This window comes from Jujubicoccus corallicola (genome assembly GCF_047345645.1).
Classification (GTDB): domain Bacteria; phylum Pseudomonadota; class Alphaproteobacteria; order Rhodobacterales; family Rhodobacteraceae; genus JBLEFH01.
The window spans coordinates 55706-110223 of sequence record NZ_JBLEFH010000010.1; the positions used below are offsets into that span (position 1 = coordinate 55706).

Below are 54518 nucleotides of genomic sequence, written 5' to 3' on the forward strand. Positions count from 1 at the left end.
AGACCTCCATCGCCGCAATGCCGACGCGGGCGGTCAGCGCCCCGTTGATCGTGCCCTCGCCAAAGCGGCGCGAGACGCGGGAGAGCACCCCGCCCCCGGCGACCGCTTCGATCATGTCGTCCCCAACCGCAACCGCGCCGGTCGCGACCAGATGCGCCGCAACGATGCGCAGCAGGCGAAAGCCGCCGAGCATCCCGGCGCGGCCGCCATAAATCTCGGCAATCTGGCGCACCATGCGCGCATTGGCCGCAAGCGCGACGAAAATATCGGCGAAGGCGAGCGGGACGATGGCTGTCACCGCCGCCACCTGCCGCGCCGCCGCTTCCACCGCACGGCGGGCTTCCTGATCGAGCGGCTCCAGGAGTTCGCGCTCGGTCAGATCCAGGATCGCATCGGTCTCGAAAATATCGCCCGCCTGCCTGTCCACCTCTTGCCGGCCCATGGCCAGCTCGTCGCGGCCAGAATAGAGCCCGGTCATTTTTCTCGAGAATGTCAGCGCCTTCTCGCGGTCGCCATCGGAACGGGCGACGAGCGCCTCGGCCTGCATGTCGTCGATTTTGGAGAGCCGCATCAGCGCCATGAATTCGCGGAGCGCGAAGAGGAGCAGGATCGTCAGCACGATCAGCACCAGCGCCAGCGCGACGCGGCCAAGCCAGACATGGCTGGCGAGAAGTTCCGTGATCCAGCTCCATGTCCAGAGCGAGATCATCAGCCCGACCAGCGCCGCGAGCGCCGCCCAGAAGATCCCCCACAGGCGCGACGGCTTGCGCGCGGCGATCCGGGTGGCCCGCGCCATGGTGGAATGTTCCGCCAGATCCGGCACCGGCGGCGCGGCGTTCACATCGTTTTCGGGACCGCCCTCAACATCGAACATCATCGGTTTATCAGCCATTTGCGCCTCCTAGAGCCGATCCGCGAGCAAAAATTCCGCCGCCCGGTCCATGCGGATATGGGGCGGGCCATCGCCCGGTTTGAGGGTGAGTTTCGGCGGCGCGAATTTCATGATGTCGAAATCCGCATCCAGCCAATCGGTCGCGCCCTGCCGCGCAGGCGTGAGCAGATGCGCCGGGTCCGATGGCAGTTTGCCGGGGTAAAGCGCGACTTGCTTGCCGGTTTCCTCCAGCGTGCCACGCACGCAAGGCAGCTCCTGCCCGTCATGGGTCACCATTTGCTCCGTCGTCGTGCGCAGCGCCGCGAGCGACATCGCCTTCACACTCGCGCCCGAAAATTTCGCCCGGTCCGCGGCGTCACGCAAAAGCGCCTCGGTCAGCGCGGTGAGTTCGGGGTGCTGCGTGTGGTGCAGGTAATCCGCCTTCGTCGCGGCGAGCAGGATTTTCTCCACCCGCTTGCCCATGATCGTGGTCAGCCAATTGTTCGCACCGGGGCGAAAACAGGTCAGAATTTCGGTCAGCGTCTGGCGCAGATCCTCGACCGCCTGCGGCCCCTGATGGATGGCGCTGAGGAGATCCACCAACACCACCTGCCGGTCGATCCGTGCGAAATGGTCGCGAAAAAAGGGGCGCACGACGACGCGCTTATACGCCTCGTATCGGCGCGCCATTTCCTTATAAAGCCCCGATCCGGCAAGGTTTTCGGGAAGCGGAGAAAAGGTCAGCGCGGGCGAGCCGTCGAGATCCCCCGGCATCAGGAACCGGCCCGGCGCGCAGTCCGAAAACCCAGCCTCGCGCGAGGCGCGTAGGTAGTCCGTAAAATTGGCGGCTAGCGTTTTCGCGACCGTCTCGTCATGGGCGGGCGCCTCCGCAATCCCGTCAATCTGCGCAAGATACGCCCCCGCATGATCCGCCCGCTGGCGCGCCTTGGCGATCGCACCCTGCGACCACGCCGCGAAGCCTTGGTTCATCAGCGGCAGGTCCAAAAGCCACTCGCCGGGATAGTCCACAATGTCGAGATGCACGGTTCTGACGGACCGCATCCCCGCCAGCATCCCCGACGGTTTCACGCGAAGAGACAGCCGCAACTGGCTGATATTGCTGGTGCTGTCCGGCCAGAAGGGCTCCGGCCCGGTGAGCGCATTGAGATGGGTTTCATAATCGAAACGCGGCAGATGATCGTCCGGCTGCGGCTGCAAAAACGCCAGTTGCAAGCGGCCATCAGCGGCGGGCGAGAATTGCGGCATCCGCCCCCGGTTCAGCAAATTCGCCACCAGCGAAGTGATGAACATGGTCTTGCCCGCGCGGCTGAGGCCCGTCACGCCGAGACGGATCACCGGGTCGAAAAACAGCTCCCCTACCCCGTCCTGCACCTGCCCGACTTGCCGGGAAATACTGTCAACAACTGTGCCGATTCCGAGCATAGCGCCTCCTTAACCTCGTAAGATATGGGGGCTTTCTCGGCACTTGGCAAATGCTCTGCCGCGCGGTAACTCCTGCCCATGCCCCGTTTTGCGCTCAAAATCGAATATCACGGCAAGCCATTTCATGGCTGGCAGCGGCAGGCGAGCGGTTTGCCCACAGTGCAGGCGGCTGTCGAGGCCGCGCTGGCCAAGCTGGAGCCGGATCTGCCGAGCCTCGCCGCAGCGGGCCGAACCGATACGGGCGTCCATGCGACGGGTCAGGTGGCGCATATTGATTTGGCGAAAGATTGGGACTCGGCGCGGCTCATGGGCGCGCTGAACCATCATTTGCGGCCCCATCCCGTCGCGATCACGGCCGCGGCGGAGGTCGGTGAGGACTTCCACGCGCGCTTCTCCGCCACAGGCCGGCGCTATCTGTTTCGCCTGATCGCGCGCCGCGCGCCGCTGGTGCATGAGGCGGGGCTGGTCTGGCAGATCGGGCATGAGCTCGATCTCGGCGCGATGCGGCAAGGGGCCGCCCATCTCACCGGGCGGCATGATTTCACCACCTTTCGCGCGGTGATGTGTCAGGCCAAATCGCCGGTCAAATCGCTGGATGAGGTGGAAATCGAGGCGTTCCGGAATGCGGGCGGGATGGAATATCATTTCCATTTCGCCGCGCCGAGCTTCCTGCATAATCAGGTGCGTAGCATGGTCGGCACGCTGGAGCGGGTCGGCGCCGGGTCATGGACGCCCGAGGATGTGAGAACCGCGCTGGAGGCTCAAGACCGCGCCGCCTGCGGGCCGGTTTGCCCGCCCGAAGGGCTCTATCTCACCCACGTCACCTATTCGGTCGATCCTTTCGAAAATGCGGCCCCTTCAGGGGGTTGACCCCTTCGGTCCCGCCGCCTGAAGGCGCGCGAGACGCGGGCGTTTCGCCGCATTCTTCGCCCGAAGAATGGCGGCCAAGGGGCCTCGATGGCCCCGCAGGCGCGCCCGCTTCAGCTTGTCGAAAGGGTCCGGCGCACGGCGTCATTCCAACCGTCATATTTTTTATCGCGCGTCTCGCTGTCCATCTTCGGCTCGAAACGTTTCTCGGCGGTCCAGCGCTCGGCAAAGCCTTCCGGCCCCGGATAAATCCCCGCTTTCCAGCCCGCGAGCCAGGCCGCGCCTTGGGCGGTCGTTTCCAGCACATCGGGCCGATCCACCGGCGCGTCGAGCATGTCGGCGAGGAACTGCATCGCCCAGTCGGACGCGCTCATCCCGCCATCGACGCGCAGCACTTTCGGCTCACCGTCCCAATCGGCGCGCATGGCGTCGATGAGATCGCGGGTCTGATAGCCGACGGATTCCAGCGCCGCCCGCGCGAAATCCTCCGGCCCCGACCCGCGCGAGAGGCCGAAAATCGCGCCGCGCGCCTCGCTGTCCCAATAGGGCGCGCCGAGGCCGGTGAAGGCGGGGACGAGATAAAGCTGCTCATGGGAGCTTTCGGCCAGCGACGCGGTTTCCTCGGCCTTGCGGATAATCCCGAGGCCATCACGTAGCCATTGCACCACGGCGCCTGCGATGAAGATCGAGCCTTCCAGCGCATAAGTCGGTTTGCCATCAAACTGATAGGCGATGGTGCCGAGCAGGCGGTTCTCCGAGTGGACCAACTCGTCGCCGGTGTTCAGCAGCGCAAAGCAGCCGGTGCCATAGGTGGATTTCAGCATCCCTTTATCGAAGCACGCCTGCCCGATGGTCGCCGCCTGCTGGTCCCCGGCGACGCCCAAAATCGGGATTTCCTTGCCGAAGAGATCCGGGCGCGTGGTGCCGAATTCGGCGGCGCAATCCTTCACCTCGGGCAGCATGTCCATGGGGATCGAGAGCAGATCGCACAGCTCCTCATCCCATTTGCCTTCGCGGATGTTGTAGAGCATCGTGCGCGCGGCGTTGGTCGCGTCGGTGACATGGGCCTCGCCGCCGGTCAGCTTCCAGATGATCCAGCAATCGACCGTGCCGAACAGCAACTCGCCCGCCTCGGCGCGGGCACGCACCCCGTCCACATTTTCCAAAATCCAGCGCAGTTTGGTGCCGGAGAAATACGGATCAAGGATCAACCCGGTCTTCTCGCGCACCATGTCCTCATGGCCGTCATCCTTGAGCTTTGCGCAAAATTCGCTGGTGCGGCGATCCTGCCAGACAATCGCGTTATAGACCGCCTCGCCGGTGTTTTTGTCCCACACGATCGTGGTTTCGCGCTGATTGGTGATGCCGATGGCGGCGATATCCGCCTTGTTGCCGCCCGCCTTCTCGATGGCGCCGCGGCAGACCGCCGCCGTGGAGGACCAGATCTCCGCCGCGTCATGCTCCACCCAACCGCTTTCCGGGAAATGCTGGGTGAACTCCTCCTGCGCGGTGGCTTTGATCTTCAGCTTGTCATCGAAAATAATGGCGCGGCTCGAGGTCGTGCCTTGGTCAATCGCAAGGATCTGGCCCATATCATCCTCCCTTTTCCTTTTTGTGGCCTCCGCCTCGCGTCACTGCAAGTCCCTCTTGCGGCGCGCGGCGGAATGGCGCAAAGGCAAAGCGCTATGATTTCGATGGAAAACAGCTTGCTTTTCACGGCCTTTCTCTTCGGTGCCTCGCCCGGCATCGGGGCCTTTGCGGTGATGGCGACAACGCTGCGTCACGGCACGCGGGCCGGGCTGCTGCTGTCGGCGGGCGAGGTGATGGGGGATATGATGTATCTCGCTATCGCGCTGTTTTCGCTGGGGATCATCGCCGAGCATCTCGGGCCGGTCATGACCGTGATCCGCTATGGCGGGGCGGCCTATCTCGTCTATCTCGGCGTCAAACAGATGCTCGCCACGCCCGAGCCGCCCACGGCCAAAAGCGCGCCGCCCAATCCGGCGCGGCAGCTCGCGACCGGGTTTGTGATCGCAGGGACCAACCCCAAGGTGATCGCCTTTTATCTCGCGTTCCTGCCCGCCTTCGTCGATCTTTCCGGCGTGACACTGGCGAGCGGCCTGCGCGTGATGGGGATTATCGCGACGGGTGTGTTCTGCGGCGTCGCGCTTTACGCGCTCTTTGGCGGGCAGATGCGGCGGCATATGCAAAGGCCCCGCACGGTGCGGATCGTCAATGTGATCACAGGGCTGGTGCTGATCGCGATTGCCGGCGCGCTGCTCTTTTCTTGAGAAAAGCCGAATAGCGTTCAGCCCGCTCCGAACATTATTCCAGAATGCGTGATGAATCTGCACCCAAAGCGGATCAAACGCACCGAATTTCAGCAAAATATTCTCTAAAATCGCTTTTTCTCTTTCCGAGCGCTGAAAAATCGTGACATTTTAGGCCATCACGCGCCTGAGAGCGCGCAGAAAAACAGGAGAGGTAAACTTATGTCCACATCTATCGTGGTCGGCTTGGACGGATCGCCGTCCGGAGACAAGGCGCTCGCCTTTGCCCGCCGGCAAGCCAAGCTGATCGGCGATTGCAAGATCGTCGTCACCTATATCATCGAGTGGTCGCCCTACAGCTTCCAGACCGCTGAAGAAAACGAGCGCCGCCATCAGCGCCGCGAGGAAGAGATTTCCACCGCGCATGAGCGCATCCTCGATCCAGCGATCAAGGAGCTTCAGAACGACGGGTTCGAGGTGGAGGGCTATGTTCGGCACGGCGACGCAGCCGCGATCCTCGACCGGGTCGCCGTGGAGCACCGGGCCGAGCAAATCGTGGTGGGCCGCGAAGGGCACCGCTCCCTGCGCAAGCGCCTCTTTGGCAATGTGACCGGCGATCTGGTGGCTTCGGCCTCGGTTCCGGTGACCGTTGTGGCATAAGAAAGAAGGGAAAACCCATGAAAACAATGCGTAATCTCGGCTATGCCGCGGCGGCCTCGCTGCTTCCGGCGATGGCCATGGCTCAAGAGGAGGCCATGTCGCTCGACGACAAGGTCAACGCCGTCTTTTCCGACGCGACCGGCCCCTTCGTGAGCTTCATTTTCGCCCCGCTGCCCGGCACCGCCTTCCCGTGGATCGTGCTCTGGCTGGTTGTCGGTGCGACGATCTGCTCCATCTATTTCGGCTTCGTGCAGTTCCGCCGCTTCGGCCATGCGATCAGCCTCGTCAAAGGCGATTATTCGGACCCGAATGACGCCGGTGAGGTCTCCCACTTCCAGGCGCTCGCCACCGCCCTTTCGGGCACGGTCGGCCTCGGGAACATCGCCGGGGTTGCCGTTGCGGTCTCCATTGGCGGGCCCGGCGCGACCTTCTGGATGATCCTCGCGGGCCTTCTCGGCATGGCGACGAAATTCACCGAATGTACGCTCGGCGTGAAATACCGGAACGAATTTGACGATGGTCACGTCTCCGGCGGCCCGATGTATTATCTCGAAAAAGGCTTTGCGGAGCGCGGCTTCTTCGGCGGCAAATTCCTCGCGATCCTCTTCGCGATCTTCTGTATCGGCGGCTCCTTCGGCGGCGGGAACATGTTCCAGTCGAACCAGGCGCACGCGCAAATGGCCAATGTCATCGGCGATTATCCGGGCTGGATTACCGGCGTCGTGATGGCGGCTCTCGTGTTCATCGTCATCGCGGGCGGGATCAAATCCATCGCCAGCGTCACCGACAAGCTCGTGCCCTTCATGGCCGTGTTCTATGTCGGATTTTCGCTGCTGATCATCATCATGAATTTCGACATGATCGGCGTGGCGTTCGGCCAGATCTTCCAGGGCGCGTTCACCAGCATGGGTCTTGCGGGCGGTGCCATCGGGGCGCTGATCCAAGGGTTCCGGCGTGCGGCCTTCTCCAACGAGGCGGGCGTCGGCTCGGCGGCCATCGCGCACTCCGCGGTGCGGACCAATGAGCCGGTGACCGAAGGCATCGTGGCGCTTCTGGAGCCGTTCATCGACACCGTCGTGATCTGCACCATGACCGCGCTCGTGATCATCATCACCGGGATGCTGCAGTTCGACGCAGAAACCGGCGCCTATATCTGGGATGAAGCCGCAGGCACCATCGCCACCGAAGGCGGCGCAACCGGGGTGGAACTCACCTCCATGGCGTTCTCCTCGGTCTTCCCGTGGTTCCGCTATGCGCTAGCCATCGCCGTGGTTCTCTTCGCCTTCTCGACGATGATTTCGTGGTCCTATTACGGGGTGAAGGCCTGGACTTACCTCTTCGGCGAAGGCGCGGTGAAAGAGCTCGTGTTCAAGCTGCTCTTCTGCTTCTTCACCGTGATCGGCGCGGCCGCATCGCTCGGCTCGGTCATCGACTTCTCCGATGCGATGATCTTCGCCATGGCGGTTGTGAACATCTTCGGCCTCTACTTCCTGCTTCCGATCGTGAAGCGCGAGGTGAAGAGCTACTTCGCACGGGTCGACTCCGGCGAGATCCGCAAGGTGAAGTAAGCCAAGACACTGACAATTTGGGAAAGGCGGCGCTTCGGGGCCGCCTTTTTCTTTGGCACTTTGGCGCTCAGACCAAAAACGCGTCCCCTTGATCCATGGCGAATAGCCCGTGATCGCCGACATCCGGCAAAGGCACCGCGTCAAACGCAGCGTGCATAGCCGACGAAACCGTCTCCATCACCTGCGTCACGGCCTCCGCCATCTCGACCAGCGGCGCAGGCTCGGGCACGGCGGGCCCGGCCTCCGCAAAATCGAAATGATCCGCCTCGCCGCTCACGCTGGCCGGGTCCGTCTCATCGACCCAGAGCGCGCCATCTGCATCGGTCGGCAGGCGGTTGACGATCTTTTGGGTGGGGGTTTCGAGCCCGTGATCATTGTCCATCATCACATTGCCCCGGTCATTGATGTAGCCGGTGCGGGCGATCTGCGCGTCGATGGTGGTGAGGTCCAGCACCACATGGGTGAAGCCGCCATCCTGATTGCTGCCGATATAAAGATGCACCTTCATGCCATCGACAACGGATTCGAGGGTCGCGACATCTTTCAGCGTCGTCTCCATCGTGTTCTCGAAACTCTGGATCAGATGCAGCTTGCCCGCATCGTCGATATAGAGCAACGAGAACCCGTCATCGGCCCCGCCGATTACGGCGTAATGGCGGCCATTCACCTCAAAACTTTCAATATCACGCGGCTTGCCGAAGCGGCTGACACGGGAATCCTCGATAAAAGATTGCTCGGTCAAATCGCCGCTCGCCCCGATTTCATAGGTGATCACGCGGTTGGTGGCCCAGGACGCGGCGAGCAGGAAATCGCGGCTGCCGACCTCCACCACATCCATCGCCATTACATCGTTAAACCCGGTATCATCCGACGGCATGACCACATCGCGGGCGGTCAACTGGCCCGCATCGTCGACGGAGAAGCTGCCGAGCAGGTTCTTGTTGTCGCTGGCAAAAAACAGAAACGTCTCGTCGCCGCGCGTGAATTCGGCCGTGCTGAGGACCTGACCGATAGGTTTGCCCATGATCGAGGTGACGCGGTCCATCACCTCATACTGAGCCTTCGGGTGGCTCTGATAAATCTCCAGACCCGGCGCGATATAGCTGGCGGCAGCGAAATAATTATGCTCGCCGCGAATGAGCGGCGTGGTTTCCGTCCAGGTCCCGTAGCCTTCGGTGAATTCGGTCCATTTCCCGTAATGGCCGAGATCGCCGCCCTCGCGGATCACCATTGGATTGTAGCGGTAGGCGTAGCGCGCGGAGACGACCAGTTCGATCACATCGCCGCGCGGCATCAGCGTCACATCCGTCGCGGCGATGGTGGCATTGATGTCGGCATAACGGTCTATGAGTTCCGTTACGGCCCCCGTGTCATCAAGTTTGAAGATCGACGCCGTGGATTCGCTTTCGGACGAGACCGCCAGAAAGGCCGCGCCTTCATGCTGGAAATACTCAATATCGCTCGCGCCGTCATATGTCCGGTCGTTGCTGTCGCGGTAGATCCCGACGACTTCCCAGAACCTGTCCATGGCTTGCTCCACTCGATGCCTGAGACCGAGTGTGCCCTGCCGCGGTTAACATCCGCGGAGTATTTAAGGTTAACCGGCGCTAACCTTAATCAGGTGTTAAACAGGAAATGCAGCACGTCGCCATCGGCGACCTCATAGCCCTTGCCCTCGGCGCGCATCTTGCCCGCTTCCTTGGCCCCCTGCTCGCCCTTATTCGCGATATAATCGTCATAAGCGATGGTTTCGGCACGAATAAACCCGCGCTCGAAATCGCCATGGATCACGCCCGCCGCCTGCGGCGCTTTGGTGCCCTCGCGGATCGTCCAAGCGCGGGCCTCTTTCGGGCCGACGGTGAAATAGGTCTTGAGGCCAAGCAGCTCGTATCCCGCCTTGATCAGCCGGTCGAGACCGGTTTCATCGAGGCCCATTTCCTCCAGGAACATCTGCGCTTCGTCATCTTCAAGCTGGCTGATTTCCTCCTCAATCGCGGCGGAAATCACCACATGACCCGCGCCTTGCGCTGCGGCCATTTCGGCGACTTTGGCGGAATGCGCGTTGCCCGTCCCGGCGGAGCTTTCCTCCACATTGCAGACGTATAGCACCGGCTTCGCGGTCAGAAGTTGCAGCATGTTCCACGCCTTGCGCTCCTCGTCGGAAATCTCGACGGTGCGGGCGGGCTGGCCCTCTTCCAATGCGGCCTTGGCGCGGATCAAGAGCTCCTGCTGCTCCTTCGCCTCCTTGTCGCCGCCCTTCAGCTTGCGCTCCAGATTCTTCATCCGCTTCTCGATGCTTTCGAGATCGGCCAGCATCAGCTCGGTCTCGATGGTCTCGGCATCGGCAATCGGATCGACCCGGCCGTCGACATGGGTAATGTCGTCATCCTCAAAGCAGCGCAGCACATGAGCAATCGCGTCCACCTCGCGGATATTGGCGAGAAACTGGTTGCCGAGGCCCTCCCCCTTGCTCGCCCCTTTCACGAGACCGGCAATGTCTACAAAGGTCAGGCGCGTCGGGATGATCTGTTTGCTGCTCGCAATCTCGGCCAGCGTGTCGAGCCGCGCATCGGGGACGGACACCTCACCCACATTCGGCTCGATCGTGCAGAACGGGAAATTCGCCGCCTGCGCCGCGGCGGTCCGCGTCAGCGCGTTGAACAGCGTTGATTTCCCGACATTCGGCAGGCCCACGATCCCGGTGCGAAAACCCATGACAATTCCCCTTTGCGTTTGAGCCGCATCTAGGGGCGCAAGGGGGGATTGGTCAAGTCGCGCACCGCGCCAACGGGCTTAACGGGGCAAAAACCCTTCGGGATCGCCGGGCAGGATCAGATTTTTGCGGCCCACATCCTTGATATTGGTATCGCCGGTGAAGGCCATGGAGATGTCCAGCTCATGCCGGATGATCTCCAGCGCCTTGGTCACCCCTGCCTTGCCCATGGCCCCGAGACCGTAGAGAAACGCGCGGCCGATATAGGTGCCCTGCGCCCCCAACCCGAGCGCTTTGAGCACATGCTGGCCGGAGCGGATCCCGCTATCGAGATGGATTTCCGTCTTGTCGCCAACCGCTTCGACAATCTGCGGGAGCATGGTGATCGAGGAGAGCGCGCCATCGAGCTGCCGCCCGCCATGGTTCGAGACGATGATCGCATCCGCGCCGCGCTCGGCGGCTTTCTGGGCGTCCTCCACATCGAGAATGCCCTTCACGATGATCGGTCCGCCCCAACGGTCCTTGATCCATTCGAGATCGTCCCAGTTCAGCGACGGATCGAATTGCGAGGCGGTCCATTCCATCAGGCTGCCGGGATCGTCCACCCCGTCCACATGCCCGACGATATTGCCGAAATCATGCCGCTTGGTCTGCGCCATCCCGAGGCACCAGCGCGGCTTGGTCGCGATATCAAGCCACGCCTTGGGGTTTTTCAGATTGCCCAGATCGTTCTTGATGTCCTTATGCCGCTGCCCAAGGATTTGCAGATCGAGCGTCACCACCAGCGCCGAGCAGCCCGCCGCCTTGGCGCGGTCGATAAGCCGGCCCGCGAAATCGCGGTCGCGCATCACATAGATCTGGAACCAGAAGGGCTTGCTCGTGTTCTCGGCCACATCCTCGATGGAGCAGATCGACATGGTGGAGAGGGTGAAGGGCACGCCAAATTCCTGCGCCGCCTGCGCCGCCAGAATTTCCCCATCGGCGTGCTGCATCCCGGTCAGCCCCGTTGGCGCGATGGCGACCGGCATGGAGACCTCCTGCCCGATCATCGTCGTGGCGAGGCTCCGCCCCTCCATATTCCGCGCCACCTTCTGGCGCAGGTAAATCTTGTCGAAATCGGACTCATTGTCGCGATAGGTCTGCTCGGTCCAGCTCCCGCTATCAGCGTAATCATAGAACATCTTCGGCACCCGGCGCTTGGCCAGACGGCGAAGGTCTTCAATTTCTGTGATTACAGGCATGGCGGTCTCCTTTCGCGGCGGTTCCGCTCAACCTGCCGCCCGGTCCGGCGAGGCGCAAGACAGAACCGCTCTCCATGGCCGCATATCGCCCAAAAAATATGACGTGACGTTAATGTAAACGTGACCCGCAGGGGCGTTTAAAAATTGACGCAACTTTGTCATAAGCCATCCGTTAACCATTGGAGGGTGACGGTATGATTCTTGATTTTAAACTTTTCGCAGGCACGCTCGCAGCCGCTCTCGTGGCAGGTTCGGCGTCCTTCGCGGCCACCTATCAGGGCAATTACGCCTCGGGCGCGTGTGACATTAATAATGTTTCCAATAGCACCGATTGCGAACTCTGGAGCGGCAACAACAGCGGCAACAAAGGTCTCAACGAAGACAGCACGCTCTTCTCGCTGAGCGGCTGGCAGGAAGCTGTGAAATACGAAGACGGCGCGTATGAGTCGGACCTCGATGGACTGACCTATTCGGTGACCGAAACAAGCGGCACCAAAGGTACGCTGACCTTCGATTTCTCGGGCACCAATCTCGACGTGACCGAAGTCTTCGTTTCGCTGAAAGCGGGCAACGGCTTCGCGGCTTATCTTCTCGAAGATGGCGCGACCACCGTGGACTATTTCACCGGTGATTTGACCAACAAAAAAGGCAAAGCCAAAGACCTGAGCCATCTGGACGTCTATTACCGCGGCACCGAAGTGTCGCCGGTTCCGGTCCCGGCCGGTCTGCCGCTGGCCCTGCTCGGCCTCTCGGCTCTGGGTGTCGCCGGCATCCGCCGCAAAGCCTAAGTTTCCCTAAGCGTAAAGCGCTTTGAAACGTTAAGAAAACCGCCCAATTTGGGCGGTTTTTTTGCTGATTTATGTTACCTTGTTCACTTATCTCATTCATTCTGCTCATTTAAATTTTCTATAAAATGCGATGCGAATCCCATATATTAACCAAAGTGAATTTTGGTGGGAGGTTAACTATGACCAACTTTAAACTACTGACGTGCAGCGCTGTGAGTGCAGTTCTGCTCGGCACGTCGTCTTTCGCAGCAACCTATGTCGGGAATGCCGCAAGTGGCGATTGCAACATCTCGAACGTCTCTGGCAGCAAAGATTGTGAGCTGTGGAGCGGCAATGACAGCGGCAATAAGGGCCTGACGGCTGACGACGAGTTGTTCAGCATTTCTGGCTGGACCGAAGCTGCGAAATATGATGTCGATGATGCCGAAATGTCGACCTATCTCGACGACTTCTCGTTCACTCTTGAGTTCACAGATGGCAAGAGTGGCGAATACAGCATCGATTTCGGTGATACTGGCGTGAACCCGGAGAATGTCTTCATCTCGCTCAAAGGCTCGACCAGCTTCGCAGCCTATCTTCTGAATGACGACGTGACCGCAGGGACCTACTACACCGGCGATCTGATCAACAATGGCGGCAATGTGTCCGACCTGAGCCATATCAGCGTCTGGTATAACGGTGACGGCGGCGTTTCGCCGGTGCCGCTGCCCGCAGGTCTGCCGCTGGCCATGCTCGGCCTTTCGGCGCTCGGCTTCGCAGGCATCCGCCGCAAGAAGTCGTAAGACCAGAGTTCCTCACCCGAGGGAAGGGAGCCGCCCCGCAAGGGCGGCTTTTTTTATGCTTCCGCTTCTGGCCGAAATCAGCTATGAGCGCGGCTTCACCGGCGATTACACCCCTGGAGGAATCGCCCATTACAACAAAGGAGAAATTCAATGGCAGGCAAAACGCCCGAATTGAAAGTCATGAAGCGCGAAGGGACGGGCAAGGGGGCCGCCCGTGCAGCACGTCGCGAAAATCTTGTCCCCGGTGTGATCTATGGTGGCGGCGAAGAGCCGGTCACGATCAATGTGAAGTATAACGAGCTGATCAAGCTCCTTCACGCCGGTCACTTTATGTCCACCCTGATCGAAGTCGATGTCGATGGCACGAAATCCCGTGTGATCTGCCGCGGCATCCAGAAGGACAAGGTGAAAGACCTTCCCGAGCATATCGACTTCCTGCGCCTGTCGCGCAAGAGCCGCATTAACCTCAACATTCCGGTTGAGTTCGTTAATGAAGATGAATGCCCGGGCCTGACCCAAGGCGGCGTGCTCACCATCGTTCGCAACGAGATCGAACTGAAAGTGACCGCTGGCGATATCCCCGAGAGCATCGTCGTGGATCTGACCGGTCTCGAAATCGGCGACTCGATCACCATCTCGAACGTCAAGCTGCCGGAAGGCACCCGTCCGATGATCACCGACCGCGACTTCGCGATCGCGTCCATCGCGGCGCCGAGCGCCCTGCTGTCGGAAGAAGACGAGAGCGAAGACGACGAGACCACCGAGGTCATCGAGCAGGGCGAGACCATCGCTGTCGACCAGGATGGCGACGGCGAAGTTCAGGACGGCGAATAACTTTCGCCCCCTGCCCAAGCCTGATACAAAAAACGCGCTCTTCGGGGCGCGTTTTCTTTTGGAGGGATCATGCAACTCTGGGTCGGCCTCGGAAATCCGGGCGCGAAATATGCGGGCAATCGCCACAATATCGGCTTCATGGCCCTCGATGCGATTGCCGAGGCAAACAGCTTCGCCCCGTGGCGCGCGAAGTTTCAGGGCGAGATCACCGAGGGCATGATCGGCCGCGAAAAGGTGCTGCTTCTCAAACCCACGACCTTCATGAATCTCTCCGGCCAATCAGTCCGCGCGGCGGCGGATTTCTACAAGCTCGGCGCGGAGGACCTCACCGTCTGGCATGACGAGTTGGACCTCGCCCCCTTCAAGATCCGCCTCAAACAGGGCGGCGGCCATGCGGGCCATAACGGGCTGCGCTCGATCCATCAGCATATGGGCGACGACTACGCCCGCGTCCGCCTCGGCATCGGCCATCCCGGCGCGAAGGACCGCGTCTCCGGCTATGTCCTCTCGGATTTCGCCAAGGCGGAACAGGCGGATCTGGACGACCTGCTGCGCGGGATCGTCGACGGCGCGGCGGAATTGGCGGCGGGCAACGGCCCGCAATTTCTCAACAAAGTCGCCCTCCGCAGCGCCCCCGCCAAACCGAAGCCGCAAAAAGCCGCGCCCAAGGCAGAGGCAAAACCTGCGGTGGAGCCGGAAGACCCCCGCTCACCGCTGGAACGGCTCGCCGCGAAATTTTCGCGGAGATAAGCGCTGTGATCAGCCGCATCTGGCATGGCTACACCACCCCGGAAAATGCCGACGCCTATCACCGTATCGTCACAACCGAGGTGATCCCCGGCATCATCGCCATGAACATCCCCGGCTTCGAGAAAATCGAGCTGTTCCGCCGGGCCCGCTCCGAGGATGTGGAGTTCATCACCGTGATGTGGTTCGAGAGCCTTGAGGCGGTGAAAGCCTTCACGGGCGCGGATTACGAAACCGCCCATGTGCCGCCGCAAGCGCGCGCCGTGCTGTCGCATTTCGACGCGCGCTCGCAGCATTACGATGTCCTGCTGAGCCGGGATGCCTGATCACCGGTAATCCTGCCAAGGCTGCTCACGATCCCTCTGCCATTCGCGCTCAAGCCCCAGATCGCGGGCGGTGTGGCGCGAGAGCCGCTTGGTGTCGATCCGCGTGGGTTTAGCCTCCTCGCGGCGCGGCAACACCGCAAAAAATCTTTTGATATTGCTCATAATCCGTCCTCCTGCGGCAAAGATTGCCGAGGAGCCTGCAAGACGGGGCACGGGGACTATCGCTGTATTTTTTACGGTCATGGCGCTTTCCTTTTCTGATTCGCCATGCCACCCTACGACCTCAAGTTAACTTGAGTTCAATATGGCAATTGCAAAAGAATTGACGGTGGCGGAGATGAGCCGACGCAGCGGGCTGCCGGTCTCGACGCTGCATTATTACGAGGCGGAAGGGCTGATCATGGCGCATCGCACGGCGGCGCGGCATCGCCGCTATCCGCGCCACATGCTGCGCCGGGTCGCCGTGATCCGCATCGCGCAGGAGCTTGGCCTGACGCTGACGGATATCAAGGCCGCGCTGTCGGAGGTGCCATTAGAGCGCGCGCCCACGGCGGAGGAATGGAAAGTTATGTCCGCCCATTGGCAGGGCGAGTTGAACCAGCGGATCAACAAACTCAAAGTGCTGCGCGACCAGCTTCACCACTGCATCGGCTGCGGCTGCATGTCCGTTAAATCCTGCCCGATCTATAATGCCGATGACCGTCTCGGGACCGCGCCCGGCCCGCAGCGCTTCGGTTTAAGCGACTAGCCCCCCTTATCTCGCGGCCCTTCGGTGCATAGCTATAAAGAAAGCCGTATGGAGACCGCCCGCATGACTGCCCTCACCCGCCGCCATCTGATGCTCACCGCCAGCGCCGCACTGGCCGCGCCCACCTTGGCCCGCGCGCAGTCCAGCCTCGACGGGGTGCTGTCCCGCGCGGCGCAGCTCGATCAGCTTCATGCGGTGGTCATCAACCAGAACGGCGCGCAGCGCTTCGCCCAAGCCTTTCGCGGCCCGGCCATCGACAGCCCGGCCAATGTCAAATCCGTCTCGAAAACCCTCGTCGCGCTGCTCACTGGCATCGCCATTGATCGCGGCGTGATCGAGGGGGTCGACCAACGCATCCTGCCCCTGCTCGGCCGCGCCCCCTTCGGCGATGCGCGCGACGCCATGACCGTGGGCGATCTGCTCTCCATGCGCGCCGGTGTCGGCAGCACCTCGGGCGGCAATTACGGGGCGTGGGTCTCCAGCCCGAACTGGGTGGAATATGCGCTAACTCAACCGCTTGAGTCCGAACCCGGCGGGCGCTTCATCTATTCCACCGGTGGTTGGCACATCCTCGGCGCGGCCCTCAGTGCCGCCTCGGGCATGAGCCTGCTGGAGATGGCGCGAAGCTGGCTCGGCAACCCGCTCGACATCTCGATGCCCCCTTGGGTCCGCGATCCGCAGGGCCGCTATCTCGGCGGTAACGACATGGCCGTCAGCCCGCTCGGCCTCGCCCGGATTGGCGATATGGTGCTGAACAACGGTCAGATGGACGGCCAGCAGATCGTCAGCGCGAGCTGGCTCGACACCTCTTGGGACGCCCGCGCCCGCTCGCCCTTCTCCGGCGATCAATATGGCTATGGCTGGTTCCTCACCCGGTTCGCGCGCCAGAACGCCGCCTATGCGCGCGGCTATGGCGGGCAGATGCTGGTCGTTGTCCCGTCCCGCAATATCAGCATCGCCATCACCTCGGACCCGAACCGCCCGGCGCGCAGCCGCGGCTATTTCGGCGATCTGGTCGGGGTGGTGGATGAGATCGTCGCGGCGGCGTAACGCTTTGGAGAGTCGCGCAAACGTCACTTTTCTTGGCGCGCTCCGCACCCGACACTGGGCGCAAAGGAGACCGTCATGCTGAAACCGCTTCTCGCCCTGCTCGCCCTCGCCCTGCCCGCGCAGGCCCAAAACGCCGCGCAGGTCTGGACGCAGCAGGATTTTCAGCGCCTTGATGAGTACGACTACAGCCTCGGCCTCGCGCTCCGCAAAGCGCTGGCGGCGGGTTCGTCCGACGCGCACGATATCTTACTGGAGGCCATGGAAGGCGAACCCATCCCCATCGACACCGAGGCGCTGCTCGGCGAATGGCGCTGCCAGACCATCAAACTCGGCGGTGATCTGACCCCGATCACCGCCTACAGCCCCTTCACCTGCGAAATCACCGAGGAAGATGGCGCGCTCTGGTTCCACAAACGCACCGGCTCGCAGCTCACCGATGGCAAGCTTTACGCGGATAATGGCGAGCGGATGGTCTATCTCGGCGTCTTTCACGCCAGCTTCAACCCGCCCGCCGCCTATGAGGACTTACCCGAGATCACCGATGTCGCCGCCTCGCCCAGCCACTACCCGCAACCCGGATTTCTGGAAATGGTGAGCGAAAACAAGGCCCGGATCGGCTTTCCGGCGCCGTTCTACGAGTCCGATTTCGACTATCTCTACCTGACGCGCTAACCCCGAAGAGCGGGAGCGCCGCCGCTCTCAGACACCACGCCGCCGCGCCGCAGCCTTCCGAGACGCGAAAGCGTAGCGCGCGGCGAGGCGCGGGATCAGTGCCACAAAAAAAGGGCCGCCGCAGCGACCCTTTTCTTATCAATCCTTGCGGAAGTAGCCCTTATCGCGGGGCTTTCCGTCCCAGCCCGGCTTGCCGCGGGGTTTGTCGCCCCAGCCGCCTTTGCCGCCGTCGCGATCGCCACCACGGTCGCCGCCGCGCCCGCGATCACCGCCGCCGAAGCCGCCGCGTCCGCCGCCTTTGCGGTCGCCGCCGAAGCCGCCCTTGCCGCGATCTTCACGCTCTTCCCATTTGCGCACCAGCGCCAAATCGAACGCGTCGCGGCCAATCTGGCCTTCATGGCTCCACACCACATGCACCATGCCGCTTTCGACCTTTTCAACAGCCATCCGCATGGAGCCCGAGACGAGGACCACTACGTCCCCCAACACAAAATCCGCCATATCCCAATCCTTTCGGGGTTAAATCTCCACGCCGAGATGTTTCGCGACGGTAAAGATGTCCTTATCGCCACGACCGCACATATTCATCACCAGCAGGTGATCTTTCGGCAGATTCGGGGCCATTTTCATCACATGGGCCAAAGCGTGCGAAGGTTCAAGAGCCGGAATGATGCCTTCCTGTTCACAAGAGAGCTTGAAGGCCTCTAACGCTTCGTCATCGGTCACATGGACATATTCGACCCGGCCCAGATCGTTGAGCCAGGAATGCTCGGGGCCGATGCCGGGATAATCGAGACCCGCCGAGATGGAGTGGCCTTCGAGGATCTGCCCGTTCTCGTCCTGCAAGAGATAGGTGCGATTGCCATGCAGCACCCCCGGCTTGCCGCCGGAGAGGGACGCGCAATGCTCCATCTTCTCGTTAACGCCCTTGCCGCCGGCTTCCACGCCGACGATGCGCACATCCTTGTCGTCGAGGAAGGGATAGAAGAGGCCCATGGCGTTCGACCCGCCGCCGATACAGGCGACGAGACTGTCCGGCAAACGCCCCTCGGCGGCCTGCATCTGCTCTTTGACCTCGCGGCCAATGATCGACTGAAAATCGCGGACCATCGCCGGATAGGGATGCGGCCCGGCGACCGTGCCGATGCAGTAGAACGTGTTGTCCACATTGGTCACCCAGTCGCGCAGCGCGTCGTTCATCGCATCCTTGAGCGTCCCACGGCCCGATTTCACCGGGACGACCTTCGCGCCCAGCAATTTCATGCGGAACACATTCGGCTGCTGGCGCTCCACATCATGCGCGCCCATGAACACCACGCATTCGAGGCCGAACTTGGCGCAAACCGTCGCCGTCGCCACCCCATGCTGGCCCGCGCCGGTCTCCGCGATGATCCGCGTCTTGCCCATCCGCATGGCGAGCAGGATCTGCCCCAGCACATTGTTGATCTTATGCGCGCCGGTGTGGTTCAGCTCGTCGCGCTTGAGATAGACCTTCGCGCCGCCCAAATGCTTCGTCAGACGCTCGGCAAAATAGAGCGGCGACGGACGGCCCACATAATGCTTCCACAGATCGTCCATCTGCGCCTTGAACGCCGGATCACTCTTGGCCTTCTCATATTCCTTTTCGAGATCGAGGATCAGCGGCATCAGCGTCTCGGGGACGAAACGCCCGCCATAGATCCCGAACATCCCCTCTTCATCCGGGGCGGTCATGTAGGAATTCGGCTGCTGGTCGGTCATGGGAGGCCCTCCTCAGGTTTCACCTCCCGTTTATAACCCATATGGGTGGCGGTAAAGCCGTGCCGCTCGTAAAAGCGATGCGCGTCGGCCCGGCTTTTGTTGGTGGTAAACTGCATCAGCGTCGCGCCGCCTTTGCTGGCGCGGCGGATGGCATCCGTGATCAGCAAACTGCCAATCCCCTGCCCGCGCAGATGGCTGGCCACGCGCACGCCCTCAATCTGCGCACGGGTGGTCGCGGTCAGGCTGAGGCCGGGGATAAGGATGAGCTGATAGCCTGCAACGACCGCGCCGCCCGCGTCCTTGCCCAGAATGAGATGATTTCCACCCTGCGACTGCATCGCCGCGAATGCGCGTTCATAGACTGCGAGCGGCGCAGACTCACGGGCCGCACCAAGCGCATCGTCTCGCAAAAGCGCAATGTAATCCGAAAGATCGGCCCGCTCGGCCTCTGCGAACGCGACCCGGCTCACCGCAGGCGCGGCGGTGCATCGGTCCGTGTTTCCGCCGCCTCGATAAACGCGCGGATCTTGGCGGCGTCCTTCACCCCCGGCTCCGACTCCACCCCGCTCGACACATCAACCGCAGGCGCGCCGGTCAGGCGGATCGCCTCGGCGACATTCTCGGGGTTCAGCCCGCCCGCCAGCATCCACGGCACCGGCCAGCGGCGCCCGGCGATCAGCTTCCAGTCAAACGCGACTCCATTGCCGCCCGGCAAGACCGCATCTTTCGGAGGCTTGGCATCGACCAAAAGCATATCCGACACGCTGCCATAATCGGCGAGTTTGGGCAGATCTGCCTCACTCGCAACCCCCACAGCCTTCATCACCGGAAGACCCGTGCGGTTGCGCAGCTGCACCACCCGCTCCGGCGTCTCGCTGCCGTGAAGCTGAAGAATATCAACAGGAAGCCGGTGGGTGATCGCGTCGATCAGCGTATCATCCGCATCCACGACCAATGCCACCTTGGCCAGCCCGACCGGCGCAAGCGGCATCAGCGCGGCCGCTTCGTCGAGACTTACCGCACGGGGGGATTTGGGGAAAAAGACAAAGCCCGCATAGCGGGCTCCGGTGTCGGCGACAGCGGCGAGATCTTCCTCCCGCCGCAAGCCGCAAATTTTCACGCTCACTTGGAGACGAGGGCCAGAATCTCGTTCTCGCCTTCCTGCGCTTTCTGCTTGAGGCGATCATTCTGGCGCTTCAGCTCTTCAACCTGCACCTCTTTGCGCGTCACCTCGCGGCGAATGCCCATTTCGCGCAGATACTCCATCACGATCCCGATGATGAGACCGAAGAGCACCGAAAGCAGCCCGACCGCAAAGAGCGGCAGTGTCATGCTGCTGGCAAAGGGCAAAAAGCCCGCAAGCTGGTCTGGAACGAGGCTCACCTCCACAGGCTGACGGTTCGCCAGCGCAAGGGTCAGGATAATCACCAGGACAATGGCGATGAAAGCGATCTTGATCAGACGCATGATGAGCTCCGTAACGGGTTAGGCTTCGTCGTTAAGACGGTCTCGTAACAGCTTACCGGTCTTGAAGAAAGGTACATGCTTCTCTTCGACCTCAACCGTTTCACCCGTGCGCGGATTGCGACCCGTGCGGGCATCGCGCTTTTTCACCGAAAACGCGCCGAAGCCGCGCAATTCCACACGATTGCCAGATTCAAGCGCCGCAATAATCTCCTCGAAGATCGTCCCGACGATGCGTTCAGCATCATCATGGTTCAAATTCGGATTTTCATCCGCGATCTTCTGGATCAGCTCTGATTTGATCATCCGCCTACCCTCCTGAAAAACATAGGGTATGTTAAACGCCTCAGGGGGCCAACGAATAGAGGATTCCCGACGGTTTGGCGGAAAAAAGCTCAAAAACCCGTTTTATAGCAGCATTTTGGCTGATCACAGACACGAGAGCGCCGCTGTCATCCTCGGGTTGGTAGCGATAGATCGGCAAATCGGTGAGAGAATCATCCTGCGATTCGATCCAGGCCACCGCTTCCTTCTGCCCGCCGATCTCGTCAACGAGCCCCGCCTCAAGCGCCATCCGGCCGGTCACGACCCGGCCATCCGCGACCGCATCAAGCTGCTCTTCGGTCAAATCCCGGCGCTCGCCCACAAGCTCACGGAACCATTGATAGCTTTCCTCGATCATCGCTTCTTCCAGCGCCCGCGCCCGCGGGTTGGTCTCGCGGAAGGGCGACGGCTCGGCCTTGAGCGGCGAGGAGCGGACCGTTTCCATCTCGATGCCGATCTTGTCCATCACCTCGGTCACATCGGGATATTCGAGAATGACACCGATGCTCGCCGTCGCCGTGTTGCCGCGCGCGACAATATGATCCGCGCCGATCGCCGCCACATAGCCGCCCGAGGCCGCCGCCTCCGCCATGGTCGCGACCACCGGCTTTTCTTCCGCCACATCGCGGAGCGCCGCGAACAGCCCTTCGGCCCCTGCGGTGGATCCGCCCGGCGAGTTGATGGAAATCAGCACCGCCTCAACGGTGTCGTTCTCGGCAATGTCCTCCAGCATGTCGAGCATCGCCTGATCATGCATGATGACGCCATTGATCGGGATCTCAGCGATATGCGGCATGAAGCTTTGCCGCGCACCCCAAAGGCCCCAAAGAAAAAAGGCGAGGAGGATGGCCAGAACGACCATCACTCCCCGCCAGAATCCCGAGCGCCGCCACCGGCGACGCTCCTGTTCATAGAGCGCGACTTCCGCAGAAATATCGCGCCCCCAAGGGCTCACTCGTCACCCGACTGGCGCAGAGCCGCGCCAAGGATGTCGCCGAGCGAGGCACCCGAATCCGAAGAGCCATACTGCTCAACGGCTTCTTTTTCTTCCGCAATCTCACGGGCCTTGATCGAGAGGCCAAGGCGGCGCGACTTGCTGTCGACATTGGTGACGCGCACGTCAACCTTGTCGCCAACCGAGAAACGCTCAGGGCGCTGCTCTGCACGGTCACGCGAGAGGTCCGAACGGCGAATGAAGTTCTTCATGCCGTCATACTCGACCTCGATGCCGCCATCCTCGATCGAGGTGACTTCCACGGTCACGATGTCGCCGCGCTTCACGCCAGCCACAGCTTCCGCGAACGGATCGCCTTCCAGCGCTTTCATCGAGAGCGAGATACGCTCTTTCTCGATGTCCACATCGGTGACAACCGCTTTCACAACGTCGCCTTTCTGGAAGTCCTGAATGGCTTCTTCGCCGGAGCGGTTCCAGTCGATGTCGCTGAGGTGCACCATGCCGTCGATATCGCCTTCGAGGCCAACGAACAGACCGAATTCGGTGATGTTCTTGATCTCGCCTTCGACCTGCGTGCCGTTCGGATGGGTCTCCGCAAAGACCTCCCACGGGTTGCGCTGAGTCTGCTTGAGACCGAGGGAAACGCGGCGCTTGGCGCTGTCGATTTCGAGAACCTGAACGTCCACTTCCTGGCTCGTCGAGACGATTTTGCCCGGATGCACGTTCTTCTTGGTCCAGCTCATTTCAGAGACGTGGACGAGGCCTTCAACACCCGGCTCCAGCTCAACAAACGCACCGTAATCGGTGATGTTGGTCACGCGGCCAGTCCAGTTCGAACCCAGCGGGTATTTCGCTTCGACGCCATCCCACGGATCGGCTTCGAGCTGCTTCATGCCCAGGCTGATGCGCTGCGTGTCTTTGTTGATCTTGACGACCTGAACCTTGATCTTCTCGCCGATGGAGAGGATCTCGCTCGGGTGGTTGACGCGGCGCCAGGCCATGTCGGTGACGTGCAGAAGCCCGTCCACACCGCCCAGATCGACGAAGGCACCGTATTCGGTGATGTTCTTGACCACACCTTCAACGCTGTCGCCTTCAGCCAGCTGGCCAACGATCTCGGCACGCTGCTCGGCACGGCTCTCTTCGAGAACGGCGCGGCGCGAGACGACGATGTTGCCACGGCGGCGGTCCATTTTCAGGATCTGGAACGGCTGCGCGATGTTCATCAGCGGGCCGGCGTCGCGCACGGGGCGCACATCGACCTGGCTGCCCGGCAAGAACGCCACTGCGCCGCCGAGATCCACCGTGAAGCCGCCTTTGACGCGACCGAAGATCGCACCCTCGACATGCTCTTCCTTGTCATAGGCTTTTTCGAGCCGGTCCCACGCCTCTTCGCGGCGGGCTTTTTCCCGGCTGATCACCGCTTCACCGCGTGCATTTTCCACGCGATCAAGGAAAACCTCGACCTCATCGCCGACTTCGATTTCGGCGGGCTGGCCCGGTTTTGCAAATTCTTTCAGCTCGACACGGCCTTCCATCTTGTAGCCGATATCGATAATCGCCTGACCGTTTTCGATGGCCAGAACGGTCCCTTTGACGACAGAGCCTTCTTCGGGGGTGACAAGTTCGAAGTTCTCATCGAGAAGCTTTTCGAACTCTTCCATTGTTGCGTTTTGCGACATGTAGTTCCTTTAAAATGTGTGCTTTTCAGGCCAGGTGGTTGGCTCCACCGGTCTTTGGATTTGCATCGCCAAAACGCGCCCATGCCGCCCGGAACCCCGAACCTCGCAAGACCGCGCCTTTCACGAATGTCGTGCCGTATAAGGCAGAATCGCGGTTTGGGCAAGGGTTGGGTGGGGATCCATGCTTTAAGAACAATATAAAAAGCGATGTTTAGCCGCGGTGCCCGTGCGCCATGACACTGCAAAGACTTGAAGCCGGAAACCCGCTCGGCAAAGATACAGCCAATTGAGCGGAAACGGGACCAGATGCCACAGCTAAACCTCCACATCGAAGCGCGCCGCTTTTACGTGGCCGCGGTTCTTCTCGCGCTCGCGGTTTGGCCCATCGGGTTCCATCTCGGGGCCTACGGAACGATCTTTTACGACAGGATCTTCCAGATCTGGGTCGCCTCCCTCGCCGCGCTTCTCGCTGGAATCGTCCTCGATGTCCGCTATGAAACCCGCTTCACGACGCCGCTCCGCGCGATCATCCTGCTGATGCCAACGATCTGGGTCATCGGCCATGCGTTTTTCCTGCAAGGTGAAGGGCTTGCGACGCGCATCGCCTATTGGGGATTCACCCTATTTATCGTGCTCGTGTCCCTGCCCTATATCGTCAAATCCCTGCTGACGATCACGATGCCCGAGGTCACCGAAATCCACGACCGCAGGCTGACGCATTTTCTGGCCGCGATCACGCTTTTCACCGCCTTCTTGGCCTACCTGTCCGGGCACTATAACAACCTGCTTCTGACCTGCGACGATTTTGAAATCGCGGGGGATTTTCAGCCAGGCAACTGCGCGCAAGCCGAAGATTTCGAAGCGCAAAAGTAGAATGGAGCTTAGACCCGTTCCACCTTGGCGAAACATATAAAACCGCAATCTGCTTCGATTGAGGATGAACAGCCCACCCGCTTCGCCTTATACTTCTGATCGCAAACGCATTGTGAAAATGAGGTCATGACTTGTCTAGCGAGAGAGCGATGTGCCGCAGAATGCTCGGCTATGGCGTGATACATATTTTTCTCTGCTACATTGGGTTATACGATCCTGAACGCTTCAACCACACGCGGGTATTTCCCCTTGTTTATGTGGGCATCGCGTTTGGACCGATCGCTTTTGCTATCGAAAATTATGTCCGATTTTGCAGGCAACGTAGGAAAAACGAGTGACGTCCATGCATCATCACTCCGTAATTTTCCCATACTCCCCCGACCGCATATAGGCCACCTCCCGCAGCAGTGTGATCGTCGGTCTTGCGCCAAACAGCACCGAGCCGATCAGGAACAGCCATGTCGCGGCGTAGGTCGTGCTTTCGCTGAAAAACAGCACGCTGCCGATCACGAACAGCACGGCGGCGGAGAAGTCGACGATGGTGTAAGCCATCGCGTAGAGCGCGTAGATGCGTTCATGCTCAGGGCTGCGGGTGTGGTTTTTCGGGTCGAACATCGCCATTTGGGGCCTCCTTACAGGGTTGCGCAAGGAGACCGTAACAGCCATGGGCGCGGCTTCAACCCCGGCTGGCGAGCACCGCGTCGATCAAGGCGGCGGCTTGCTCGGTCGCCTCGGCGATGGTCATTTCGGTCGTGTCGAGCAGCACCGCATCCTCGGCGGCTTTCATCGGCGCATCTTTGCGGCCCGCGTCCCGTTCATCGCGCGCGAGAAGATCCGCCAGAACCGCGTCCTCGGTGATCTCGCGGCCCTGCGCGAGCAGTTCGGCATGGCGACGGCGGGCGCGGGTGGCGTTGTCGGCGGTCACGAAGAGCTTGAGATCGGCATCGGGGCAAATCACCGTGCCAATGTCGCGGCCATCGAGAACCGCCCCGCCCTCGCGGCACGCAAAATCGCGCTGAAACTCCAGAAGCGCCTGACGCACCTCGGCCATCACGGCGACCTGCGAGGCAAGCTGGCCGACCTCTGCCGTACGCAAACCGTCCACCTTCAGATCCGCCTCGGAGAGCGCCCGCGCATGGTCCGCCGCCCGCTCCAGATCACCCTCGGCCTTTTTGCCAACGGCGCGGTAAAGCAGCCCCGTATCGAGATGCGCAAAGCCGAAACGCTGCGCGAGTTCGCGCGAGAGCGTGCCCTTGCCCGCCGCAGCCGGGCCGTCGATTGCCAATGTAAACTTCATGGCTCCTCAATGGCATGGGCGCGCGCGCGGCACAAGAAAAGCTGCAAGGTAATGTCCCTCACAGTGCCGCAGCGCCGTGCGATGTACACTCTGCCATCCCCCAGAACGGAGAGCATCATGGGCATTTTGAACATCACCGATTACCGGCTCGGCACCAATCGCAGCCGCGCCAGCACCAGCGCGCATCGCTTTTTCATCAGCCTTGAGGGCGCGTCCCAAAGCGGGCCGGCCACCCGCGCCATCATTTATTTCTGGCCGACCCGCCCGGTGGACACGGTTGGCTATGTCGCTGGCAGCCTGCTGGTCGGGATGTTGGACGACAGCGACTTTGAGTCTTGGCGCGACATTCTGCGGCATGAAAAGCCGGTCCGCGTTTCCTATGTCGAGAACAATAGCGACCCGCAGCGGCGGCTGCATCACATCTCCATCGGCACGACGGATGAGGGCGTGGGTGAAGGGCCGACCGACCCGAATGCTTAAGCGTTTTCGGTGCGGAACTGCGCGCCAAGATTGCCCATCAGTGTCTCGAAAATGGGGAAGCTGGTGGCAATCGGTCCGGCGTCGTCCACGGTGACCGGTTTCTCCGTGGCCATGCCAAGCACAAGGAACGACATGGCAATCCGGTGATCGAGCCGCGCCTCGACGCGCGCGCCGCCCGGCACCGTCTCGCGGCCATGGACGATCAGCGTGTCCTCATCCTCCTCAATGGTCACGCCGCAGGCTTCGAGCCCGCGCGCCATGGCGTCGATGCGGTCGGATTCCTTCACCCGCAGCTCTTTCACACCGCGCATCACGGTCTTGCCCTCGGCAAAAGCGGCGACGACGGAGAGGACCGGATATTCGTCGATCATGCTCGGCGCACGCTCCGGCGGCACCTCGATGCCCGTGAGACGGCTGGCTTTCACCCGCAGATCCGCCATAGGCTCGCCGCCCTCAACCCGCTCGTTTTCATAGGTAATATCCGCGCCCATCTCCTTGAGCGTGTCGAAAAGGCCCGCGCGGGTCGGGTTGAGGCCAATCGCCGGGACGACCACTTCGGACCCTTCCACGATCAGCGCCGCGCAGACCGGGAAGGCCGCGCTTGATGGGTCACGCGGGACGGTGATCGTCTGCGGTTGCAACTCCGGCTGGCCCTGCAAGGTGATCACATGGCCGTCCGGCGTTTCTTCGCTGTAGATCGTCGCGCCGAAGCCCGCCAGCATTCGCTCGGAATGATCGCGGGTCGCTTCCTTCTCCGTCACCACCGTCTCGCCGCGCGCATTGAGACCCGCGAGCAATACCGCTGATTTCACCTGCGCGGAGGGCATCGGCGTCGTGTATTGGACGCCCGACGCATCGCCATTGCCGATCAGCGTCAGCGGCAGCTTGCCGCCCTCGCGACCATAAGCCTGCGCGCCAAACAGCTTCACCGGATCCGTGATCCGCCCCATGGGCCGCGAGCGCAGCGAGGCATCGCCGGTGAAGGTCGCCGCGATCCCGCTCGTCGCCATCATCCCCATGATGAGCCGCACGCCGGTGCCGGAATTGCCGCAATCAATCACATCCTCCGGCTCGCGCAGACCGCCGACGCCAAAGCCGTTGACGACCCATTCCTCGCCCTGCTGCTCCACATCCGCGCCGAAAGCCTGCATCGCCTTGGCCGTGTCGAGCACGTCCTGCCCTTCGAGCAGCCCCGTGATCCGCGTCTCGCCAATCGCCAGCGCGCCGAGGATCAGCGAACGGTGCGAGATGCTCTTGTCCCCCGGCACCTCGGCCACGCCCTTGAGTGGGCCGGATTTCAGCGATGAGAGAGGGCGGGCGGGACCATGTGCGGACATATGAAAACTCCTTTGGTCCCGATGTAACGGAGCGTTAGCGGCGACGGAAGGTCAAATAATGCGGCGTGCGGCCCTCGCGGAGCGCCTTTTGCTCGTAACGGGTGGAAAGCCAGTCGTCCCACGGGGTGCGCCAGTCCGCTGGCCCTTCGGCCAGCCACTCAAATTCCGGGTGCTGCGCGACGACTTCGAGCGCCTGCCGGACGTAATCGGGAATATCCGTCGCGATGCGGAACTCCGCCCCCGGTTTGAGGCACCGCGCCAGCGGGTCGATATGCTCCGGCGTCACGAAGCGGCGGCGATGGTGGCGGGATTTCGGCCACGGGTCCGGATAGAGCAGAAACGCTTTATCGAGACGGCCCTCGGGCAGCACATCCATCAGATCGCGCGCATCGCCCGCATGGACGGCGACATTCTCCAGCGGCTCTTCACGCAGCTTGGTGAGCAGCATCGCGACGCCATTTATGAACGGCTCGCAGCCGATGAACCCGACCTGCGGGTTGCGCGCCGCCTGATGGTGCAAATGCTCGCCGCCGCCAAAGCCGACCTCCAGCCACAACGGCCGCCCCTCGGAAATCTCGATGGGGGTGCGGTCCGGGTTCTCGTCCTGAAAAATCCCCTTGGGCTGGAGCCGCGGGAGATCCTCATCGAGATATTGGCGTTGATTGGGGCGCAGCGTCTTGCCGTGGCGGCGCCCGTAGAAATTGCGATGCTCGTCTGACATGACGCGCCGCTTAACGCTTCCGCCGCCGCCGGGTCAAGCGGTAGAACGCAAGCCCCGCCAGTCCCGCGTAAATCGGCCAGTCGCCAAAGCGGCGATACGGCGTCTTGCCAAGCGCCTCGGGCAGACGCGCGGTAAAGAAGCCTTCATCCCCAAGATCGAGCGAGGACATGACCCGGCCATAAGGATCAATCATCGCCGAAACGCCCGTATTGGCCGCCCGTGCCACGGGAACGCCCAGCTCGATCGCCCGCATCTGCGCCTGCGCCAGATGCTGATACGGCCCGCTGCGGGTGCCGAACCACGCATCATTGGTGCTGTGAATAATCCAGCCCGCATCCCCCATCCGGGCACGAAGCTCGCCGGGGAAAATCGCCTCATAGCAGATCGCAGGCGCAGCGGGTGGCAGGTTCGGTAGGTTAATCAGCCCGTCCCGCGACCCCGGCGTGAACCCGCCCGGCATCACCTCGGCCAGCCCGCGCAGGCCCAGTTTCGCCAGCGTTTCGCCATAAGGCATATACTCGCCAAAGGGCGTCAGATGCTGCTTGTCATAAACCTGCCCGACCATCGCCTCATCGACCACGAACAAGCTGTTGTAATAATTCTGCCCGTCACTGCGGTTCGCCCCGAGGACAATCGGCGCGTTGGTCAGGCTGGAAAGCGACGCAAAAGCGCGGTCGTCCCGGCCCAGCAGCCAATGCACCGCCGTTTCCGGCCAGATCACCGCCGCCTCCTCCGCGCCGCGCGTGCCATCAAAGAGCCGCTGCGCGAAGACATCCGCCATACCGGGGTCCCATTTCTGGTCCTGCGCCGCGTTCGGCTGCACCATGCGGATCATCAACCCCGTCTCGACCGGCTCCGTCCGCAGCACGCCAAAGGCACCGACCGCGAGGATCAGGAGCGCGCCCGAGACCATCTCCCGCCAGCGCAGGCTCGCGACCCATGCGGCGGCGAGCAGGAAGAGGAAATTCAGCCCCCAAGGCCCGATCCACGCCGCAATCTGTGCGAAAGGTGAGTTGACCAGCGCATAGCCGGGAGTCGCCCAGGGAAACCCCGTCAGCACATGCCCGCGCAGGATCGCGACGAAGGCCAGCGCCAGCGCGAGGGCGAACGGCCCGCCGCCAAGGCGCTTGGCGATCCATCCGGCGAGCATCCAGAACAGCGCCATGCCGCCCGCCATGAAGATGAGACCAAAGGGGGCCATCCAGCCATAGCGCTCGGGATCGACCAAAAACGGCTCCACGATCCAGTTCAGCGCGAGGCCGAAATAACCGAGCCCGGCGAGCCAGAAGAGAAACACCGGGCGCGGGCTGTCCAGCAGCCGAAGCAGGCCCCAAAACGCCAGCGGCGCAAGCCAAAAGAAGCCCCAGGGCACCTGCCCCAGGGCGAGAACGGCACCGCTCAGCGGCGCGAGAAGATAGTAATATCTAGCTGTTTTCCGCCGGCGCGGCATTTCTCTGCCTCAAGCGCACCCGCAGGCGTTTGATCCGGCGCGGATCGGCGTCCACCACCTCAAATTCCGGCCCTTCTTCCATGCGCACAACCTCGCCGCGCGCGGGAACCGACCCGGCCAGACGAAACACCAGCCCGCCCAGCGTATCGACCTCGTCGTCATCCACATCTTCGCGCAGATTGAGGCCGGTCGCCTCCTCAAACTCATCGAGCGACGTGCGGGCCTGCGCGATCCAGACGCCCTCGGCCTCCTGCGTCCAGCCCGCGGCCTCCGCCTCGTCATGCTCATCGTCGATCTCGCCGACGACCTCCTCGATGAGGTCCTCCATGGTCGCGAGCCCATCGACCCCGCCATATTCGTCGATCACGAGGGCCATATGCATCCGGTCGCTCTGCATTTTCTGCATCAGCGTCGCCACCGGCATGGAGGGCGGCACATAAAGCAGCGGGCGCATGATCGCGGCCATATCGAACTCGTCCAGCCCGTCGAAACCGTAGCGCAGCACGATATCCTTGAGGTGGATCATGCCAATCGGCGTGTCGAGGCTCTCGCGATAGACCGGCATCCGGGAGAACCCGCCTTCGCGGAATTTTTCAAGCAATTCATCGGCGGTCGCGGCCTCAGGGATCGCGACAATATCGGCCTTCGGCACCGCCACATCCTCAACGCGCATATCGCGCAGCGCCTGAAGCGGGTTATGCGCTTCCGCACCCTCGGCCTCGGCCGGCACGTCCTCTTCGCCATTCGAAAACAGCCGCTCCCAAAAGGGTTTTTGGCCGTCATTCTCGTCGTATTGCTCGCTCATTCCATATCCTCTGCCAACAAATATGGATCGTGCAGACCCATGCTTGCAAGCTGCTTCGTCTCCAGCCCCTCCATCAGGGCCGCATCCGCATCCGTTTCGTGGTCATAGCCCAGAAGATGCAGGATGCCATGCAAAATAAGGTGAGTGACGTGATCGGCAAGCGCCAATCCGCCCGCTTCGGCTTCCCGCGCGCAGGTCTCATAAGCCAGCGCAAGATCGCCAATGCTGTCGTCGAAATCAGGCGCAGGCAACGGATGCGGCGCTTCGCCCGGCGTCTCCGGCGCAAGATCGAAGGCGGGCCAAGAGAGAACATTGGTGGGCTTCGCCTTGCCGCGATAGGCCGCATTCAGCTCCGCAATCGCCGCGTCACTGGTCGCGAGCAGGCTCAGCCCGCGGCCCTCAAGCCCTAGCGCTGACACGATTTTTGCGGTGATGCCGTCCAGATCGACGGCGCGCCACCTGTCATCCTCAATGGCCAGATCAATCTCGCCTAAGGGGCCGTCACTCACCTTTGGACCCTTCCTTCTCGGCGCGCTCCTTGCGGCCCATATCATCGTCATAGGCCTCAATGATGCGCTGGACGAGCGGGTGGCGAACCACATCCGTCGACTTGAACCGGGTCATGCCCACGCCTTTGACGCCGTTCAGCACTCGCTCCGCTTCCACGAGGCCGGACACGACGCCGCGCGGCAAATCGATTTGGCTGCGGTCCCCGGTGATCGCCATGCGCGAGCCTTCCCCGAGACGGGTCAGGAACATTTTCATCTGAGTCGAGGTCGCGTTCTGCGCCTCGTCGAGAATGACAAAGGCCGAGGAGAGCGTACGCCCGCGCATAAACGCCAGCGGCGCGATCTCGATCCGCTTCTCTTCCATCAGCTTCGCCAATTGTTTGCCGGGGAGGAAGTCATTCAGCGCGTCGTAAAGCGGCTGCATATAGGGATCGACCTTCTCCTTCATGTCGCCGGGCAGAAAGCCGAGCCGCTCGCCCGCTTCCACCGCCGGGCGCGAGAGGATGATCTTGTCCACCTGCCCTTCGATGAACATCTGCACGGCCACCGCGACGGCGAGATAGGTTTTCCCGGTCCCCGCCGGTCCGATCCCGAAGACCAGCTCGTTCTTGAACAGCTGGGTGACATAGGCCTTCTGCGCCGGTGTGCGCGGCTCGACCATCTTTTTGCGCGTGTGGATCTCGATCCGGTCGCCCGAGCCGGGGAACAGCGGGATCTGATCGCCATCGCGCTGCCCGGTCCCCTCTTCCGAACGGCCCATGCGGATCGCGGCGGTCACATCGGCGGGTTCCACCTGACGGCCCGATTCGAGCCGCGCATAGAGCGCCCGCAACGCCTCTTCGGCGCGGGCGACGCTGCCCTCTTCACCATAGATGGCCAACTGGTTGCCGCGCCGGGTGATCTGCACATCCAGCACCTGCTCGACCTCAGCCAAATGGCTGTCGAACGGACCGCAAAGGTCAATCAGCAAACGGTTGTCGGGAAACTCGATCAGGCGCTCCTGCGGCGGCTCTGACAAAGGCGGGGTCGGGGCTGTGGGGGCCAACGGGCTCTCCGTTTGATAAACTGCGTTCTCAGGCTACAGAAACGCGGCGCGGCGGTGCAAGGGCTTTCCTGCACCGCCGCGAAAACGTCATAATCGGGCACGGCTCACGGCGCGGGCGATCCCGCGCGCATCCGCCGCCGGATCAGAACTGATAGTTCACGCCAAGGCTCAGCGTGCCATAGCTCGGCGTCACCTTGGTTTCCTTGTTGCCCGCCGAAATATATTCGCTGCCGAGCGAGACATATTCGAGCTGACCCACGAAGGACACTTTTTCGTTGAACTTGTGCTCAAAGCCGACGCCGGCGGAGAAGCCGTTGAATTCGATCTCTTCCTCGTCAATCGCGACCGGACCGTTATTGGCCTCGCCCTCGACCACGTAATTCACATCCGCATCCACATAGCCGAGCGCGGTGTAATACATCGTCGCGCGGTCCCGGCTCAGAATGCCGGATTTGGCGCGGATGATGAAATTCTCGTTGATCTCGGTGGAGGCGAACACATCGCCCGTGTCGAAATCATCCTCGTAAGAGCGGAAGTTATGCGCGGCTTCGAGGCCAAGCACCCAGCCCCGCTCACGCACGGAAAACTCACGGCGGAAACCGGCGTGGATCCCGCCATTTACGCCATATTTTTCCAGCGTGTCGAGCGTGTGCAGGCTGTCCGTGTCGAGATTGCGCACGCCCACTTCGTCATCGCCCTTGGACGCGTTGACTTGCCCGCCGCTGTAGAAGCCATTCCAGTCATAGGCGGTCTGCTCCGGCATCTCCACGAAACCGGGGGTCGGATCGGTCACAATCGGGTCGGCCCGCGGCGCTTCAAGCTTCCCAGCCTCGGCAAAGCCAAGACCAGCCACCACAAAGCCTGCGGCAAGAAGGCTTGTTTTCATCATGTTCACTTGCATTTTTCTATCCACCACCGGGCTAAATCAAAACATTAGGCGCTTATCTAGCAAATTTGCTCTGCGCGATCTATCGCAGGGGTGTTAACAGCGGGCTAATGTCGCGGAGCGTTACATTTTCGCACCGCATCTGTGACATTCAGGCCAAACGCCCGGCCAGCGAATTGGGCGCCGATCCGGTGATCTCCACATCCACCACCTGCCGCAGCAGATCCTCCGGCGCATCGAGGTGGACCGCTTGCAAATAAGGCGATTTGCCCACGAGTTGACCCGGCTCCCGCCCAGTTTTCTCCAAGAGCACCGGAAGCGTTTTGCCGACCTGCGCTTTCTGGAAATCCCGCTGATGCTCGGTCAAAAGCGCCTGCAAACGCTGGAGCCGCTCATCGGCAACCGCGTCGTCCACCAACTCGCGGCCCGCCGCGGGCGTGCCCGGACGCGGCGAATATTTGAACGAAAACGCCGCCGCATAGCGCACTTCGCGGCAGAGATTGAGCGTCGCCTCGAAATCCGCGTCGCTCTCGCCGGGGAAACCGACGATGAAATCGCCCGACATCGCAATATCGGGGCGAGCCGCGCGGATGCGGTCGATCAGGCGCAGATAGCTCTCCGCCGTGTGCCGCCGGTTCATCGCCTTCAGCACCCGGTCCGAGCCGGACTGCACCGGCAAATGCAGGTAAGGCATCAGTTTTTCGATCTCGCCATGGGCGGCGATCAGGTCGTCATCCATGTCATTGGGGTGCGAGGTGGTGAAACGGATACGTTTCAGATCCTCAATCTCCGCCAATTCGCGGATGAGCCGCGCCAGCGACCAATCCCCATCCGGGCCCTCGCCGTGATAGGCGTTGACGTTCTGGCCCAGAAGCGTGATCTCCCGCACGCCGCGCGCCACGAGATCCTTCGCCTCGCTGACGATCCGCGCGCCCGGACGGCTGACCTCCGCGCCGCGCGTGTAAGGCACTACGCAAAACGCGCAAAACTTGTCGCAGCCCTCCTGCACCGTCAAAAACGCGGACGGTGCGCGTAGCGCGGTGCTTTTCGGCAGATGGTCGAACTTGTCCTCTTCGGGAAACTCGGTCTCGACACTCCTCTCACCCTTATCGGCGCGGGCGATCATGTCGGGCAAGCGGTGATAGGCCTGCGGGCCGACCACGAGATCGACCATCGGCTGACGGCGCATGATCTCCTGCCCCTCGGCCTGCGCCACACAGCCCGCCACACCGATTTTCAGATCCGGCTTGGCGTCCTTGAGCGGCCGATAGCGCCCCAGCTCGGAATACACCTTCTCCGCCGCCTTCTCGCGAATATGGCAGGTGTTGAGCAGGATCATATCCGCCTCTTCGGGGGAGGAGACCGTCTGATAGCCATTTGCCCCAAGCGCGCTTTCCATACGCTCGGAATCATACACATTCATCTGGCACCCATAGGTCTTGATGAAGAGTTTTTTCGGGCTTTGATCGGTCATGACGGGGCTCTTTCAAATGCAGAAAAGGCGCGGAGAGAACCGCGCCCTTCTAAAGCGTTTCGCGACAGGCTGCAATCAGCTCGCGCGCTTGCGCCCAAGGCCAATTTCCTTCGCCAGACGCTGACGTTTCTTCGCGTAATTCGGCGCAACCATCGGATAATCCGACGGAAGTCCCCATTTTGCGCGATATTGGTCGGGCGTCATGCCGTAGGTCGCTGAGAGATGGCGCTTCAGCATTTTGAGCTTACGGCCGTCTTCGAGGCAGATCAGATAATCATCTGTTACCGATTTTTTGATCGGAACTGCCGGTTCCTGTTTGGCGGCCGCGCCAGGATCGCCTTTCCCGAGGGCTTCAATGCGCTCGTGAACAGCGGCGATCAGATCCGGAAGTTCTTGTGTTGAAACCGGATTTTTGGAAACATAAGCCGCAACAATATCGGCCGTGTAACCAAGTGTATCGAGCCGGTCGAGGCTCGCTTCGTTGTTTTCTGTCACTACTCTTTTCATCCATTTTTGTTTGTCGATTCGCTTTAGGGTGTCAAAAAGCGATTGAACATGCGACAGCATGAACTTAGACACATGCTTAGGTCTGGCGCAAGATCTATTCTTAGAGATCATGAAGTATAACATAAATTGTGATCGAAAGTATGAATGTTAAAAAAGTTAAAAAATCACATATCGAGGGTGTAGTACAGGCGCCCAAATCGCTTTCATTAGATCGCTTACTAAAGACAAACAGCGATCAACACTTCATCGATGGGCCGATTGCGATTGTTTTCGGAGATAAGCCTTCCGAGACCCAGAAAACTGTTGAACATCTCGCAACACTGGGTTTCCAAAATTTCGTTATACTTGACGCAGTTTATCAGGAAACGAGCGATTTAAATACTATTAACATTAAGCTGCCGCCTGAATTCGCGACCGTCGATGCGCGCGGCGCACTATTAACCAGGCTGTCGGACTGGCTCACCGGGCGCTGGCTCTATTGGTGTCAGGCGGGCGAGTCCCTCTGCTTCCCCTTCTGCGAGACGCGCAGTATTCGCGACGCCATCCAATTCATCGAAGAAGAGCGCCGAAATAGCTGCGCCGCGATGGTGGTGGACCTTTACCCCCAAGACATACCCGCCTATATCGACGGTAAAGATAGCGCGCTCTATTTTGACAGGCTCGGCTATTTCCACCTCGGAAGAAAAGACAAGTCGGGCCGCTATCCCGAACGCCAGCCGATCATCAAGGGCGGCTTGCGCTGGCGCCGCGCCGAGCTTCTGACCGAGCCGCAACAGCGCCTCGACCGCGTCCCGCTCTTTCGCGCCGTGCCGGGCCTCACCCTCGACGAAGAGTTGCGCTTCAATATCGAGGAGATGAACACCCTCGCCTGCCCGTGGCACAACAACCTCACCATGGCCGTGCCGAGCACCCGCTTCGCCCGCGTGATCTGTGAGGACACGCCGACCCTCTCCGAAATCCCGGACTTCTGCTGGCATGGCTCGGAGCCCTATCGCGGCACGTCCTATCAACTCATGGAGGCCGGACTGATGGAGCCGGGCCAGTGGTTCTGATCACGCTTTGAGAAAGGTTAACGCGCTCCCGCCCATGGGCCGCGTGTCGATCAGCGTGAACCCTTCCGGCGCGGCTTTCGGGCTGGCCTCTTCCCACACAATCACCGCTTCCGGCGCGACCCATCCGGCGTCGCGCAAAGCCAAAAGTGCCTTTTCCCCCAACCCCTTGCCATAGGGCGGATCGAGAAACACGAGGTCATGCGGCTCCGGCGCAGGGCCGGGCCGTGTCGCGTCGCGGGTCATGAGATCCGCCCGCGCCGCCACCCCAAGCGTGTCGATATTCTGCGCAATCAGCCCCGCCGATTTGCGCCCATTCTCCAGAAACCGCGCCCGCGCCGCGCCCCGCGACAGCGCTTCCAGCCCGAGCGCACCCGTCCCGGCGAACACATCGAGGACCACGCGATCCTCCACCCCACCGAACCGCGAATGGAGAATATTAAACACACTCTCCCGCATCCGGTCGCTCGTGGGCCGCAGATGCGCCGCCGGATCGCCTTTGCCGAGCGCCGCCAGCTTCCGCCCGCGCAGATCGCCGCCCACGATCCGCATCAGAGCATCGTCTTGAGCGGCTGATCCACATCGGCGAGCCGCGCCGGGTCCGGCGACAGCCCCGCCTCAATCCAGCGCTTGCCCTGCATATAGGCCCGCGGATCATTGAGCGCATCGACCGCCAGCAAATGATCCCCGTTGAAATACCACACCGAGTCGCCCCGCTCGACGATCCGGTCCGCCCCGGCCCCAAGCCCCGCCGTTTGCAGCTTTACATCATACTGGTCCGACCAGAACCACGGCTTCGCCTGATAGGGGATATTGCTCCCCAGCACATTCGCGGCGACATTTTCCGCCATCTCAATCGCATTCGGCACGCTTTCGAGCCGGATCCGCTCCTCATGATAGGGAAAACTCGCGCAGTCCCCGGCGGCCCAGATTGCCGGATCGCTGGTCTGGCCGTGACTGTCCACCCGGATGCCGTTGTCGATCTCCAAACCCGCCGCCTCGGCAAGCGCCACCGCCGGCACCACACCGATCCCGATGATCGCGAAATCCGCTGTGATCTCGCCGTCGCTGGTCTCCGCCCGGATGCCACCCCCCTGCGATTCCAGCCGCTTAAGCGCCACGCCCTCGCGCAAATCGACCCCATGCGCCTGATGCAGCGCGCGCACCTTCGCCGCCGTCTCCGCCGCCGCAACCCGCGCCAGGATCCGCGGCGCGGCCTCGATCAGCACGACCTCCAGCCCAAGCTGCCGCGCCACCGCCGCCGCCTCCAGCCCGATATAGCCGCCGCCGACAATCAGCACCTTGCGTCCTTCGCGGAACTCCCCGGCCATCCGGTCAATATCCGCCAGCCCGCGCACCGCATAAACCGGGCCGGACCCGTCATGCAAAGCCTCGGGCAAAGGGCGCGGGATCGACCCGGTCGCCAAAATCAGCGCGTCATAGGGGAGGCGCTCGCCCCCCAGCACGACCTCCCGCGCCGCCCGGTCAATCGCCGTGGCGCGCGCATCGGTGCGCAGGGTGATGGCCTTCTCCGCATAAAACGCTTCGGGCCGCAGATAAAGCCGCTCCCGCGCCATCTCGCCCAGCAGATATTTCTTCGACAAAGGCGGGCGCTGGTAAGGCGGATCCGCCTCCTCGCCAATCAACGTGAGACGCCCCGCGAACCCATGCGCCCTCAACTCCGCCGCCGCCGACGCCCCGGCCTGCCCGGCCCCGACGATCACGATCTTATCCATACTGCCTCCGGTTTAGGCTTAACTTATTATTAATTAAGAAGCCAGAATCTGGCCATAGGGATAGCAGCATTCCAATTTTGGCGTTATATTGGAAATCAGAAAAGGAGGCAGTGTGACAAACTCATATTCAAAGAGCAGCAAGCTCGGAAAATTTCATCGTGTCCAAGCCTCAAGCAAAACACCGAAAACAGGTGCTTTTGTAACCACTAACTCTGGCTCTGGAAAAGTTACAATCACGTTGAGCAGGGATTCTTACAATTCCGCAAAACAGGCTGCTAGCCGCGCAATGAAGCGACAGAAACAACCGGCCTAGACGTATCTTGAGTAATCCAGTTTTTGATCTCCTAGGCGACGGCGGACACGACGTTGAATCGCTAACTGCTTATGCACTTTATAAGCAGCACAAGAGAGCTTGGGCTAAAGATTTTGAAAAGCAGCACGGCGAACTCCCTAAGGATGCCGACAACGCCGCTTTCGCGCGAGTTGCGTCCACAAACGATCAACTTGATCGCTATCGAAAAGATGCGAGAGACATCCTTATCGCTTTTGCGAACGAGACCTTGGAGGACGCTCGTCCGGACATCGAACGCGAAGCAATCACTGTCAGAATTGAAAAGGCAGCTACAGAAGCAGTCGGACAAAACTCATTGTGGAAGCAAATTCAATTTGGAATCGTTGCTTCCGCAACAAGCACGATAATATTGATCATCTTGGCTATAGGAGTTCAACTTACTGGCGTCGACTTCTTGGAAATCATGCAAAAGCTGAATGCTAATTAAACCTACCATAGCAATATACGTCCCCCTCACAACAACGCATCAATCTTCTCCGCCAGCGCCACGTCCTTCTCCGTGAGGCCGTCCGCGTCATGGGTGGTCAGCGCAATGTCCACCTTGTTGTAGCTGTTGGACCAGTCCGGATGATGCCCCGCCGTCTCGGCCAGGAGCGCCACGCGGGTCATGAAGCCGAAGGCCTCGCGGAAGTTGTCGAATTCGAAGCTGCGGGTCAGGCGCTCATCCTCAACGGTCCAGCCGCTTTTTTCGCAATGCGCCAGCGCTTTTTCACTCGGTTTCATCTCGTGTCTCCTTCCGGAAGGGTCCCATGGCGGTGAGGACTTCGACGTCTTCACCAATCGCCGCGCGCTCGGCTTCCAAATAGTCCGACACCGCCTGCGCGAAGGACGGGTTCGGCAGATAATGCACGGAATGGGTGGGCGTGGGAAGATAGCCGCGCGCCAGTTTATGCTCGCCCTGCGCCCCGGCCTCGACACGCGGCAGGCGGCGGGCGATGGCCTCGTCAATCGCGCGGTAATAGCACAGCTCGAAATGGAGCGCCGGGACATAGGCCACCGCGCCCCAATAGCGGCCATAAAGCGCCTCCGGGCCGATGACATTGAGCGCGCCGGCAATGGGGCGGCCCTCACCTTCGGCATAGATCAGCAGCATATCGTCGCGGAGCGTGGCATCGGCGATCTCGAAGAATTCGCGGGTCAGGTAAGGCGAGCCCCATTTGCGGCGGCCGGTGTCCTGATAGAAGCGCCACATCGCGTCCCAATGCTTGGCCTCGAACGCGTCGCCGGTGATGGTCTCGATGGTGAGGCCCTTGCTGTTCGCCTGCGCCCGCTCCTTGCGGATCGCCTTGCGCTTGCGGGACGAAAGGGCGGCGAGGAAGGCGTCGAAATCGGCGTAGTCGTGGTTGTGCCAATGAAATTGCTGGCCAAGGCGGAGGAGAAACCCGGCCTCCTCCGCCAGTTCCGCCTCGGCTTCACGGCAGAAGGTCATGTGGAAAGAGCTGAGCCCCGCATTGTCCGTAATCTGCCGCGCGCCTTGGAGCAGCGCACGCTGGACCGGCTCCGGGCCAAGGAGGCGCGGCCCCGTGACCGGCGTGAACGGCACCGCCGTTTGCAGCTTGGGGTAATAACGCCCGCCCGCGCGCTCCCAGGCATCGGCCCATCCATGGTCGAACACATATTCGCCGTAAGAATGATATTTGAGGTAAAGCGGCATCGCGCCGAGCAGCTTGCCGTTTTGCCGCGCCAGCAGGTGATACGGCACCCAACCGGCGGACTCCCCGGTGCTGCCACTCTCTTCGAGCGCGTGCAGAAAACGGTGGCTGACGAACGGGTGCCCCTCCGTCAGCGCGTCCCATTCCGCGGGATCGACGCGGGCAATCGCGTCAATGGTCGTGATCTCGATGGTTTCGGCTTCGGACATGCGCCCCCTCTTCCCTGTTTAGCTAGGAAGAGGGGGCGCGCTTGTCCAGCCGGTCAGCGCGGCTCGGTTTGGAGCGCGCGCCAGACGGTGTAGCACATGACCAGCATGACGATGGAGAACGGGATGCCCGTCGCCGTCACGCCCGCTTGTAGCGCCGAGAGTCCGCCGCCGATCAGAAGCACGATGGCGATCAGCCCCTCCACGGTGCACCAGAAGATCCGCTGCGCACGCGGCGCGTCCGTCTTGCCGCCCGCCGTGATCGTGTCCACCACCAGCGAGCCGGAATCCGACGAGGTGACGAAGAAGATCAGCGCCAGAATGATCCCGATGGTCGAGGTCAGCCCGGTCAGGGGCAGCTCGTTCAGCATCCCGAAGAGCGAAAGTTCGGGGCTGTAGCTGTCGATCACATTGGCTTTCACGAGGCTGGTCTCGGGGTTGTTGAACACCTGATCAATCGCGATCCCGCCGAACACGCCCATCCAGATGAAGATCATCAGCGACGGGACGAGCAGCACCGAGATGATGAACTCGCGCACCGTGCGGCCCTTGGAGACGCGGGCGATGAACATGCCGACAAACGGCGCCCAGGAGACCCACCACGCCCAGTAAAAGGCGGTCCAGGCCTCGCGGAAGCTGTCATCCTCGCGGCCAAACGGGTTCGAGAAGGGCACAATTTCCACCACATAGGTTTTCAGCCCGTCCCAGAAGCCGCTGAGCGCGATGCCGACCCCGCCCGCGAAGAGGACGAAGAAGAAGAACAGCACCGCCATGCCCATATTGATCTCTGACAGGATCTTCACCCCGCCATCAAGCCCGCGCCAGACCGAGACCAGCGCCACCAGCGTGACGCAGATGATCACGATGATCTGCGTGGTGATCGAGATCGGCAGGCCAAAGACGAAGTTGAAGCCCGCATTCGCCTGCTGCGCCCCAAGGCCGAGCGAGGTGGCGAGGCCAAAGAGGGTCGAGAAAACGGCGAGAATGTCGATCAGATGGCCCGGCCAGCCCCAGACACGGTCACCCAAAACCGGGTAGAAGGTCGAGCGGATCGAGAACGGGAGGCCCTTGTTATAGGAAAAGAGCGCCAGCGCCAGCGCCATCAGCACATAGACGCCCCAGCCATGGAGACCCCAATGCAGATAGGTCGCCGCGATGCCCATCTCGCGGGCGCGCTCGGCGTTTTCGGGGATGAACGTGCCGTCCGGCCCGTAAGGCGACGGCGTGCTGAGCGGGCCGGAGACCGCCATATGGTAAACCGGCTCCAGCACGCCGAAGAACAGGAGGCCAATCCCGATCCCGGCGGCAAACAGCATCGCGAACCATGCCGGATAGCTGTATTCGGGCTTGGCATCCTTCCCCCCAAGCCGGATCGACCCGAAGGGCGTGAAAATCAGAAAAAGGCAGAAAATCAGGTAGATATTGACGACGGTGAGGAAATACCAATCGAGCGTTCCGGTCGAAAAGGCCAGAACCGCGCTGAAGACGCCGCCCGCCGTGTCCGGGAACAGCAGCGTCAGGACGATGAACACCACCGCCATGAGCCCGGACACCACAAAGACCGGGTTATGCACATCGAAGCCGAACGGCCCGAGCTTGCCTTCGATATTGTCGTCACCGACCGTGTAATCGGTGTCAATGAGATGCTCCCCCTCTGCGGGGGCGGGATCGTGATCCGCTGGCATTGTTGTGCCTCCATATCGCTTGTTTGGGGGCGAAAACGTGGCTCCAAACCGATCCCGTTTCCGCGCCAAAGATGGCCCAACCATAAGGGAAATGGTTAATAATGCAAATGGTTAGCCCTATAACTATGACATATCACGCGGAAAACGCTGCCTTTCTTCCACCTCATTGAGGTCCATGTGATTGCGCATATAGCGCTCGGAGGCTTTTTGCAGCGGCTGGTAGTCCCATGGGTAATAGCCGCCCTCGCGCAGCGCTTCATAGACCACCCAGCGGCGGGCCTGACTGGCGCGCACATCCGCATCATAGGCCTCCAGATCCCAGCGGGCGGCGGCGAGCAGGCGGAAGCGTTCCAAAATGCTCGCATAATCGGGATCTTCCGCGAGGTTCCTCAACTCATGCGGATCGTCATTGAGGTCGAAAAGCTGCTCCGGATCGAGCGCGCAATTCGTGTATTTCCAGCCATTTTCGACCAGCCCGACAAGCGGCGCATAGGACGCCTCCGCCGCATATTCCATCGCCACCGGCTCTCGCCGCTTACCGCCCTTGGCGACCGGCAGCAGGCTCTCCCCATCCATCCAGGGCGCAATCTCCGCGAGCGAAACGCCCGCCATGTCGCAGAGCGTCGGCAGCACGTCGATGGTCGAGACCGCCTCCTCCACCAGATGCGGCGGGAGGTCCGGCGCCGAGATCATCAGCGGCACCCGCGCCGAGCCCTCGAAAAAGCTCATCTTGAACCACAACCCGCGCTCGCCCAGCATGTCGCCATGATCGGAAAGGAACAGGATCACCGCCTCCTGCCCGGTCCGCTCCAGCGTGTCCAAAATCTCGCCGATCTTGTCATCGAGATAGCTGATGTTCGCGAAATAACCCCGGCGGGCGCGGCGGATATCCTCCTGTTTGATCTCGAAATTCCGCCAGTCATTCGCATCGAAGATCCGCTGGGAATGGGGGTCGTGGTCCTCATAATCAAAGGCGGCAATCTGCGGCTCCAGATGCGGGCAATCCTCGTAAAGATCCCAATATTTTTTCCGCGCGACATAAGGGTCATGCGGATGCGTAAAGCTCACCGTCAGGCACCATGGCCGCTCGTCCTGCCCGCGCGAGAGGTCGTAGATCTTGCGCGTCGCGTGATAGGCGACCTCGTCGTCATATTCCATCTGGTTGGAAATCTCGGCGACCCCTGCCCCGGTGACGGAGCCGAGATTGTGATACCACCAGTCAATCCGCTCCCCCGGCTTGCGATAATCCGGCGTCCAGCCGAAATCGGCGGGGTAAATATCCGTCGTCAGCCGCTCCTCGAACCCGTGAAGCTGGTCCGGCCCGACGAAATGCATCTTGCCGGACAGGCAGGTCTGATAGCCCGCGCGGCGCAGATGATGGGCGTAAGTCGGCACATCGGCGGCAAAAAGCGCCGCATTGTCATAGACGCCGGTGGTGCTCGGAAGCTGGCCCGACATGAAGGCCGCCCGCCCCGGCGCGCAGAGCGGCGAGCCGGTATAGGCGTTCTGAAACCGCACGGATTGAGCCGCCAGACGCCGTAAATTCGGGGCATGGAGCCACTCCGCCGGACCATCAGGCCAGAGCGTGCCATTCAGCTGATCGACCATCAAAATCAGGATGTTGGGCGCGTTGGCCATGCGTGATCTCCCCGGAAATATCTTTAATTTCCAAAGAGGTTAGCGGCGGTGTTTGCGTGACGCAATATATCCCAGCAACGTATCGAGAACCGCCTTCGCCTCGGTCCGCCCGGCGGCGGCATCAACGGGCAGGTCGGACTGCGCGGCGGCAATCCACGCGCCGTCCATATAGGCCTGAATGGCGCGGCGCACGGTTTCCTGCCGCTCTTCGGGCAGCACATCGGCCAGCGCGGCGCGCAGATTGCTCCGCACCCGGCGGGTGTTGATCCGGTAAAGCCGCGCCAGACGCGGCACATAGGGCGCGACGGCCCAGAACTGCATCCACACCGCGCAAATCTCGACCGTGTAAACATCATCGTCGAAATTCGCCTCCACCACCGCCAGCAGCCGCTCATAGGGCCCCTCGGCGCGGGCGTAGCGCGTGATGAGCGCCTTGCGCAGACGGCTGAGGAGCAGCTGCATGGTGTATTCCAAGAGGTGATCCTTGGAGCCGAAATAGTAGTTGATCGACGCGGCGGAACTGCCCGCCTCCTTCGCGATGGAGATCATTGTGACCTGCGAAAACCCCTGCGCATGGATGCAGCGGATCGTCGCGTCCACCAGCTCCTGGCGGCGAATGTCACTGATGGTCTTCCTACTCATGGGCGCAGCCTACAATTTGCTGATTGACGTATCAATAATTTTATCCGCCAAACCAAAACTTGTATGCTCATACAAAAAATGGGTTTCAATCTCAAAAATTTGTGTTAACGTTCACACACGCCAAAATGGAATCAAACAACCCCAAGGGAGGACTCGCATGACCGCGATTCTGTCCGCAGGTGTGTTGCTGGCGCTCGCGCTGGTGGTGGTCTGCGTTATCAAATGGTGGAACCTCGAAGTGGTCGGCGTCACGCCGGTGCCGCTCTTCACCTTCATTGCCATCCTGTTCACCTCCGGCCTCGATGTCGGGCTGATCATGTTCCCGCTGGCCGAATTCCAAGGCTATGCGGATGATCCCGCCTATGATTTCACCAACCCCCTTGCCCTTGAGTTCGGGTTCTGGGGCTTCATGATCTGGGCCTTCTATTTCCTGACCGCCTTCTATTTCTGCGTGATCGAACCGCGGGTGAAGTTCTTCGAGATCCCTTGGGTGAAGGCGATCAACAATGTGGTCATTATCGCGACCTGCGCTTTCACCGCCTCGCTATTCCTGATCTATCTGCCGGGCTACATCCCCGAAATCGGCGATGGCGAAACCATTTACCCGATCTTCTACGCGATTGTTTTCCTTGTGATTTGCTTCGCGGCCTATAGCTCGACGGATATCAAATTCGTCCGCATCCTGTCGGTCAGCTCGACGCTGCTGTTCTTCGCGCTGATCCTCGGTATGTGGATCTATGCGGGCATGAGCCTCGGCCAGTTCGCCTCCACCGCGTCGAATATCGGCAGCTATTTCGAGAATATCTACCGGTTCGCGACCCCGATCACCGATTACCACGCCTTTTACCTCTCCTGGTGGTTCGCCTGGTCGATCATGATCGGTCAGTTCACCTCGCGCTTCGTGGGCGGCCTCAAGACGTGGCAAGTGTTCCTCGCCCTCCTGATCTTCCCGTCGATCCCGCTCGCGATCTGGTTCTCGGTGCTCTATTTCTACCACCTCAACGAGATCCCGACCCGCGGCATGATCAACATCGCGATGATTACCGTCGGCGTGACCTTCGTCATCAACTCGCTCGACAGCCTGATCCGCCTCTATACGGACAATCTCGACCTGACCGTGAAGCGGTTCGGCAAGATCCCCTATATCGCGGGCAATGTGATCATGCTGTTCATTCTGGCACTGCTCTTCGAGAGCCAGTGGCTCCAGATCGAATGGATCGGCGCCATCGTGATCGGGCTCTATTTCGCCTGCCTCGCCTATATCTTCCTGAACAAGCGCGAGGAAGTGATGGAGATCGACTCCATGCCTGAGGGCCAGGACCTCGATTTCGACAAGATCAACGCGGTCCACTGACCCCCTGAAACCTGCCCATTTCGGTCCCGCAATCCGGCGGGGCCGCCCCTATTGAAGGAGACACCCCCATGGATATTCAACCCAAAGCCAGTCATTTCATTAATGGTGAATATGTTGAGGACACCAGCGGCACCGCGATCCCGGTCGTCTATGGTGCGACCGGCGAAGAAGTTGCCCGCGTTTATGCGGCGACGCCGGAGCTGATCGAAAAGGCGATTGTCGCTGCGCGCGCCGCCCAGAAGGAATTCGCCCGCTGGTCCCCGACCGAGCGGGGCCGGGTGCTGCGCAAGGCCGCTGACATAATGCGTGAGCGCAATCGCGAGCTGTCCATTCTGGAGACTTACGACACCGGCAAGCCCTTGCAGGAAACCATCGTCGCCGATGCCACCAGCGGCGCGGATGCGCTGGAATATTTCGGCGGTCTGGCCGGGAGCCTCACGGGCGAGCATATCCCGCTCGGCGAGGACTGGGCCTATACCGTGCGCGAGCCGCTTGGCCTGTGTGTCGGGATCGGCGCGTGGAATTATCCGACGCAGATCGCCTGCTGGAAGGCCGCACCGGCGCTCGCCTGCGGCAATGCAATGATCTTCAAACCCTCCGAGACGACGCCGCTTTGCGCGCTGAAAGTCGCGGAAATCCTCGTGGAAGCCGGCCTGCCCAAGGGCATTTTCAACGTCCTTCAAGGGCTTGGCGAAGTTGGCGGGGCGCTCGTCAATGATCCGCGTGTGGACAAGGTGTCGCTCACCGGCTCCGTGCCGACCGGGCGCAAGGTCTATGCGGCTGCGGCGGATGGCATGAAGCATGTCACCATGGAAATGGGCGGCAAATCCCCGATGATCGTCTTTGACGATGCGAGCGTGGAGGACGCTGTCGGCGGCGCGATCCTCGGCAATTTCTACTCCTCCGGCCAGATCTGCTCCAATGGGACGCGCGTGTTCGTGCAAAAGGGCATCAAGGAGAAATTCCTCTCCCGCCTGCGCGAACGCCTTGCCGATGTGGTGATGGGCGATCCGCTCGATGAAGCCACGAATTTCGGCCCAATGGTCTCGGAAAACCAGATGAACATCGTTCTGGGCTATATCGAGAAGGGCAAGGACGAAGGCGCGCGGCTCATCACCGGCGGCGAGCGGCTGGACAAGGACGGGTTCTGGATCACCCCCGCCGTCTTTGCCGATGTGACCGACAACATGACCATCGCCCGCGAGGAGATTTTCGGCCCGGTCATGTCCGTGCTGGATTTCGACAGCGAGGACGAGGTGATCGCCCGCGCCAATGACACCGAATTCGGGCTCTCCGCTGGGGTGTTCACCAATGATCTCACCCGTGCGCACCGCGTGATTGGCCAGCTTGAGGCCGGGAGCTGCTTCATCAACTCCTATAACGACGCGCCGGTCGAGGTGCCGTTTGGGGGCGTGAAAATGTCCGGTGTGGGCCGCGAGAACTCCAAGGCCGCGATCGAGCATTATAGCCAGCTCAAATCCGTCTATGTCCGCATGGGCAAAGTCGAAGCGCCGTTCTAAGGAGCCTGACCATGGAAGCTGATTTTGTGATTGTCGGCGCAGGCTCGGCAGGCTGCGCCATGGCGTATCGTCTCTCGGAAGCGGGGGCGTCGGTGATTGTCATCGAGTTTGGCGGCACGGATGCGGGGCCGTTCATCCAGATGCCCGCCGCGCTGTCCTATCCGATGAATATGAAGCGCTATGACTGGGGGTTTGAGTCCGAGCCCGAGCCGCATCTCGGCGGGCGGCGTCTCGCCACGCCGCGCGGCAAGGTGGTAGGCGGTTCCTCCTCCATCAACGGGATGGTCTATGTGCGCGGCCACGCAAAGGATTTCGACCATTGGGACGAGAGCGGCGCAAGCGGCTGGTCCTATGCCGATGTGCTGCCCTATTTCCAGCGGCAGGAGCAATGGCACGGGCCGGAAGATGGCGGCTGGCGCGGGCGCAAGGGTCCGCTGCATGTGACGCGCGGCCCTCGGAAAAACCCGCTTTTTCATGCCTTTGTCGAGGCTGGGAAACAGGCGGGCTATGAGCTGACGGACGATTATAACGGCGAGAAGCAGGAAGGCTTCGGCCCGATGGAGCAGACCGTTTATAAAGGGCGGCGCTGGTCGGCGGCGAATGCTTACCTCAAGCCCGCGCTCAAGCGCGAGAATTGCGAGCTGGTGCGCGGCCTCGCCCGCAAGGTGGTCATCGAGAATGGCAAGGCGGTTGGCGTTGAGATCGAACGCGGCGGCAAGATGGAAACCATCCGCGCCAAGCGTGAGGTGGTTCTGGCGGCGTCCTCGCTCAACTCGCCCAAGCTGCTGATGCTGTCCGGCATCGGCCCGGCGGCGCATCTCAAGGAGCATGGCATCGAGGTCGTGGCAGACCGTCCCGGCGTCGGCCAGAACCTTCAGGACCATCTGGAGCTGTACCTGCAAATCGCCTCCAGCCAGCCGATCACGCTCTACAAGCACTGGAACCTGTTCTCAAAAGCGATGATCGGGGCCCAGTGGCTCTTCACCAAAACCGGCCTCGGCGCGTCGAACCAGTTTGAGAGCGCCGCCTTCATCCGGTCCAAAGCCGGGGTGGAGTATCCCGACATTCAGTATCACTTCCTGCCCATGGCCGTGCGCTATGACGGGCAAGCCGCGGCGGAGGGTCATGGATTTCAGGCCCATGTCGGCCCGATGCGCTCAAAATCCCGCGGCGAAGTGTCGCTGAAATCGAGCGATCCGGCGGAAGCACCGCGCATCCTTTTCAACTACATGTCGCAGGATGAGGACTGGGAGGATTTCCGGACCTGCATCCGCCTGACCCGCGAGATTTTCGGGCAGGAGGCGTTCAAGCCGTTCTATAAGCACGAGATCCAGCCGGGGGCCGATGTGCAGTCCGACGCGGCACTGAATGCCTTCATCAGCGAACATGTGGAAAGCGCCTATCACCCTTGTGGGACATGCAAAATGGGCGCTGCGGAGGACCCGATGGCGGTGGTCGATCCCGAATGCCGGGTGATCGGTGTCGAGGGTCTGCGCGTGGCGGACAGTTCGATTTTTCCGCGCATCACCAATGGCAATCTCAACGGCCCGTCGATCATGGTGGGCGAGAAAGCCAGCGACCATTTGCTCGGCAAGGACCCCCTGCCGCGGTCCAATCGCGAGCCTTGGGTGCACCCCAACTGGCAGAGCGAACAGCGGTAACGTGAAGGCCCGGCATCTTGCCGGGTCTTGTTGTCTCTGGCAGGGTTGCGGTGAGCAGATAAGGGGCAAGCCCATGACGACACGGCGATTTTTTCTGCAAAGCGGCGCGATGGCGGCGGGGTTGCTCGGGGCCGGGATGAGCGTGGCACAGCCTGTGCTGGAGCCGGTAACGCTGGATTTGCTCCGTTCTGCGCATCCGACGCATCGCTTTGATGACCGCCTTGTCGAGACCTCGGGCGGCCGCCGCTACCGCCTTTTCCGCGCGATCCCGAAAGCGGCGCCGCCCGAAGCGGGCTGGCCCGCGCTGTGGCTGACCGATGGCAATGCGGTCTTCGATCGCCTGCCGCCAGATCTGCTCGCGGCACATCCGGGGTTGGTCGTGATTGGCATCGGCTACGACACGGATTTGCCCTTCGAGACCACGGCCCGCGCCCTCGATTACACCCCGCCCCCGCTGCGTCCCGACCCGCGCCGCGCGGAGCGTCAGGTTGGTGGAGCCGATGCGTTTCTGGCGCGGATCGACGGGCCGCTGCGGGCGGAGGCCGAGCGTGGTCTTAGCATCGACGCAAGCCGCCGCACACTCGCCGGGCATTCCTATGGCGGCCTCTTCGCGCTTTACGCACGGGCGCGCGGTGCGTCCTTCACGCAATATGGCGCGATCAGCCCGTCGCTCTGGCTCGCCCCGGATCTGGAGCCCGGCGGGACCGCGCCGCTAACCATCCTCGTCGGCGATGCCGAGCGCGGCGCGGAAGGCGGCGCTCCCGAGGACACGCGCCGTTTCATCGCGCAAGGCGCGGGCCAACGCATCCGGGTGATCCTCCTCCCCGGCCTCTCCCATGGCGCGACCCTTGCGGGCGCCTTGCCGGAGCTAATGGCCATTGCCTCTGTTGGGCATAACGGCGCTAAAATCGGGCGACATCTTCAAAAACGCCCGAATTGATGTGCCATCCGGACACTCTGTCGCAATCAAAATCCAGTCATCTGCCCCCCTCTATTCTTGGCAATTGGCCTCATCCCCTCTAGGTGCGGTGCTGAATTAAAAAAGCACACAAACTGAGGCCCCATATGACCCCGACCCTTCCGCTCCGCGACACGCCGCGCGTTTACGGCAAAATCACCCGCGCGCTGCATTGGTCGATGGCTGTGCTGATGCTGTTCGAGTTCATCGGGATGGGGTTCAAGGTGCTGTTCGGGCGAGACAATCCGGTCGCCTCCTTCCTTGGCGGCTGGCATGGGACGATTGGCGCGCTGCTCTTTGTTCTCATCATCCTGCGCATCCTCTGGGCGCTGACCAATCTCGGCAACCGGCCCGATCACGGCGACGGCCCGCTCGGGCTCGCGGCCAAGGCGGGGCATGGGCTGCTCTATGTGCTGATGTTCCTGGTGCCCTTCGCGGCGCTCGCCCGCGCCTATGGCTCGGATCGCGGGTTTGACCTCTTCGGCGTGCAGATCTTCGCCCCGAAAACCACGGAAATCGGCTGGACGAGCGCGCTTGGCAATTTCCACGGGGAAATGGGCTGGGTCATGGGCGCGATCATTCTGGGCCATATCGCCATGGTCGGCGTCCATGAAAGCATGTGGCGCGACGGCACGCTGGCGAAGATGGCCGGGCGCAAGCGCCGCGTCTGACACCGGAGCGTCATCTTTCTGACACATAAACCCCGGCGTGGCGGAACGGCGACGCTTGGGGTTGGTGTGTTAAAAAACTGTTTCTAGGCACGGGAATCGGTCTATAAACGCTACAGTAGTACCGACCCTTCTGTGTGTCTGGAGTCGCTCGTGGCAAATTATTCGATTTGGATGATCAATGAATCTGCGCTGAACATCTCCGGCGGGCAGAGTCTCGATGGGGTGACGCAGGGCGATGGCACGCATCTCGTGGGCCAGACGATCACCATTACCGAGCGCGACTGGACCGAGGTGGAGGTCGATGACAGCGGCTTCGAAACCAATTTCGCCGATGGAGACTTTGGGCAAACGTTGAATGGCGCGCAGACCCATGACGGCGTGAATTACAACGACGATACGCGGATTGAGGCCGAGTATCAGCTCTTTCTGACCGATCCGAACACCAACATCACCTATCGCGCGGTTGGTGTGAATATCATCGACTCGAACCCGCCCTATGCGACAATTGAGGGGCTGGCCTTCATTGGGGATCAGCCGCCAAGAGATGTGGCGCTTACGGTCACGAGTTCTGCCGAAGGAATGCCAAATTCCGGTAGCGGCACGGTTCGGGCGTCGCAGTTCTTCGTCCCGCTTTGCGTGACCGAGGACACGCTGATCCGGACGGCGGCGGGCGACAGTGCGGTTCAGGATCTCAAGGTGGGCGATCTCATCACCGGGTTTGGCGGGCAGCAGCATCCGCTTCGCAAGGTGCTGCGCCAGACTTTCGACGCCCGCGCGCTGGCGGACAACCCGCGGCTGCGCCCGGTGCTGATCGAAAAAGGCGCATTGGGTCAGGGCCTGCCGGAGCGCGATCTGCGCGTGTCGCGCCAGCACCGGATGCTGGTCTCCTCGCGCATTGCCGAGCGGATGTTTGGCGCGGCCGAGGTGCTGCTCCCGGCGATCCATCTGACGCGCCTGCCGGGCATCAGCGTCGATATGGAGGCGCGGGACGTCTCTTATTTCCATATGATTTTCGACGATCACCGCATCATTCTGGCCGAAGGCGCGCCGACGGAGAGCCTCTATCCCGGTGTCGAGGCGCTGCAATCCATGCCTCCGGAACTCAGCGCCGAATTGTTGCTGATTTTCCCGCAGCTTGATCTCTCGAAGAACCCGCTGCACCCGGCCCGCCCGATCCCGGAGCGCAAACGCCAGCTTCGGCTGGTGGATCGTCACCGCAAGAACAAAACGCCGGTGCTGCAGAGTTTCGGCTAAGCCCTGCAAACGCAAAGGCGGCCCCGAGAGGCCGCCTTTTTTTGTGATCACGGAGAGCCACGGCTTAGAAGCTCTTGTTCAGACCCAGATAATAGGCCCGGCCCGGCTCGTTATAGGTGTTCGCACCCTGCCCCGAATCCGTCCGCAGGATCTCTTTGTCGAAGAGGTTGGTCACACCCGCCTTCAGGTTCGCCGTCTCGGTGATGTCCCAGGACGCACCGAGATTGAAGAGCGTGTAGGAGCCGCGATTATTGGTGTCGTCATATTCGGCACCGGTGGTCGAGGCGAAATCTGCCGCCTCAATCTCGCCATAATGGGTCGCGCCGAAGGCCACGGTGAGATCCGGCGTCGCATACCAGTCGAGATTGGCGTTGATCGTGTAATCCGGCACGAGGCTCAGCGGCTCGCCATTGTCGCGCTCGGATTTGATCATCTTGGTGAAGTTCGCGTTAAAGGCGAAATTCTCGCCAAGCGGCGTCGCGAAGTTGCCTTCGAGGCCCGACACCACCGCATCCCCTTGGTTTTCCCAACGATAGAGACGGTTCTCGACCGCGCCCGCATTATACTGGGTGAAGCCCGACCCGATGCGGTTGTCATAATCATTGTGGAAATAGGTCAGGCTGCCGCTGACGCCATTCGCGCCCGCATAGGCAAAACCGATCTCCTTGTTGAAGCTTTTCTCGGCGTCGAGATCTTCGTTCCCGATCACATAGCACGGCCCGCTGACCTGAACATTGTCGATGTAAGGACAGCCATTGCCGCGCGTGACATAGACGTAATTCGGGTTGAGCTGGAACAGATTCGGCGTCTTGAAGGCCCGCGCGAGACCGACCTTCATCGTCCACGCTTCGTTGAACTGATAGGTCGCGTTGAGGCTCGGGGAGAAGTTGCTGCCGAAATTGTCGTTATGATCGTAGCGCAGACCCGGCGTGACCGTCAGGCGGTCATTCCACTCGATATTCGCTTCGGCATAGAGGCCAAAGGTGTTCTGCTCCGTCTCGGGATCGCGGTCCGACCCGCTCACCGGAACGCCGAACTCATCGGAGAGATCCTCATCGAAATCGCCGCGAATGGTGATCGCGTCCTCCATGAACTCGCCGCGATAATCCGCCCCGAGAGTCACGCGGCTGGCCTTGCCCGCAAGATCCATCGGCATGATCCATTCGGTCTTGGCGTTGATGTTGTCGAGCTCGATGGTGCCGAAGGCCGTCGCATCATTCTCGCCATCGCCATCGGTGTCCACACAATTGACGATGTTGTCCTCAGGCCCGCCCGCCGTGCCCGCGCAAAGCCGCGAGTTGCGTGTGTTTTCCCATTGCAGATAGCTGTTCGAGGTAATCTCGCCATAGGTCCCGCGATGCGTCAGCGCGAGGTTGCGGCGATACATGCGATTGGTTTCCTCGCCAATGAGGTCCGGGCTGTTCGCATCCTCTTCGCTCACTACTTCCTGCACCGATCCCGTGCGCGTGTCGCCCGCATAGATGTTGCCCTGACGCGAGAACGAGGTTTCGAAATCAAGCTCATGGCCGGGCGCAACCTCCCATGTGACAAGCGCGCCGATATCCTTGTTCTCAACCCCTTCGGAGCCCGCCAGAACGCGGGTGTTTTCCTCATCGCGGAAGGTATAGGTGGTCTCCGGGTTGAGATCCGGGTCATCGCCATCGGTCTTGTTATAGCTGCCATAGAGACGCAGGCTGAGGCGTTCGCCCGCCGGACCGGCGATCATGAAATTGGTCCGCTTGGTGCTGCCTTCCTTGTCGTTCTCCGGCTTCTCGCCATAGACGCCGATCTGCGCGGTGAATTCTTCGGGCTTCTTGGTTATAATGTTGACCACACCGCCCGAAGCGCCCGAGCCATAGCGCGCCGCCGCCGGGCCGCGAATGACCTCGATCCGCTCGATCAGCTCCGGCGGCACCCAGTTGGAATCGCCGCGCGTGTCGCGCTCCCCGCCCCGGCTCATCTTCACCGCATTGCGCGAGAGGACCGGCTTGCCGTCGATCAGGATCAGCGTGTTTTCCGGCCCCATGCCGCGAATGTCGATCTGTCGCTGGTTGCCGCGCTGCCCGCTCGCCGTGGCCCCGGTGAGGTTGACGCCCGGCTGCTTGCGGACGATCTCGGCGATGTCATTGGTGATCGGCGCGTCCTCGATATCCTCTTCGGTGATCTGCGAGACCCCAAGCGCCTGCTTGATCTGCTCCTCGGCGGTCAGCACCAGCTCGTCGAGCATAAAGACCTCTTCGGTCTGCGGCGCGACCGGCGTCGTCACCGGCACCTGCTGCGCATGCGCGGGCACACCCGCCGCAAACAGCGCACCAAGCGCCGTGGTCATATAAAGGTTTCGATGGAGCGCGCGCATAAGCCAATCCTTTTCGTCAGTCGCGGGGGACGCGCTGGCGGATCGGCTTGCGCAATGCCCCTAACGATCACGGCCTGTGGGAGGGTCGCAAGAGTATCCGACAAAATTAATAGGAATTAACGATGGCTGTTGCAGAGCGGGCACAGGCGAGAGGGAGATGGTGACCCCGGCGGGATTCGAACCTGCAACCTGCCCCTTAGGAGGGGGCTGCTCTATCCAGTTGAGCCACGGGGCCACGGCGATTGGATAGCGCTTGCGGGCGGCGCGCGCAACTAGAGGGCGACGGCGATGCTGGTTAACGCGATACCCCAGCCGAGGCCGCCGAGGCTCCACCAGAGCCAGCGGCGGTCGCGTTTGGGTTTCGGCTCTTCGGCTTGTGCGGCGATGAGCCATTCGCGGGTTTTCTCTTCGAGAAGCGGGCCGAAGCGGGAGAGGGTTTGCGCAGTGGCGGTGAGGTCTTTCACGATCGCCTGCGGGCCGAGATTGCGGCGGATATAATCCTCCACCACGGGGCGCGCGGCTTCCCAGAGGTTCAGGTTCGGATCGAGCGAGCGGCCGACGCCTTCGACCACGACCATGGTGCGCTGGAGCAGGATCAACTCGGTGCGGGTGGCCATGCCGAAACGCTCGGTGACTTCAAAGAGATGGGCGAGCA

General features: G+C 61.5%; 57 protein-coding genes and 1 tRNA gene (2 of these 58 running past the window's edge). 22 read left to right on the top strand and 36 right to left on the bottom strand.

The features are described 5' to 3' along the window. Both ACMA5I_RS14360 and ACMA5I_RS14365 read right to left on the bottom strand, forming a co-directional pair. Positions 1–892, bottom strand: the 5' portion of a protein-coding gene (locus tag ACMA5I_RS14360) for a YcjF family protein (RefSeq protein ID WP_525886967.1). It extends 92 nt beyond the left edge of the window; the window shows 892 of its 984 coding nt (coding positions 1–892); it begins with the start codon at positions 890–892; the stop codon falls past the left edge of the window. A gap of 9 nt (positions 893–901) precedes the next feature. Further along, positions 902–2314, bottom strand: a complete 1413-nt coding sequence (locus ACMA5I_RS14365) for a YcjX family GTP-binding protein (protein WP_525886968.1) — start codon at positions 2312–2314, stop codon at positions 902–904. Between the two features lie 78 nt (positions 2315–2392). Between ACMA5I_RS14365 and truA the strand changes: the two genes are divergently transcribed. Further along, positions 2393–3184, top strand: coding sequence for a tRNA pseudouridine(38-40) synthase TruA (truA, locus tag ACMA5I_RS14370; protein WP_525886969.1), 792 nt, complete (start codon positions 2393–2395; stop codon positions 3182–3184). 110 nt (positions 3185–3294) lie between these two features. Here the strand turns inward: truA and glpK are convergent, their stop codons facing one another. Then, the gene (glpK, locus tag ACMA5I_RS14375) at positions 3295–4773 is read right to left on the bottom strand and encodes a glycerol kinase GlpK (protein ID WP_525886970.1); all 1479 of its coding nucleotides are present in this window, start codon (positions 4771–4773) and stop codon (positions 3295–3297) included. 102 nt (positions 4774–4875) lie between these two features. On the opposite strand from glpK, the gene ACMA5I_RS14380 reads away from it, so the two are divergent. The 3 genes from ACMA5I_RS14380 (at position 4876) to ACMA5I_RS14390 (ending at position 7679) form a co-directional block, all read left to right on the top strand. Beyond that, a complete protein-coding gene (locus ACMA5I_RS14380) occupies positions 4876–5472 on the top strand; it encodes a LysE family translocator (protein ID WP_525886971.1) in 597 nt (198 codons plus the stop codon). Positions 5473–5673: 201 nt separating this feature from the next. After that, on the top strand, positions 5674–6111 hold the full coding sequence (locus ACMA5I_RS14385) for a universal stress protein (RefSeq protein ID WP_525886972.1): 438 nt from the start codon (positions 5674–5676) through the stop codon (positions 6109–6111). Between the two features lie 17 nt (positions 6112–6128). Next, the gene (locus tag ACMA5I_RS14390; RefSeq protein ID WP_525886973.1) at positions 6129–7679 is read left to right on the top strand and encodes an alanine/glycine:cation symporter family protein; all 1551 of its coding nucleotides are present in this window, start codon (positions 6129–6131) and stop codon (positions 7677–7679) included. A 67-nt stretch (positions 7680–7746) separates the two neighbouring features. Here ACMA5I_RS14390 and ACMA5I_RS14395 read toward each other — a convergent pair whose 3' ends face one another. From ACMA5I_RS14395 to ACMA5I_RS14405, 3 genes are all read right to left on the bottom strand, one after another. Further along, positions 7747–9207: a hypothetical protein gene (locus tag ACMA5I_RS14395; RefSeq protein ID WP_525886974.1), complete on the bottom strand. Its 1461-nt coding sequence runs from the start codon at positions 9205–9207 to the stop codon at positions 7747–7749. Positions 9208–9296: 89 nt separating this feature from the next. Then, the gene (ychF, locus tag ACMA5I_RS14400; RefSeq protein ID WP_525886975.1) at positions 9297–10394 is read right to left on the bottom strand and encodes a redox-regulated ATPase YchF; all 1098 of its coding nucleotides are present in this window, start codon (positions 10392–10394) and stop codon (positions 9297–9299) included. Positions 10395–10472: 78 nt separating this feature from the next. After that, positions 10473–11633, bottom strand: coding sequence for an alpha-hydroxy acid oxidase (locus tag ACMA5I_RS14405; protein WP_525886976.1), 1161 nt, complete (start codon positions 11631–11633; stop codon positions 10473–10475). A 194-nt stretch (positions 11634–11827) separates the two neighbouring features. On the opposite strand from ACMA5I_RS14405, the gene ACMA5I_RS14410 reads away from it, so the two are divergent. The 5 genes from ACMA5I_RS14410 to ACMA5I_RS14430 all read left to right on the top strand — a co-directional run bounded on the left by ACMA5I_RS14410 (position 11828) and on the right by ACMA5I_RS14430 (position 15110). Next, positions 11828–12421, top strand: coding sequence for a hypothetical protein (locus tag ACMA5I_RS14410; RefSeq protein WP_525886977.1), 594 nt, complete (start codon positions 11828–11830; stop codon positions 12419–12421). 212 nt (positions 12422–12633) lie between these two features. After that, positions 12634–13203 (top strand): VPLPA-CTERM sorting domain-containing protein, encoded by a 570-nt coding sequence (locus ACMA5I_RS14415; protein WP_525886978.1) that lies wholly within the window; start codon positions 12634–12636, stop codon positions 13201–13203. A gap of 150 nt (positions 13204–13353) precedes the next feature. Continuing rightward, a complete protein-coding gene (locus ACMA5I_RS14420; protein ID WP_525886979.1) occupies positions 13354–14037 on the top strand; it encodes a 50S ribosomal protein L25/general stress protein Ctc in 684 nt (227 codons plus the stop codon). Positions 14038–14106: 69 nt separating this feature from the next. Next, a complete protein-coding gene (pth, locus tag ACMA5I_RS14425; RefSeq protein ID WP_525886980.1) occupies positions 14107–14787 on the top strand; it encodes an aminoacyl-tRNA hydrolase in 681 nt (226 codons plus the stop codon). Positions 14788–14792: 5 nt separating this feature from the next. After that, on the top strand, positions 14793–15110 hold the full coding sequence (locus tag ACMA5I_RS14430) for an antibiotic biosynthesis monooxygenase family protein (RefSeq protein ID WP_525886981.1): 318 nt from the start codon (positions 14793–14795) through the stop codon (positions 15108–15110). On the opposite strand, the gene ACMA5I_RS14435 is transcribed toward ACMA5I_RS14430, so the two are convergent. Beyond that, a complete protein-coding gene (locus ACMA5I_RS14435) occupies positions 15111–15272 on the bottom strand; it encodes a hypothetical protein (RefSeq protein WP_525886982.1) in 162 nt (53 codons plus the stop codon). A 142-nt stretch (positions 15273–15414) separates the two neighbouring features. On the opposite strand from ACMA5I_RS14435, the gene soxR reads away from it, so the two are divergent. The 3 genes from soxR to ACMA5I_RS14450 all read left to right on the top strand — a co-directional run bounded on the left by soxR (position 15415) and on the right by ACMA5I_RS14450 (position 17580). Continuing rightward, entirely contained in the window at positions 15415–15858 is a 444-nt protein-coding gene (soxR, locus tag ACMA5I_RS14440) for a redox-sensitive transcriptional activator SoxR (protein WP_525886983.1), read from the top strand. 63 nt (positions 15859–15921) lie between these two features. Then, complete coding sequence (locus ACMA5I_RS14445; protein WP_525886984.1) at positions 15922–16908, top strand: serine hydrolase domain-containing protein; 987 nt, start codon at positions 15922–15924, stop codon at positions 16906–16908. A 75-nt stretch (positions 16909–16983) separates the two neighbouring features. Beyond that, positions 16984–17580, top strand: coding sequence for a DUF4893 domain-containing protein (locus tag ACMA5I_RS14450; protein WP_525886985.1), 597 nt, complete (start codon positions 16984–16986; stop codon positions 17578–17580). Positions 17581–17718: 138 nt separating this feature from the next. Here the strand turns inward: ACMA5I_RS14450 and ACMA5I_RS14455 are convergent, their stop codons facing one another. From ACMA5I_RS14455 to rpsA, 8 genes are all read right to left on the bottom strand, one after another. Then, positions 17719–18081 (bottom strand): hypothetical protein, encoded by a 363-nt coding sequence (locus tag ACMA5I_RS14455; protein ID WP_525886986.1) that lies wholly within the window; start codon positions 18079–18081, stop codon positions 17719–17721. 18 nt (positions 18082–18099) lie between these two features. Continuing rightward, a complete protein-coding gene (trpB, locus tag ACMA5I_RS14460) occupies positions 18100–19320 on the bottom strand; it encodes a tryptophan synthase subunit beta (RefSeq protein ID WP_525886987.1) in 1221 nt (406 codons plus the stop codon). Beyond that, complete coding sequence (locus ACMA5I_RS14465) at positions 19317–19790, bottom strand: GNAT family N-acetyltransferase (RefSeq protein ID WP_525886988.1); 474 nt, start codon at positions 19788–19790, stop codon at positions 19317–19319. The genes trpB and ACMA5I_RS14465 overlap by 4 nt, the downstream gene beginning before the upstream one ends. Next, positions 19787–20446 carry a phosphoribosylanthranilate isomerase gene (locus ACMA5I_RS14470; RefSeq protein ID WP_525886989.1) on the bottom strand — a complete coding sequence of 220 codons (660 nt, stop codon included), beginning with the start codon at positions 20444–20446 and terminating at the stop codon, positions 19787–19789. The genes ACMA5I_RS14465 and ACMA5I_RS14470 overlap by 4 nt, the downstream gene beginning before the upstream one ends. After that, a complete protein-coding gene (locus ACMA5I_RS14475) occupies positions 20443–20787 on the bottom strand; it encodes a LapA family protein (protein ID WP_525886990.1) in 345 nt (114 codons plus the stop codon). The genes ACMA5I_RS14470 and ACMA5I_RS14475 overlap by 4 nt, the downstream gene beginning before the upstream one ends. An 18-nt stretch (positions 20788–20805) precedes the next feature. Then, entirely contained in the window at positions 20806–21090 is a 285-nt protein-coding gene (gene ihfB, locus ACMA5I_RS14480; protein ID WP_525886991.1) for an integration host factor subunit beta, read from the bottom strand. A gap of 40 nt (positions 21091–21130) precedes the next feature. Further along, complete coding sequence (sppA, locus tag ACMA5I_RS14485) at positions 21131–21970, bottom strand: signal peptide peptidase SppA (protein WP_525886992.1); 840 nt, start codon at positions 21968–21970, stop codon at positions 21131–21133. 89 nt (positions 21971–22059) lie between these two features. Continuing rightward, entirely contained in the window at positions 22060–23745 is a 1686-nt protein-coding gene (rpsA, locus tag ACMA5I_RS14490) for a 30S ribosomal protein S1 (RefSeq protein WP_525886993.1), read from the bottom strand. Between the two features lie 306 nt (positions 23746–24051). Here rpsA and ACMA5I_RS14495 point away from each other — a divergent pair, with 306 nt between their 5' ends. Beyond that, positions 24052–24618 (top strand): hypothetical protein, encoded by a 567-nt coding sequence (locus tag ACMA5I_RS14495; protein ID WP_525886994.1) that lies wholly within the window; start codon positions 24052–24054, stop codon positions 24616–24618. Between the two features lie 351 nt (positions 24619–24969). On the opposite strand, the gene ACMA5I_RS14500 is transcribed toward ACMA5I_RS14495, so the two are convergent. Both ACMA5I_RS14500 and ACMA5I_RS14505 read right to left on the bottom strand, forming a co-directional pair. Continuing rightward, positions 24970–25239 carry a YrhK family protein gene (locus tag ACMA5I_RS14500; protein ID WP_525886995.1) on the bottom strand — a complete coding sequence of 90 codons (270 nt, stop codon included), beginning with the start codon at positions 25237–25239 and terminating at the stop codon, positions 24970–24972. A 55-nt stretch (positions 25240–25294) separates the two neighbouring features. Then, the gene (locus tag ACMA5I_RS14505; protein WP_525886996.1) at positions 25295–25915 is read right to left on the bottom strand and encodes a (d)CMP kinase; all 621 of its coding nucleotides are present in this window, start codon (positions 25913–25915) and stop codon (positions 25295–25297) included. A 117-nt stretch (positions 25916–26032) separates the two neighbouring features. On the opposite strand from ACMA5I_RS14505, the gene ACMA5I_RS14510 reads away from it, so the two are divergent. Continuing rightward, entirely contained in the window at positions 26033–26395 is a 363-nt protein-coding gene (locus ACMA5I_RS14510) for a hypothetical protein (RefSeq protein WP_525886997.1), read from the top strand. Here the strand turns inward: ACMA5I_RS14510 and aroA are convergent. From aroA to ACMA5I_RS14555, 9 genes are all read right to left on the bottom strand, one after another. After that, complete coding sequence (gene aroA / locus ACMA5I_RS14515; RefSeq protein ID WP_525886998.1) at positions 26392–27732, bottom strand: 3-phosphoshikimate 1-carboxyvinyltransferase; 1341 nt, start codon at positions 27730–27732, stop codon at positions 26392–26394. The genes ACMA5I_RS14510 and aroA overlap by 4 nt on opposite strands. A gap of 34 nt (positions 27733–27766) precedes the next feature. Beyond that, entirely contained in the window at positions 27767–28453 is a 687-nt protein-coding gene (gene trmB / locus ACMA5I_RS14520; RefSeq protein ID WP_525886999.1) for a tRNA (guanine(46)-N(7))-methyltransferase TrmB, read from the bottom strand. Between the two features lie 10 nt (positions 28454–28463). After that, positions 28464–29903, bottom strand: a complete 1440-nt coding sequence (lnt, locus tag ACMA5I_RS14525) for an apolipoprotein N-acyltransferase (protein ID WP_525887000.1) — start codon at positions 29901–29903, stop codon at positions 28464–28466. After that, the gene (locus ACMA5I_RS14530; RefSeq protein ID WP_525887001.1) at positions 29878–30708 is read right to left on the bottom strand and encodes a transporter associated domain-containing protein; all 831 of its coding nucleotides are present in this window, start codon (positions 30706–30708) and stop codon (positions 29878–29880) included. The genes lnt and ACMA5I_RS14530 overlap by 26 nt, the downstream gene beginning before the upstream one ends. Continuing rightward, a complete protein-coding gene (gene ybeY, locus ACMA5I_RS14535) occupies positions 30705–31217 on the bottom strand; it encodes an rRNA maturation RNase YbeY (RefSeq protein ID WP_525887002.1) in 513 nt (170 codons plus the stop codon). Before ybeY ends, ACMA5I_RS14530 begins: the two co-directional genes overlap by 4 nt. Continuing rightward, positions 31210–32262, bottom strand: a complete 1053-nt coding sequence (locus ACMA5I_RS14540; protein ID WP_525887003.1) for a PhoH family protein — start codon at positions 32260–32262, stop codon at positions 31210–31212. Before ACMA5I_RS14540 ends, ybeY begins: the two co-directional genes overlap by 8 nt. Positions 32263–32404: 142 nt before the next feature. After that, positions 32405–33151, bottom strand: a complete 747-nt coding sequence (locus ACMA5I_RS14545; RefSeq protein ID WP_525887004.1) for an outer membrane protein — start codon at positions 33149–33151, stop codon at positions 32405–32407. 148 nt (positions 33152–33299) lie between these two features. Further along, positions 33300–34622 carry a tRNA (N6-isopentenyl adenosine(37)-C2)-methylthiotransferase MiaB gene (gene miaB, locus ACMA5I_RS14550; protein ID WP_525887005.1) on the bottom strand — a complete coding sequence of 441 codons (1323 nt, stop codon included), beginning with the start codon at positions 34620–34622 and terminating at the stop codon, positions 33300–33302. A 75-nt stretch (positions 34623–34697) separates the two neighbouring features. Then, on the bottom strand, positions 34698–35189 hold the full coding sequence (locus ACMA5I_RS14555) for a Ros/MucR family transcriptional regulator (RefSeq protein ID WP_525887006.1): 492 nt from the start codon (positions 35187–35189) through the stop codon (positions 34698–34700). 80 nt (positions 35190–35269) lie between these two features. Between ACMA5I_RS14555 and ACMA5I_RS14560 the strand changes: the two genes are divergently transcribed. Beyond that, on the top strand, positions 35270–36181 hold the full coding sequence (locus ACMA5I_RS14560; protein ID WP_525887007.1) for a hypothetical protein: 912 nt from the start codon (positions 35270–35272) through the stop codon (positions 36179–36181). Here ACMA5I_RS14560 and rsmD read toward each other — a convergent pair whose 3' ends face one another. Continuing rightward, a complete protein-coding gene (rsmD, locus tag ACMA5I_RS14565; RefSeq protein ID WP_525887008.1) occupies positions 36182–36730 on the bottom strand; it encodes a 16S rRNA (guanine(966)-N(2))-methyltransferase RsmD in 549 nt (182 codons plus the stop codon). Beyond that, positions 36730–37914 (bottom strand): NAD(P)/FAD-dependent oxidoreductase, encoded by a 1185-nt coding sequence (locus ACMA5I_RS14570; protein ID WP_525887009.1) that lies wholly within the window; start codon positions 37912–37914, stop codon positions 36730–36732. Before ACMA5I_RS14570 ends, rsmD begins: the two co-directional genes overlap by 1 nt. A 320-nt stretch (positions 37915–38234) precedes the next feature. Between ACMA5I_RS14570 and ACMA5I_RS14575 the strand changes: the two genes are divergently transcribed. Further along, positions 38235–38693: a hypothetical protein gene (locus ACMA5I_RS14575; protein ID WP_525887010.1), complete on the top strand. Its 459-nt coding sequence runs from the start codon at positions 38235–38237 to the stop codon at positions 38691–38693. 26 nt (positions 38694–38719) lie between these two features. Here ACMA5I_RS14575 and ACMA5I_RS14580 read toward each other — a convergent pair whose 3' ends face one another. The 5 genes from ACMA5I_RS14580 to betI form a co-directional block, all read right to left on the bottom strand. Then, a complete protein-coding gene (locus ACMA5I_RS14580) occupies positions 38720–38989 on the bottom strand; it encodes a 4a-hydroxytetrahydrobiopterin dehydratase (RefSeq protein ID WP_525887011.1) in 270 nt (89 codons plus the stop codon). Continuing rightward, positions 38976–40127 (bottom strand): GNAT family N-acetyltransferase, encoded by a 1152-nt coding sequence (locus tag ACMA5I_RS14585; RefSeq protein WP_525887012.1) that lies wholly within the window; start codon positions 40125–40127, stop codon positions 38976–38978. The genes ACMA5I_RS14580 and ACMA5I_RS14585 overlap by 14 nt, the downstream gene beginning before the upstream one ends. A gap of 53 nt (positions 40128–40180) precedes the next feature. After that, the gene (locus ACMA5I_RS14590) at positions 40181–41809 is read right to left on the bottom strand and encodes a BCCT family transporter (protein WP_525887013.1); all 1629 of its coding nucleotides are present in this window, start codon (positions 41807–41809) and stop codon (positions 40181–40183) included. Positions 41810–41932: 123 nt separating this feature from the next. Beyond that, a complete protein-coding gene (gene betC / locus ACMA5I_RS14595) occupies positions 41933–43447 on the bottom strand; it encodes a choline-sulfatase (RefSeq protein ID WP_525887014.1) in 1515 nt (504 codons plus the stop codon). 39 nt (positions 43448–43486) lie between these two features. Further along, positions 43487–44089 carry a choline-binding transcriptional repressor BetI gene (gene betI / locus ACMA5I_RS14600; RefSeq protein WP_525887015.1) on the bottom strand — a complete coding sequence of 201 codons (603 nt, stop codon included), beginning with the start codon at positions 44087–44089 and terminating at the stop codon, positions 43487–43489. Positions 44090–44246: 157 nt separating this feature from the next. On the opposite strand from betI, the gene ACMA5I_RS14605 reads away from it, so the two are divergent. The 6 genes from ACMA5I_RS14605 (at position 44247) to ACMA5I_RS14630 (ending at position 51507) form a co-directional block, all read left to right on the top strand. Next, positions 44247–45443, top strand: coding sequence for a BCCT family transporter (locus ACMA5I_RS14605; protein ID WP_525887016.1), 1197 nt, complete (start codon positions 44247–44249; stop codon positions 45441–45443). A gap of 68 nt (positions 45444–45511) precedes the next feature. Continuing rightward, on the top strand, positions 45512–46963 hold the full coding sequence (betB, locus tag ACMA5I_RS14610; RefSeq protein WP_525887017.1) for a betaine-aldehyde dehydrogenase: 1452 nt from the start codon (positions 45512–45514) through the stop codon (positions 46961–46963). A gap of 11 nt (positions 46964–46974) precedes the next feature. Then, complete coding sequence (betA, locus tag ACMA5I_RS14615) at positions 46975–48624, top strand: choline dehydrogenase (protein WP_525887018.1); 1650 nt, start codon at positions 46975–46977, stop codon at positions 48622–48624. A 73-nt stretch (positions 48625–48697) separates the two neighbouring features. Then, complete coding sequence (locus tag ACMA5I_RS14620; RefSeq protein WP_525887019.1) at positions 48698–49564, top strand: alpha/beta hydrolase; 867 nt, start codon at positions 48698–48700, stop codon at positions 49562–49564. A gap of 125 nt (positions 49565–49689) precedes the next feature. Continuing rightward, entirely contained in the window at positions 49690–50253 is a 564-nt protein-coding gene (locus ACMA5I_RS14625; RefSeq protein WP_525887020.1) for a cytochrome b, read from the top strand. Positions 50254–50424: 171 nt separating this feature from the next. Then, positions 50425–51507, top strand: coding sequence for a Hint domain-containing protein (locus ACMA5I_RS14630; protein ID WP_525887021.1), 1083 nt, complete (start codon positions 50425–50427; stop codon positions 51505–51507). A 64-nt stretch (positions 51508–51571) separates the two neighbouring features. On the opposite strand, the gene ACMA5I_RS14635 is transcribed toward ACMA5I_RS14630, so the two are convergent. From ACMA5I_RS14635 to ubiB, 3 genes are all read right to left on the bottom strand, one after another. Continuing rightward, on the bottom strand, positions 51572–53836 hold the full coding sequence (locus tag ACMA5I_RS14635) for a TonB-dependent receptor (RefSeq protein WP_525887022.1): 2265 nt from the start codon (positions 53834–53836) through the stop codon (positions 51572–51574). 185 nt (positions 53837–54021) lie between these two features. After that, positions 54022–54098, bottom strand: a tRNA-Arg gene (locus ACMA5I_RS14640). 37 nt (positions 54099–54135) lie between these two features. Beyond that, positions 54136–54518 carry the 3' portion of a 2-polyprenylphenol 6-hydroxylase gene (gene ubiB / locus ACMA5I_RS14645; RefSeq protein ID WP_525887023.1) on the bottom strand. Its footprint extends 1141 nt past the window's final position, so only the last 383 of its 1524 coding nucleotides appear in the window; the start codon falls outside the window, past its right edge — the gene reads right to left on this strand; its stop codon occupies positions 54136–54138.

Excerpts from the sequence above, each read along its gene's own strand:
- ACMA5I_RS14410 (WP_525886977.1), top strand. The coding sequence starts at position 11,828 with ATGATTCTTGATTTTAAACTTTTCGCAGGCACGCTCGCAGCCGCTCTC.
- ACMA5I_RS14495 (WP_525886994.1), top strand. The coding sequence starts at position 24,052 with ATGCCACAGCTAAACCTCCACATCGAAGCGCGCCGCTTTTACGTGGCC.
- ACMA5I_RS14405 (WP_525886976.1), bottom strand. The coding sequence starts at position 11,633 with ATGCCTGTAATCACAGAAATTGAAGACCTTCGCCGTCTGGCCAAGCGC.
- ACMA5I_RS14395 (WP_525886974.1), bottom strand. The coding sequence starts at position 9,207 with ATGGACAGGTTCTGGGAAGTCGTCGGGATCTACCGCGACAGCAACGAC.
- soxR (WP_525886983.1), top strand. The coding sequence starts at position 15,415 with ATGGCAATTGCAAAAGAATTGACGGTGGCGGAGATGAGCCGACGCAGC.
- ACMA5I_RS14545 (WP_525887004.1), bottom strand. The coding sequence starts at position 33,151 with ATGATGAAAACAAGCCTTCTTGCCGCAGGCTTTGTGGTGGCTGGTCTT.
- glpK (WP_525886970.1), bottom strand. The coding sequence starts at position 4,773 with ATGGGCCAGATCCTTGCGATTGACCAAGGCACGACCTCGAGCCGCGCC.
- betC (WP_525887014.1), bottom strand. The coding sequence starts at position 43,447 with ATGGCCAACGCGCCCAACATCCTGATTTTGATGGTCGATCAGCTGAAT.
- ACMA5I_RS14585 (WP_525887012.1), bottom strand. The coding sequence starts at position 40,127 with ATGTCCGAAGCCGAAACCATCGAGATCACGACCATTGACGCGATTGCC.
- ACMA5I_RS14420 (WP_525886979.1), top strand. The coding sequence starts at position 13,354 with ATGGCAGGCAAAACGCCCGAATTGAAAGTCATGAAGCGCGAAGGGACG.
- ACMA5I_RS14635 (WP_525887022.1), bottom strand. The coding sequence starts at position 53,836 with ATGACCACGGCGCTTGGTGCGCTGTTTGCGGCGGGTGTGCCCGCGCAT.
- ACMA5I_RS14455 (WP_525886986.1), bottom strand. The coding sequence starts at position 18,081 with ATGGCGGATTTTGTGTTGGGGGACGTAGTGGTCCTCGTCTCGGGCTCC.
- ACMA5I_RS14505 (WP_525886996.1), bottom strand. The coding sequence starts at position 25,915 with ATGAAGTTTACATTGGCAATCGACGGCCCGGCTGCGGCGGGCAAGGGC.
- betA (WP_525887018.1), top strand. The coding sequence starts at position 46,975 with ATGGAAGCTGATTTTGTGATTGTCGGCGCAGGCTCGGCAGGCTGCGCC.
- lnt (WP_525887000.1), bottom strand. The coding sequence starts at position 29,903 with ATGCCGCGCCGGCGGAAAACAGCTAGATATTACTATCTTCTCGCGCCG.
- pth (WP_525886980.1), top strand. The coding sequence starts at position 14,107 with ATGCAACTCTGGGTCGGCCTCGGAAATCCGGGCGCGAAATATGCGGGC.
- ACMA5I_RS14590 (WP_525887013.1), bottom strand. The coding sequence starts at position 41,809 with ATGCCAGCGGATCACGATCCCGCCCCCGCAGAGGGGGAGCATCTCATT.
- ACMA5I_RS14605 (WP_525887016.1), top strand. The coding sequence starts at position 44,247 with ATGACCGCGATTCTGTCCGCAGGTGTGTTGCTGGCGCTCGCGCTGGTG.
- betB (WP_525887017.1), top strand. The coding sequence starts at position 45,512 with ATGGATATTCAACCCAAAGCCAGTCATTTCATTAATGGTGAATATGTT.
- ychF (WP_525886975.1), bottom strand. The coding sequence starts at position 10,394 with ATGGGTTTTCGCACCGGGATCGTGGGCCTGCCGAATGTCGGGAAATCA.
- ACMA5I_RS14445 (WP_525886984.1), top strand. The coding sequence starts at position 15,922 with ATGACTGCCCTCACCCGCCGCCATCTGATGCTCACCGCCAGCGCCGCA.
- ACMA5I_RS14630 (WP_525887021.1), top strand. The coding sequence starts at position 50,425 with ATGATCAATGAATCTGCGCTGAACATCTCCGGCGGGCAGAGTCTCGAT.
- trmB (WP_525886999.1), bottom strand. The coding sequence starts at position 28,453 with ATGTCAGACGAGCATCGCAATTTCTACGGGCGCCGCCACGGCAAGACG.
- ACMA5I_RS14380 (WP_525886971.1), top strand. The coding sequence starts at position 4,876 with ATGGAAAACAGCTTGCTTTTCACGGCCTTTCTCTTCGGTGCCTCGCCC.
- betI (WP_525887015.1), bottom strand. The coding sequence starts at position 44,089 with ATGAGTAGGAAGACCATCAGTGACATTCGCCGCCAGGAGCTGGTGGAC.
- ACMA5I_RS14580 (WP_525887011.1), bottom strand. The coding sequence starts at position 38,989 with ATGAAACCGAGTGAAAAAGCGCTGGCGCATTGCGAAAAAAGCGGCTGG.
- ACMA5I_RS14620 (WP_525887019.1), top strand. The coding sequence starts at position 48,698 with ATGACGACACGGCGATTTTTTCTGCAAAGCGGCGCGATGGCGGCGGGG.
- sppA (WP_525886992.1), bottom strand. The coding sequence starts at position 21,970 with ATGGTCGTTCTGGCCATCCTCCTCGCCTTTTTTCTTTGGGGCCTTTGG.
- aroA (WP_525886998.1), bottom strand. The coding sequence starts at position 27,732 with ATGTCCGCACATGGTCCCGCCCGCCCTCTCTCATCGCTGAAATCCGGC.
- ACMA5I_RS14475 (WP_525886990.1), bottom strand. The coding sequence starts at position 20,787 with ATGCGTCTGATCAAGATCGCTTTCATCGCCATTGTCCTGGTGATTATC.
- ACMA5I_RS14560 (WP_525887007.1), top strand. The coding sequence starts at position 35,270 with ATGAATGTTAAAAAAGTTAAAAAATCACATATCGAGGGTGTAGTACAG.
- ACMA5I_RS14555 (WP_525887006.1), bottom strand. The coding sequence starts at position 35,189 with ATGCTGTCGCATGTTCAATCGCTTTTTGACACCCTAAAGCGAATCGAC.
- ACMA5I_RS14625 (WP_525887020.1), top strand. The coding sequence starts at position 49,690 with ATGACCCCGACCCTTCCGCTCCGCGACACGCCGCGCGTTTACGGCAAA.
- ACMA5I_RS14570 (WP_525887009.1), bottom strand. The coding sequence starts at position 37,914 with ATGGATAAGATCGTGATCGTCGGGGCCGGGCAGGCCGGGGCGTCGGCG.
- truA (WP_525886969.1), top strand. The coding sequence starts at position 2,393 with ATGCCCCGTTTTGCGCTCAAAATCGAATATCACGGCAAGCCATTTCAT.
- rsmD (WP_525887008.1), bottom strand. The coding sequence starts at position 36,730 with ATGCGGATCGTGGGCGGCGATCTGCGCGGGCGGAAGCTGGCGGCGCTC.
- ACMA5I_RS14510 (WP_525886997.1), top strand. The coding sequence starts at position 26,033 with ATGGGCATTTTGAACATCACCGATTACCGGCTCGGCACCAATCGCAGC.
- ACMA5I_RS14365 (WP_525886968.1), bottom strand. The coding sequence starts at position 2,314 with ATGCTCGGAATCGGCACAGTTGTTGACAGTATTTCCCGGCAAGTCGGG.
- miaB (WP_525887005.1), bottom strand. The coding sequence starts at position 34,622 with ATGACCGATCAAAGCCCGAAAAAACTCTTCATCAAGACCTATGGGTGC.
- ihfB (WP_525886991.1), bottom strand. The coding sequence starts at position 21,090 with ATGATCAAATCAGAGCTGATCCAGAAGATCGCGGATGAAAATCCGAAT.
- trpB (WP_525886987.1), bottom strand. The coding sequence starts at position 19,320 with ATGACCGACCAGCAGCCGAATTCCTACATGACCGCCCCGGATGAAGAG.
- ACMA5I_RS14385 (WP_525886972.1), top strand. The coding sequence starts at position 5,674 with ATGTCCACATCTATCGTGGTCGGCTTGGACGGATCGCCGTCCGGAGAC.
- ACMA5I_RS14500 (WP_525886995.1), bottom strand. The coding sequence starts at position 25,239 with ATGGCGATGTTCGACCCGAAAAACCACACCCGCAGCCCTGAGCATGAA.
- ACMA5I_RS14530 (WP_525887001.1), bottom strand. The coding sequence starts at position 30,708 with ATGAGCGAGCAATACGACGAGAATGACGGCCAAAAACCCTTTTGGGAG.
- ACMA5I_RS14435 (WP_525886982.1), bottom strand. The coding sequence starts at position 15,272 with ATGAGCAATATCAAAAGATTTTTTGCGGTGTTGCCGCGCCGCGAGGAG.
- rpsA (WP_525886993.1), bottom strand. The coding sequence starts at position 23,745 with ATGTCGCAAAACGCAACAATGGAAGAGTTCGAAAAGCTTCTCGATGAG.
- ACMA5I_RS14390 (WP_525886973.1), top strand. The coding sequence starts at position 6,129 with ATGAAAACAATGCGTAATCTCGGCTATGCCGCGGCGGCCTCGCTGCTT.
- ACMA5I_RS14450 (WP_525886985.1), top strand. The coding sequence starts at position 16,984 with ATGCTGAAACCGCTTCTCGCCCTGCTCGCCCTCGCCCTGCCCGCGCAG.